Annotated in this window: 59 protein-coding genes and 1 tRNA gene (1 of these 60 cut by a window edge); 29 read left to right on the plus strand and 31 right to left on the minus strand. The window is 52.9% G+C overall.

Features of this window, described 5'->3' with window-relative positions; all coding sequences use genetic code 11:
• The 4 genes from MWU64_RS04690 to MWU64_RS04705 form a co-directional block, all read left to right on the plus strand.
• Positions 1 to 620, plus strand: partial view of a class I SAM-dependent methyltransferase gene (locus MWU64_RS04690; RefSeq protein WP_247061793.1) — the 3' portion only. It extends 181 nt beyond the left edge of the window; 620 of the gene's 801 nt are visible here — the last part of the coding sequence; its start codon lies off the left edge, out of view; the stop codon is at positions 618 to 620.
• The gene (rnhA, locus tag MWU64_RS04695) at positions 620 to 1,063 is read left to right on the plus strand and encodes a ribonuclease HI (RefSeq protein WP_247061795.1); all 444 of its coding nucleotides are present in this window, start codon (positions 620 to 622) and stop codon (positions 1,061 to 1,063) included. The genes MWU64_RS04690 and rnhA overlap by 1 nt, the downstream gene beginning before the upstream one ends.
• A 38-nt stretch (positions 1,064 to 1,101) precedes the next feature.
• Complete coding sequence (gene dnaQ, locus MWU64_RS04700) at positions 1,102 to 1,812, plus strand: DNA polymerase III subunit epsilon (protein WP_247061797.1); 711 nt, start codon at positions 1,102 to 1,104, stop codon at positions 1,810 to 1,812.
• Positions 1,813 to 1,966: 154 nt separating this feature from the next.
• Entirely contained in the window at positions 1,967 to 3,673 is a 1,707-nt protein-coding gene (locus MWU64_RS04705; protein WP_247061799.1) for a chemotaxis protein, read from the plus strand.
• Between the two features lie 77 nt (positions 3,674 to 3,750).
• Here MWU64_RS04705 and MWU64_RS04710 read toward each other — a convergent pair whose 3' ends face one another.
• Positions 3,751 to 4,065, minus strand: coding sequence for an SCP2 sterol-binding domain-containing protein (locus MWU64_RS04710; RefSeq protein ID WP_247061801.1), 315 nt, complete (start codon positions 4,063 to 4,065; stop codon positions 3,751 to 3,753).
• 231 nt (positions 4,066 to 4,296) lie between these two features.
• On the opposite strand from MWU64_RS04710, the gene sohB reads away from it, so the two are divergent.
• Positions 4,297 to 5,349, plus strand: coding sequence for a protease SohB (gene sohB / locus MWU64_RS04715; protein WP_247061803.1), 1,053 nt, complete (start codon positions 4,297 to 4,299; stop codon positions 5,347 to 5,349).
• 55 nt (positions 5,350 to 5,404) lie between these two features.
• Here the strand turns inward: sohB and MWU64_RS04720 are convergent, their stop codons facing one another.
• The 4 genes from MWU64_RS04720 to metH all read right to left on the minus strand — a co-directional run bounded on the left by MWU64_RS04720 (position 5,405) and on the right by metH (position 11,859).
• The gene (locus MWU64_RS04720; protein WP_247061805.1) at positions 5,405 to 5,911 is read right to left on the minus strand and encodes a DUF934 domain-containing protein; all 507 of its coding nucleotides are present in this window, start codon (positions 5,909 to 5,911) and stop codon (positions 5,405 to 5,407) included.
• Complete coding sequence (locus MWU64_RS04725) at positions 5,904 to 7,556, minus strand: nitrite/sulfite reductase (RefSeq protein ID WP_247061807.1); 1,653 nt, start codon at positions 7,554 to 7,556, stop codon at positions 5,904 to 5,906. Before MWU64_RS04725 ends, MWU64_RS04720 begins: the two co-directional genes overlap by 8 nt.
• Positions 7,557 to 7,903: 347 nt before the next feature.
• Positions 7,904 to 8,146 carry a DUF2970 domain-containing protein gene (locus MWU64_RS04730; RefSeq protein WP_247061809.1) on the minus strand — a complete coding sequence of 81 codons (243 nt, stop codon included), beginning with the start codon at positions 8,144 to 8,146 and terminating at the stop codon, positions 7,904 to 7,906.
• A gap of 14 nt (positions 8,147 to 8,160) precedes the next feature.
• Positions 8,161 to 11,859, minus strand: coding sequence for a methionine synthase (gene metH / locus MWU64_RS04735; RefSeq protein WP_247061825.1), 3,699 nt, complete (start codon positions 11,857 to 11,859; stop codon positions 8,161 to 8,163).
• A gap of 241 nt (positions 11,860 to 12,100) precedes the next feature.
• Here metH and nfuA point away from each other — a divergent pair, with 241 nt between their 5' ends.
• Positions 12,101 to 12,688, plus strand: a complete 588-nt coding sequence (nfuA, locus tag MWU64_RS04740) for a Fe-S biogenesis protein NfuA (protein ID WP_199007053.1) — start codon at positions 12,101 to 12,103, stop codon at positions 12,686 to 12,688.
• A 199-nt stretch (positions 12,689 to 12,887) separates the two neighbouring features.
• Complete coding sequence (locus tag MWU64_RS04745; RefSeq protein ID WP_247061827.1) at positions 12,888 to 14,114, plus strand: DUF445 family protein; 1,227 nt, start codon at positions 12,888 to 12,890, stop codon at positions 14,112 to 14,114.
• A gap of 10 nt (positions 14,115 to 14,124) precedes the next feature.
• Here the strand turns inward: MWU64_RS04745 and MWU64_RS04750 are convergent, their stop codons facing one another.
• From MWU64_RS04750 to MWU64_RS04770, 5 genes are all read right to left on the minus strand, one after another.
• On the minus strand, positions 14,125 to 14,451 hold the full coding sequence (locus MWU64_RS04750; protein ID WP_247061836.1) for a TusE/DsrC/DsvC family sulfur relay protein: 327 nt from the start codon (positions 14,449 to 14,451) through the stop codon (positions 14,125 to 14,127).
• 2 nt (positions 14,452 to 14,453) lie between these two features.
• Positions 14,454 to 14,735, minus strand: coding sequence for a sulfurtransferase complex subunit TusB (tusB, locus tag MWU64_RS04755; protein WP_247061843.1), 282 nt, complete (start codon positions 14,733 to 14,735; stop codon positions 14,454 to 14,456).
• A gap of 12 nt (positions 14,736 to 14,747) precedes the next feature.
• Positions 14,748 to 15,098 carry a DsrE family protein gene (locus MWU64_RS04760; RefSeq protein WP_247061845.1) on the minus strand — a complete coding sequence of 117 codons (351 nt, stop codon included), beginning with the start codon at positions 15,096 to 15,098 and terminating at the stop codon, positions 14,748 to 14,750.
• A gap of 1 nt (position 15,099) precedes the next feature.
• Positions 15,100 to 15,507: a sulfurtransferase complex subunit TusD gene (gene tusD / locus MWU64_RS04765; protein WP_247061847.1), complete on the minus strand. Its 408-nt coding sequence runs from the start codon at positions 15,505 to 15,507 to the stop codon at positions 15,100 to 15,102.
• Between the two features lie 103 nt (positions 15,508 to 15,610).
• Positions 15,611 to 16,330 (minus strand): Bax inhibitor-1/YccA family protein, encoded by a 720-nt coding sequence (locus MWU64_RS04770; protein WP_247061849.1) that lies wholly within the window; start codon positions 16,328 to 16,330, stop codon positions 15,611 to 15,613.
• 290 nt (positions 16,331 to 16,620) lie between these two features.
• Between MWU64_RS04770 and MWU64_RS04775 the strand changes: the two genes are divergently transcribed.
• Positions 16,621 to 16,711, plus strand: a tRNA-Ser gene (locus MWU64_RS04775).
• A 298-nt stretch (positions 16,712 to 17,009) separates the two neighbouring features.
• A complete protein-coding gene (locus MWU64_RS04780) occupies positions 17,010 to 18,749 on the plus strand; it encodes a protein adenylyltransferase SelO family protein (RefSeq protein ID WP_247062080.1) in 1,740 nt (579 codons plus the stop codon).
• Positions 18,750 to 18,830: 81 nt separating this feature from the next.
• Here MWU64_RS04780 and MWU64_RS15410 read toward each other — a convergent pair whose 3' ends face one another.
• Entirely contained in the window at positions 18,831 to 18,983 is a 153-nt protein-coding gene (locus MWU64_RS15410; protein ID WP_281496235.1) for a DUF1206 domain-containing protein, read from the minus strand.
• A gap of 274 nt (positions 18,984 to 19,257) precedes the next feature.
• Here MWU64_RS15410 and MWU64_RS04785 point away from each other — a divergent pair, with 274 nt between their 5' ends.
• The gene (locus MWU64_RS04785) at positions 19,258 to 19,794 is read left to right on the plus strand and encodes a PRC-barrel domain-containing protein (protein WP_247061851.1); all 537 of its coding nucleotides are present in this window, start codon (positions 19,258 to 19,260) and stop codon (positions 19,792 to 19,794) included.
• Between the two features lie 338 nt (positions 19,795 to 20,132).
• On the opposite strand, the gene glpD is transcribed toward MWU64_RS04785, so the two are convergent.
• On the minus strand, positions 20,133 to 21,620 hold the full coding sequence (gene glpD, locus MWU64_RS04790) for a glycerol-3-phosphate dehydrogenase (RefSeq protein ID WP_247061853.1): 1,488 nt from the start codon (positions 21,618 to 21,620) through the stop codon (positions 20,133 to 20,135).
• A 136-nt stretch (positions 21,621 to 21,756) separates the two neighbouring features.
• Positions 21,757 to 22,515: a DeoR/GlpR family transcriptional regulator gene (locus tag MWU64_RS04795; protein WP_247061855.1), complete on the minus strand. Its 759-nt coding sequence runs from the start codon at positions 22,513 to 22,515 to the stop codon at positions 21,757 to 21,759.
• Positions 22,516 to 22,727: 212 nt separating this feature from the next.
• On the opposite strand from MWU64_RS04795, the gene glpK reads away from it, so the two are divergent.
• The 8 genes from glpK to MWU64_RS04835 all read left to right on the plus strand — a co-directional run bounded on the left by glpK (position 22,728) and on the right by MWU64_RS04835 (position 30,719).
• A complete protein-coding gene (glpK, locus tag MWU64_RS04800; protein ID WP_247061857.1) occupies positions 22,728 to 24,200 on the plus strand; it encodes a glycerol kinase GlpK in 1,473 nt (490 codons plus the stop codon).
• 77 nt (positions 24,201 to 24,277) lie between these two features.
• A complete protein-coding gene (locus MWU64_RS04805; protein WP_247061859.1) occupies positions 24,278 to 25,372 on the plus strand; it encodes an ABC transporter ATP-binding protein in 1,095 nt (364 codons plus the stop codon).
• Positions 25,372 to 26,472: an ABC transporter ATP-binding protein gene (locus tag MWU64_RS04810; protein ID WP_247061861.1), complete on the plus strand. Its 1,101-nt coding sequence runs from the start codon at positions 25,372 to 25,374 to the stop codon at positions 26,470 to 26,472. The genes MWU64_RS04805 and MWU64_RS04810 overlap by 1 nt, the downstream gene beginning before the upstream one ends.
• Positions 26,472 to 27,338 carry a sugar ABC transporter permease gene (locus MWU64_RS04815; RefSeq protein WP_247061864.1) on the plus strand — a complete coding sequence of 289 codons (867 nt, stop codon included), beginning with the start codon at positions 26,472 to 26,474 and terminating at the stop codon, positions 27,336 to 27,338. The genes MWU64_RS04810 and MWU64_RS04815 overlap by 1 nt, the downstream gene beginning before the upstream one ends.
• 10 nt (positions 27,339 to 27,348) lie before the next feature.
• On the plus strand, positions 27,349 to 28,155 hold the full coding sequence (locus MWU64_RS04820; protein WP_247061866.1) for a carbohydrate ABC transporter permease: 807 nt from the start codon (positions 27,349 to 27,351) through the stop codon (positions 28,153 to 28,155).
• Positions 28,156 to 28,166: 11 nt separating this feature from the next.
• The gene (locus MWU64_RS04825) at positions 28,167 to 28,442 is read left to right on the plus strand and encodes a DUF2160 domain-containing protein (protein WP_247061868.1); all 276 of its coding nucleotides are present in this window, start codon (positions 28,167 to 28,169) and stop codon (positions 28,440 to 28,442) included.
• 173 nt (positions 28,443 to 28,615) lie between these two features.
• A complete protein-coding gene (locus MWU64_RS04830) occupies positions 28,616 to 30,364 on the plus strand; it encodes an ABC transporter substrate-binding protein (protein ID WP_247061870.1) in 1,749 nt (582 codons plus the stop codon).
• 133 nt (positions 30,365 to 30,497) lie between these two features.
• Entirely contained in the window at positions 30,498 to 30,719 is a 222-nt protein-coding gene (locus MWU64_RS04835) for a hypothetical protein (RefSeq protein ID WP_247061872.1), read from the plus strand.
• Positions 30,720 to 30,753: 34 nt separating this feature from the next.
• Here MWU64_RS04835 and hemH read toward each other — a convergent pair whose 3' ends face one another.
• The 4 genes from hemH to MWU64_RS04855 form a co-directional block, all read right to left on the minus strand.
• Positions 30,754 to 31,866, minus strand: coding sequence for a ferrochelatase (hemH, locus tag MWU64_RS04840; RefSeq protein WP_247061874.1), 1,113 nt, complete (start codon positions 31,864 to 31,866; stop codon positions 30,754 to 30,756).
• 23 nt (positions 31,867 to 31,889) lie between these two features.
• Complete coding sequence (locus MWU64_RS04845; RefSeq protein WP_247061876.1) at positions 31,890 to 32,324, minus strand: TIGR01244 family sulfur transferase; 435 nt, start codon at positions 32,322 to 32,324, stop codon at positions 31,890 to 31,892.
• 77 nt (positions 32,325 to 32,401) lie between these two features.
• Complete coding sequence (locus MWU64_RS04850) at positions 32,402 to 32,827, minus strand: DUF6691 family protein (protein ID WP_247061878.1); 426 nt, start codon at positions 32,825 to 32,827, stop codon at positions 32,402 to 32,404.
• Between the two features lie 4 nt (positions 32,828 to 32,831).
• Complete coding sequence (locus MWU64_RS04855) at positions 32,832 to 33,269, minus strand: YeeE/YedE family protein (RefSeq protein ID WP_247061880.1); 438 nt, start codon at positions 33,267 to 33,269, stop codon at positions 32,832 to 32,834.
• A 351-nt stretch (positions 33,270 to 33,620) separates the two neighbouring features.
• On the opposite strand from MWU64_RS04855, the gene MWU64_RS04860 reads away from it, so the two are divergent.
• Positions 33,621 to 34,043 (plus strand): phasin family protein, encoded by a 423-nt coding sequence (locus tag MWU64_RS04860; protein WP_247061882.1) that lies wholly within the window; start codon positions 33,621 to 33,623, stop codon positions 34,041 to 34,043.
• A gap of 8 nt (positions 34,044 to 34,051) precedes the next feature.
• Here MWU64_RS04860 and MWU64_RS04865 read toward each other — a convergent pair whose 3' ends face one another.
• The 10 genes from MWU64_RS04865 to MWU64_RS04910 form a co-directional block, all read right to left on the minus strand.
• Positions 34,052 to 34,681, minus strand: a complete 630-nt coding sequence (locus tag MWU64_RS04865) for a TetR/AcrR family transcriptional regulator (protein ID WP_247061884.1) — start codon at positions 34,679 to 34,681, stop codon at positions 34,052 to 34,054.
• A gap of 18 nt (positions 34,682 to 34,699) precedes the next feature.
• Positions 34,700 to 35,512: an exodeoxyribonuclease III gene (gene xthA / locus MWU64_RS04870; protein WP_247061886.1), complete on the minus strand. Its 813-nt coding sequence runs from the start codon at positions 35,510 to 35,512 to the stop codon at positions 34,700 to 34,702.
• Positions 35,513 to 35,600: 88 nt separating this feature from the next.
• Positions 35,601 to 36,338 carry a hypothetical protein gene (locus tag MWU64_RS04875; protein ID WP_247061888.1) on the minus strand — a complete coding sequence of 246 codons (738 nt, stop codon included), beginning with the start codon at positions 36,336 to 36,338 and terminating at the stop codon, positions 35,601 to 35,603.
• Complete coding sequence (locus MWU64_RS04880; protein ID WP_247061890.1) at positions 36,335 to 36,859, minus strand: DUF2878 domain-containing protein; 525 nt, start codon at positions 36,857 to 36,859, stop codon at positions 36,335 to 36,337. Before MWU64_RS04880 ends, MWU64_RS04875 begins: the two co-directional genes overlap by 4 nt.
• Complete coding sequence (locus tag MWU64_RS04885) at positions 36,856 to 38,130, minus strand: cyclopropane-fatty-acyl-phospholipid synthase family protein (RefSeq protein ID WP_247061892.1); 1,275 nt, start codon at positions 38,128 to 38,130, stop codon at positions 36,856 to 36,858. Before MWU64_RS04885 ends, MWU64_RS04880 begins: the two co-directional genes overlap by 4 nt.
• Positions 38,118 to 39,014 carry a DUF1365 domain-containing protein gene (locus tag MWU64_RS04890; RefSeq protein WP_247061894.1) on the minus strand — a complete coding sequence of 299 codons (897 nt, stop codon included), beginning with the start codon at positions 39,012 to 39,014 and terminating at the stop codon, positions 38,118 to 38,120. Before MWU64_RS04890 ends, MWU64_RS04885 begins: the two co-directional genes overlap by 13 nt.
• Before the next feature lie 2 nt (positions 39,015 to 39,016).
• The gene (locus MWU64_RS04895; RefSeq protein ID WP_247061896.1) at positions 39,017 to 40,282 is read right to left on the minus strand and encodes an FAD-dependent oxidoreductase; all 1,266 of its coding nucleotides are present in this window, start codon (positions 40,280 to 40,282) and stop codon (positions 39,017 to 39,019) included.
• A gap of 26 nt (positions 40,283 to 40,308) precedes the next feature.
• Positions 40,309 to 41,097, minus strand: a complete 789-nt coding sequence (locus tag MWU64_RS04900) for an SDR family NAD(P)-dependent oxidoreductase (RefSeq protein ID WP_247061898.1) — start codon at positions 41,095 to 41,097, stop codon at positions 40,309 to 40,311.
• Entirely contained in the window at positions 41,094 to 41,564 is a 471-nt protein-coding gene (locus MWU64_RS04905; protein WP_247061900.1) for a nuclear transport factor 2 family protein, read from the minus strand. The genes MWU64_RS04900 and MWU64_RS04905 overlap by 4 nt, the downstream gene beginning before the upstream one ends.
• A complete protein-coding gene (locus MWU64_RS04910; protein ID WP_247061902.1) occupies positions 41,564 to 42,523 on the minus strand; it encodes an acyl-CoA desaturase in 960 nt (319 codons plus the stop codon). Before MWU64_RS04910 ends, MWU64_RS04905 begins: the two co-directional genes overlap by 1 nt.
• 8 nt (positions 42,524 to 42,531) lie before the next feature.
• Between MWU64_RS04910 and MWU64_RS04915 the strand changes: the two genes are divergently transcribed.
• Positions 42,532 to 43,548, plus strand: a complete 1,017-nt coding sequence (locus tag MWU64_RS04915; RefSeq protein WP_281496236.1) for an FAD-dependent oxidoreductase — start codon at positions 42,532 to 42,534, stop codon at positions 43,546 to 43,548.
• Between the two features lie 16 nt (positions 43,549 to 43,564).
• On the opposite strand, the gene MWU64_RS04920 is transcribed toward MWU64_RS04915, so the two are convergent.
• Entirely contained in the window at positions 43,565 to 45,043 is a 1,479-nt protein-coding gene (locus MWU64_RS04920) for a phosphohydrolase (RefSeq protein ID WP_247061912.1), read from the minus strand.
• Between the two features lie 115 nt (positions 45,044 to 45,158).
• On the opposite strand from MWU64_RS04920, the gene MWU64_RS04925 reads away from it, so the two are divergent.
• From MWU64_RS04925 to MWU64_RS04955, 7 genes are all read left to right on the plus strand, one after another.
• The gene (locus tag MWU64_RS04925; protein ID WP_247061914.1) at positions 45,159 to 46,367 is read left to right on the plus strand and encodes a fused response regulator/phosphatase; all 1,209 of its coding nucleotides are present in this window, start codon (positions 45,159 to 45,161) and stop codon (positions 46,365 to 46,367) included.
• 15 nt (positions 46,368 to 46,382) lie between these two features.
• On the plus strand, positions 46,383 to 46,874 hold the full coding sequence (locus tag MWU64_RS04930) for an STAS domain-containing protein (protein WP_247061916.1): 492 nt from the start codon (positions 46,383 to 46,385) through the stop codon (positions 46,872 to 46,874).
• Between the two features lie 50 nt (positions 46,875 to 46,924).
• Positions 46,925 to 47,986: an NAD(P)H-dependent glycerol-3-phosphate dehydrogenase gene (locus MWU64_RS04935; RefSeq protein WP_247061918.1), complete on the plus strand. Its 1,062-nt coding sequence runs from the start codon at positions 46,925 to 46,927 to the stop codon at positions 47,984 to 47,986.
• Between the two features lie 27 nt (positions 47,987 to 48,013).
• Positions 48,014 to 48,463: a phosphohistidine phosphatase SixA gene (gene sixA / locus MWU64_RS04940; protein ID WP_247061921.1), complete on the plus strand. Its 450-nt coding sequence runs from the start codon at positions 48,014 to 48,016 to the stop codon at positions 48,461 to 48,463.
• Between the two features lie 44 nt (positions 48,464 to 48,507).
• The gene (locus MWU64_RS04945) at positions 48,508 to 49,404 is read left to right on the plus strand and encodes a radical SAM protein (RefSeq protein WP_247061930.1); all 897 of its coding nucleotides are present in this window, start codon (positions 48,508 to 48,510) and stop codon (positions 49,402 to 49,404) included.
• 33 nt (positions 49,405 to 49,437) lie between these two features.
• Positions 49,438 to 50,004: a DUF1285 domain-containing protein gene (locus MWU64_RS04950; RefSeq protein ID WP_247061932.1), complete on the plus strand. Its 567-nt coding sequence runs from the start codon at positions 49,438 to 49,440 to the stop codon at positions 50,002 to 50,004.
• A 199-nt stretch (positions 50,005 to 50,203) separates the two neighbouring features.
• Positions 50,204 to 50,665 (plus strand): peptidylprolyl isomerase, encoded by a 462-nt coding sequence (locus MWU64_RS04955; protein ID WP_247061934.1) that lies wholly within the window; start codon positions 50,204 to 50,206, stop codon positions 50,663 to 50,665.
• Between the two features lie 114 nt (positions 50,666 to 50,779).
• Here MWU64_RS04955 and MWU64_RS04960 read toward each other — a convergent pair whose 3' ends face one another.
• On the minus strand, positions 50,780 to 52,432 hold the full coding sequence (locus MWU64_RS04960; protein WP_247061936.1) for an electron transfer flavoprotein-ubiquinone oxidoreductase: 1,653 nt from the start codon (positions 52,430 to 52,432) through the stop codon (positions 50,780 to 50,782).
• A 331-nt stretch (positions 52,433 to 52,763) separates the two neighbouring features.
• Between MWU64_RS04960 and MWU64_RS04965 the strand changes: the two genes are divergently transcribed.
• On the plus strand, positions 52,764 to 53,513 hold the full coding sequence (locus tag MWU64_RS04965; RefSeq protein WP_247061938.1) for an electron transfer flavoprotein subunit beta/FixA family protein: 750 nt from the start codon (positions 52,764 to 52,766) through the stop codon (positions 53,511 to 53,513).
• Entirely contained in the window at positions 53,514 to 54,455 is a 942-nt protein-coding gene (locus MWU64_RS04970) for an FAD-binding protein (RefSeq protein ID WP_247061940.1), read from the plus strand.
• Positions 54,456 to 54,482: 27 nt separating this feature from the next.
• On the opposite strand, the gene MWU64_RS04975 is transcribed toward MWU64_RS04970, so the two are convergent.
• Together MWU64_RS04975 and MWU64_RS04980 are read right to left on the minus strand one after the other, a co-directional pair.
• Complete coding sequence (locus MWU64_RS04975) at positions 54,483 to 54,938, minus strand: hypothetical protein (protein WP_247061942.1); 456 nt, start codon at positions 54,936 to 54,938, stop codon at positions 54,483 to 54,485.
• A gap of 11 nt (positions 54,939 to 54,949) precedes the next feature.
• Positions 54,950 to 55,279 carry a hypothetical protein gene (locus tag MWU64_RS04980; RefSeq protein ID WP_247061952.1) on the minus strand — a complete coding sequence of 110 codons (330 nt, stop codon included), beginning with the start codon at positions 55,277 to 55,279 and terminating at the stop codon, positions 54,950 to 54,952.
• Between the last annotated feature and the right edge of the window lie 122 nt (positions 55,280 to 55,401).

Raw genomic sequence — 55,401 nt, forward strand, 5'->3', positions numbered from 1 at the left:
CCGGTACCGATTTTGTGCAGCGTATAATCACTACGCCCGCATGGAGCCCTAACATGCCCGATGGCGTGGCCGTGTGTGATTCGGATGAGTTGCCATTTCCGACCGACTCAATCGATTTAGCGATCTTGCATCATGCCGCAGATTTTTCTGATGATCCTCATCAGGTATTAAGGGAGGCGGCAAGGGTTCTGCGTGGCGAGGGCGTAATGGCGTTGGTCGGGTTTAACCCGCTGGGGTTGTGGGGAGCTCGCAAGCTGATCTCCCGCCATCATCAGGGCCCTTGGGGAGGGCGTTTTATGATGCGGTCGCGGATGGAAGACTGGCTTCGGTTGCTCGGCTTCACGGTTGAATCGTCTGCCACCTATTTTAATCGGCTACCAGTGCAGAAGCGAAATGTTGCTGCCAGCACCCGGGCGCCTTCCGCTAAACCCAATATTGTTCCTGTTGGCGCCTATTACTGTATCCTTGCGCGCAAACGGGTACCGGCGCCCGTACAGCGAGGCGTAAATTGGCGCAAAAGCAAAGTTATGACGCTTCCCGGTGCAGTAGGTGCGTCAAGAGGTTGCCTGAATAGGGTGCCCGAAAATCACGATAACAGTAACCATTCACCGGAGTTCTAATGGCAGGCAAAGTAGTGATGTACACCGACGGCGCGTGTAAAGGTAACCCCGGGCCGGGTGGTTGGGGGGTGGTGTTGCGATACGGCGGTGCAGAGAAAAAACTGCATGGCGGTGAGCGCGACACTACGAACAACCGAATGGAATTGATGGCCGCCATTCAGGGGTTAAAGGCGCTAAACCGTGCCTGTGATGTTGAGCTGTATACCGATTCTCAGTACGTCCGAAAAGGAATCACTGAATGGATGGCTGGCTGGAAGCGAAACGGCTGGAAAACATCCGCTAAAAAGCCGGTCAAGAATTCAGATTTGTGGAAAGAGCTGGATGCAGAATCGGCGCGTCACAACGTCAACTGGCATTGGGTCAAAGGCCACGCAGGCGACCCCGGCAACGAAATGGCTGACGAGCTTGCCAACTTGGGTGTCGAAACCGTGATGAGCCGCTAAAGTAAACACAGCAGAGTATGTTCTCCGGAAGGTAAGGCATGAGACAGATTGTACTGGATACAGAAACCACGGGTATTGATCCCAACGCAGGGCACCGGATTATAGAAATCGGTTGTGTGGAGGTTGTTGAGCGTAAGTTAACGGGGCGCAACTACCACGTTTACATCAACCCCGAGCGCGAGGTTGAGGCAGAAGCCATTACCGTTCACGGCATCACTAACGAATTTTTGCAGGACAAACCAAAATTCGCAGAAATCGCCGATGAGTTTTTCGCCTTTATTGAAGGTGCTGAGCTGGTTATTCATAACGCGGCGTTTGACGTCGGCTTTATGGATTCCGAGTTTGCCCGCCTTAAACCGGTGCGGAAAACGGCTGACCATTGCGGCGTTGTCGACACCTTGGCCATTGCCCGAAAGAAACATCCTGGCCAAAAGAACAACCTCGATGCGCTGTGTAAGCGTTACGGCGTAGATAACTCGAACCGGGAGCTTCACGGCGCTCTGTTGGACGCCGAAATACTGGCCGACGTTTACCTGCTAATGACCGGTGGTCAAACCGCGCTTTCGCTCGACGCGGACTCGGGCGAGGGCGGTGGCGTAACCGGGATTCGGAGGTTGTCATCGGAGCGAGTGCGCTTGCCGGTGATCGAAGCTACAAATGATGAGATTGCAGCGCATAATGAAATGATGGATCGGATCGAAAACAAGGCGGGGACGACCGTCTGGGGCAAACTTAGTGCCCCAGAGTGAGATCTGTATCTAACTGTACTAATTGTTACATTTCAGCTTTCTTGAGCTACTTGAATTTTGTGTTATAAGTAATGATAAGTTCGCGAGTTTTATGCGAATTGATAATGTTCATGCACAGGAAGCGGTAGTCTCCGCAACGTAACAGGAAGCGTTTATGGTCCAATCGTCTCTTGCGACGAAATCGCAGTCGTTTGATCTGGTTAAAGGTGAAATTGAACAGACCATCAAACAAGCGGAATCGAGCCTTGAACGCTTTCAGGAGAACCGCGAAAGTGGAGAAGATCTACAAAACTGTGTCGATTATCTGAATCAGTTACGCGGTATTTTCCTGCTCGTTGAACTTCGCGGCGGAACACTGATTTGTCAGGAAGCAGTGAATCTGGCGAATGACGTTCCCGTGGGTGCCAACGACGACAAAAACATCTTGCTAACGACGCTTAATAGCGCATTGTTCACTTTGCGTCGATACGTTGAGTATTATCACCAGCAACGTGTTGATCATCCCGAGCTATTGCTCCCCGTCATTAACGAGTTGCGCGAAGCCCGAAAGGAAAAACCTTATCCGGAGTCGTGTTTCTTTGACGTAGATGTACGTGAACGCCCGGATTTTTGTTGCGATGTGGCTCTGCGGCCTAACGTTGAAGACGACGCTGAATATGAAGTGTTGGCTCGTCGCATGCGGTTAACGTTCCAGGTAGCGTTGTTGGGCATACTTCGGGACCAGAACGAAGAGGTCAGCAAAAAACTGATCGCTCGTGCTGCGCGTGGCTTTGCCCGCCTCTGCCAAGGCGCGCCGATGGGGCAGATGTGGTGCCTTCTGGCGATCACAGCAGATGCTATGCTTGATCGGGCAATGGGTTTCAGTAAGGCTCGTAAGCGTTTGCTGATGCGTCTTGAGCGCTACACGCGAGAAATTGTGTACGTGGGCAAAGTTGCAACTGCCAAAGACGCGCCGGATTCAATTGTAAAAGATCTGCTGTATTTGCTTTACCGCAGTGGCTCTGCCAACCCTGAAATCAATAAAGTGTTGCAGAGTTACAACTTGCTGCCTTCTGATTTCCCCGACTCCATGATGGAAGCACATTCCCGCCGTTTGTACGGGCCGGGAACGGATGTATTGAAATCGTTGTCGGATGCTTTGCTGGATGAGTTGAATCAGCTTAAAGACAAACTCGATATCATTGAGCGGGGCATTGAGCCGGACCTTGCAGAGCTGTCCTCCATTGCGGATGCGCTTGAACGGCTTGCCAACACGCTGGTGATGCTCGACCTTAACCGTTTGGCGAGCATTTCCCGGGGTGAAGCTGGCAAACTTCGTAAGTGGGAAACCGAGAACCGCCTGCCAGCGGAAGAAGAGCTGTATCAGCTGGCGGATTCGGTTTTGGGGGTAGAAGATGCGGTGATGCAAATTGTTACCCGCGGCATTACTTCTGAGACGGATGCGTTGGCGGGGGCCAACAGTCGAGCTGAAGAGTCGGTCTATCTTCAGGAAGCGATCTGGGTCGTTACCGAAGAAGCTCGTGGCGCGTTAACACTCGCAAAAAGGGCGATTACGGCGTTCATTGAATCGGATTACGATAAGCTGCATCTGGCGAACCTGCCGGGCACTCTACGCAGTATATGGGGCGGCTTGATGATGGTGAGTGACCCCGCCGCTGCCAGTGTAATTGCGCGTGTGGCTGACTCTATTCAGAACCAGCTTCTGGATGCGAGGGAAGCGCCATCGAGTTCGGTGTTAGAAGCGCTGGCGGATGCGTTGACCTCGTTAGAGTATTACATTGAGAGCCTTGGCCGCCGTGAAGATAGCAATGTCGGCTTGCTCAATCTGGCGGAAACGTCATTGGCAGACGTAGGCCTGTAAGTTTGATAGGCAAAACGTCAGACACAAAAAAAACCTGCGAGTTGCGCAGGTTTTTTTATGGAACTTACGAAAAGGGCTTAGCCCATGTCGAACAGTTCACCCAGCTTGGTGGCCAGCATCATGTCGCCTTCGGCGCGCAGCTGACCAGCCATGAATGCTTGCATGCCGTCAGTTTCGCCAGAAACGATGCCTTCCAGAGTTTCGGAGTTCATGATCAGGGTAACAGAAGGATCTTCGTGAGCGCCTTCGTTCAACTTGCAAGAGCCGTCTTTGATTTCCAGGTTGTACGTTTTGTCGTCTTCGATATCAAACTGGAACACTAGGTCCATGCCCTGTGCTGCGTCTGCGTTGAAGTTCTTTTCCAGCTTCTCAAAAATCTGTTCTACAGACATTAGTTATACCCTTTTTGGTGATAGTCTTATCTTTAATTGGCGGATCAACAACCCGAGCGAAACGGACTCTGTGATAGCTGGGTATCGCCGACCTCAGTATTCGACTTTATGGTTACGGCCGGAGCATGTCAAGCTTGATCGAACGCTTGTTTTAATTTGATTCGGGCTTATCAGTTAAGGTGCGACAGAGTACACTCTGGGGTTTGCATAAAGCGCACTGGAGACTGCATTTTGGAATTCATTAGTGAGTACGGATTGTTTCTTGCAAAGGCTGCAACTTTCGTTGTGGCGGCGATTATTTTAGTCGCCGTCATCGTATCCGCGAGTAAGCATAGCGATTCGGACGATGACGACGGTGAACTGAAGGTAAGAAACCTGAATGATAAATACCGTAACCTGAAGGAATCGATTCAGGCAAAGTTGATGTCTGACGAGGAATACAAAGCCTGGAACAAACAAAAGAAGAAAGAAGAAAAGGCCAAGAAAAAAGCTGAAAAAAACAAAGCTGAAGAAGATGCTCAGCAAAAAGCCCGTATTTACGTTATCGACTTTGATGGTGACATTAAAGCCAGTGATACAGACACGTTACGCCGATCGGTAAGTGCCGTTCTGAGTGTTGCAGATCCCGAGCGAGACGAAGTGGTTGTTCGCCTGGAGAGTGGCGGGGGCCTTGTGCATGCCTATGGCTTGGCGTCGGCACAATTGGACCGCATCCGCAGCAAAGGCGTGCCGTTGACAGCCTGCGTTGATAAAGTTGCGGCCAGTGGTGGCTACATGATGGCTTGCGTGGCCGACAAGATTCTGGCATCGCCGTTTGCTGTTATCGGCTCTATTGGTGTGGTTGCACAATTGCCGAACTTTCATCGTTTACTCGAGAAAAACAACGTAGATTTTGAGGTGCTGACCGCCGGTGAGCATAAGAGAACGCTCACCATGTTTGGTGAAAACACAGAAAAAGGCCGGCAGAAATTTCTGGAAGATCTCGAAGACACCCACGGCCTGTTTAAAGAGTATGTCAGTGAGCGCAGACCGGATCTTGATATTAAAGCAGTCGCAAATGGTGACATCTGGTTCGGCAAACGGGCTTTAGACGTCAAGCTGATCGACGACATCAAAACCTCGGATGAGTACCTGATCGAGGCATGTGATCGTGGAGACGTGGTGTCTGTTTCGTTTCAGCAAAAGCGGACGCTGGCGGAGAAAATCGGCATTGCAACGAGCACTGCGCTGGAGCGGTCGGTTTGGAAAGTATTAAGTGCGATCAGAAATCAGAAGATGCAGTAGCAGGTAGCCCACGTTCAGGTGCCAGCCAAATAGATGGCACCTGAATGCTTATCGATTAAGATGCGCGGCGCCGGAATAGCGGCACATCGTTATCTACGGCAGCCTGATAGGTCTCCGAGAAGAAATTCAGGCAACGGGCGGCTTTGGTAATATCCTTGTCGGCGCGAAGGACATACGAATCGAAGCCGCAGCGCTTCATAAACTGAAGCTGATCCAGCAGCACATCGCCGATAGCCCGCATTTCACCTGCGTAACCAAACCGCTCGCGCAGCAGGCGACCGATGCTATAACCCCGGCCATCCACAAAGCGCGGGAAGTTGACGGCAATCAACGGCAGTTCGTTTACTTTGCCTTGGAGCAGTTCCGGTTCGTCATGGCTGTCGAACCAGACACCGATATCAGCGCGGCCGGTGAAATGCTCGTAACCCGCCAACCAAAGATCTGCAGGAATGAGCGCGGGCTGGCCTTCTGGAATGTCCAGAGAATCTCCCTCGGCGGGGCGGGCAACCACAACCCAATTGTCGTTACGAATAGTGCCGTCAGCGGCAATAACATCAGGCATAAACCCGCTCCTTGAATGGATTCAGACCAACCCGGCGATAGGTGTCCAGGAAGGTTTCTTCTTCGGTACGATTTTCAACGAACACATCAATGATCTTGGATACCACATTTGGCATAGCTTCGCGGGCAAACGACGGCCCAAGAATCTTGCCGATGTTGGCGTCATGCTGCGATGAGCCGCCCAAGCTTACCTGGTAGAATTCGGCGCCTTTCTTATCGACACCCAGGATGCCTATGTGGCCCACGTGGTGGTGTCCGCAGGCGTTCATGCAGCCAGAAATGTTCAGGTCGATCGGGCCCAGATCGTAGAGATAATCCAGATCATCGAACTGGCGCTGGATGGCATCAGCAACCGGAAGCGACTTGGCGTTTGCCAGTGCGCAGTAATCGCCACCCGGGCAGCAAATCATGTCGGTCAGGGTGTTCAGGTTGGCGGTGGCAAAGCCCATGCCGGTAATGGCTTCCCACAACTCGAACAGGCGATCCTGACGTACATCGGCCAGCACCATGTTCTGCTCGTGGGTCGCGCGCGCTTCACCAAAGCTGTACTCGTCGGCCAAATCAGCGATTTGCTCAAGTTGACGGTCGGTTACATCGCCAGGCGGTGTGCCGGTTTTCTTCAGGGTGAGCGTCACGATGGCATAGCCGGGCTTTTTGTGTTCAGCCACGTTGTGCGTTAACCAGCGATCAAATTCCCGGTTCTCGAAACGCTGCTGGCTCAAAAGGTCAGTGGCATCTTCAAGAGCGTCATAAGCCGGCTCGGTGAAGTACGCTTTAACCCGATTAATTTCTTCGTTGGTCAGGCGCGTGGGGGAGTCTTTAATCTGCTGCCACTCGGCTTCAACTTTTTCGGCAAAGGTTGCCGGGCTCAGTGCTTTAACCAGAATCTTGATGCGCGCTTTGAACTTGTTATCACGACGGCCGTAGCGGTTGTATACACGAACAACGGCTTCCAGGTACGTGAGCAGGTCCAGTTCCGGCAGGAATTCACGAATGGTAGGGCCAACCATCGGTGTGCGGCCAAGGCCACCGCCTACGTGTACTCTGAAGCCCAGTTCGCCCTGTTCATTACGAACCATCTGTAGGCCAATATCGTGAACCTGGATTGCCGCTCGATCGGTATGCTCCGAGGCATTCACCGCGATCTTGAACTTACGGGGCAGAAACGCGAATTCCGGATGGAAAGTGGACCACTGACGGATAATTTCGCAGTACGGGCGCGGATCCGCTAATTCGTCTTTCTGAACGCCCGAGAATTGGTCTGTTGTTGTGTTGCGAATGCAGTTACCGCTGGTCTGGTTCGCATGCATCTCCACTTCGGCGAGTTCCGCCAGAATGTCGGGAACGTCCTCAATGCGCGGCCAGTTCAGCTGAATGTTGGTGCGCGTGGTGACGTGGGCGTAGCCTTTGTCGTAGTCGCGGGTAATTCGGGCCAGGCGGCGTAATTGCTCTGAGCGGAGCATGCCGTAGGGCACACAAATTCGGAGCATGGGTGCAACGCGCTGAACATATAGACCGTTCTGCAAGCGAAGAGGCAGAAACTCCTCTTCGGAAAGTTCACCCGCTAAGGCGCGCTCTGTCTGGTCCCGGAATTGGGCGACGCGCTCTGCGGCAATTTTTCGGTCGTGTTCATCGTAAACGTACATAGTGGAACGTCCTGCCTGCTAACATCAGAAGCTAATAGTTATGGCAACAATTTTCCATTGCGCCTTATTCCTGATGTGAAGGATACCAGCGAGTTTTTATTCTCAAAACGATTATTTCAAAATATCTTTATCGATTCAGGTGATAAGGGCGCGGGGCAGACTGGACGAATGTCAGTTATCTGCTTTAATTTCAGCAGCAAAGCGATAAAAACAATAGCGTGATACGAGCGAGGTTCATATGAAGCAGTCAGAGCGTTCCGACAGTCTTGTAGATTCCATGGCCGCAGTGGCGTTGGTTATTTTGGTGGTGGGGTTAGCGGTGCTGTGGGTGTCGGGCCAGTAAAGCGTTATTGGCTCGACAGCACCAGATTGACGATGAGGATCAAGCCACCAACAAAAAGCCCGGTAAATATCAGACCGGCAATAATATAGGGTGCAGCGCTATGGCTGGAGAAGTCTTGTTGCCGGTTTTTGCTTGATTGAACGCCAAACGCACCGGCAAGGATGCTCTGTGTGATTTTTAAAACCCCGGGGCCCCGGGGTTTTTCGTTTTCGCCGTTTTTATTTCTGTTTTTAGCACTGTCAGTCATATGAAGTTCCTGAACTATTCCGCAGGATCGTACGCCAGGCTGGGCATCAGCCAGCGTTCTGCTTCCGCTTTGGAAAGGCCTTTACGCTCAGCATAGTCTTCAACCTGATCAACGCCAATTTTGCCAACCGGGAAATACTTCGACTCCGGATGAGCAAAGTACCAGCCGGAGACTGCCGCGGTCGGGAACATCGCAAAGTGCTCCGTCAGCTCAAGCTCAATGTTTTCAGTCGCCTCCAGCAATTTAAACAGCGTCGCTTTCTCGGTGTGGTCCGGGCAGGCGGGGTAACCGGGAGCTGGGCGGATACCGCGGTAGCGCTCTTTGATCAGGTCTTCGTTGGCCATTTGCTCTTCGTTGGCGTAGCCCCAGAACTCTTTACGAACACGCTCGTGCATGCGTTCGGCAAAGGCTTCGGCCAAGCGGTCAGCCAGAGCTTGCACCATAATCGCGTTGTAGTCGTCGTTCTTGTCTTTGAATTCCAGTGAGAAATCATTGGCACCGATACCGGTTGTTACTGCAAAACCCCCGACATAATCTTCTTTGCCGGATGCTTCCGGTGCAACAAAGTCCGAGAGCGCCATCATTGGCTTTCCAGGCGCTTTGTCATCTTGCTGGCGCAAGTGGTGCAGGGTAGTCAGCTCTTCGGTACGCGATTCATCGGTATACAGAACAACATCGTCTCCCCGGCGACTCGCGGGCCAGAAGCCGACCACTGCCCGTGCCGTCACGCGTTTCTGTTCGATCATTTGTTTGAGGATAACCTGAGCATCGTTGAACAATGTGCGGGCGGCTTCGCCACGCTTCGGGTCATCGAAAATAGCCGGGTATTTTCCGGAGATGTCCCACGCGATAAAGAAAGGCGTCCAGTCGATATAATCAACAAGCTCGGCTAAATCGTAATCGTCAAAAACGCGAACCCCGGTGAACTTCGGGCGCGGTGGCTCATAGTTCTCGAAGTCGATTTGCGGCGCGCGGTCGCGTGCTTCTTGCAATGTGACCAGCTTGGTGCGGTCACCACGGTTTTTACGGCGCTCACGGACTTCTTCGTATTCTTTACGTGCAGCTTCGACAAGACCGGGCTTGGCGGTTTTGCTGAGCAGTTGTGAGGCAACGTTCACGCAGCGAGACGCATCTGAAACGTAGAGTGCAATATCGTTTTTATAATGCGGCTCAATTTTTACTGCCGTGTGCGCTTTCGACGTGGTGGCGCCACCAATCATCAGCGGCAAATGGAAATCCAAGCGCTGCATTTCGCGAGCGACGTGGACCATCTCGTCGAGGGATGGCGTGATCAATCCGCTCAAACCAATAACATCAACGTTTTCTTTCTTCGCCGTTTCCAGAATCTTTTCGCAGGGCACCATCACGCCCATGTCGATCACTTCGTAGTTGTTGCACTGCAACACAACGCCGACGATGTTCTTACCGATATCGTGAACATCGCCTTTTACCGTTGCCATCAGGATTTTTCCTTTGGCTTGCTGGTTTTCGTCTTTCTCAGCTTCGATAAAGGGAATCAGGTGAGCAACGGCTTGCTTCATGACCCGCGCGCTTTTAACCACTTGCGGCAGGAACATTTTGCCGTCGCCAAACAGGTCGCCGACCACGTTCATGCCGTCCATCAACGGGCCTTCGATGACATGGATCGGCCGATCGGCTTCAAGGCGGCATGCTTCTGTGTCTTCGATGATGTAACTGGTGATTCCTTTAACCAGTGCGTGTTCGAGACGCTTCTGAACCGGCAGTTCCCGCCAGGAAAGGTCTTCCTCCTGAGCTTTTCCGCCTTTGCTTTTGAACTTCTCTGCCGCTTCGAGGAGGCGGTCCGTGGAATCTTCGCGACGGTTAAGAACGACGTCTTCAACGAGATCTTTCAGATCAGGTTCAATTTCATCGTAAATGACTAGCTGGCCGGGGTTTACGATGCCCATGTTCAGGCCGGCTTTGATCGCGTGGTACAGGAACACAGAGTGAATGGCTTCACGTACCGCATCGTTACCGCGGAACGAGAAGGAAACGTTACTTACGCCGCCGGAAATGGATGCATGGGGCAGATTTTCGCGAATCCAGCGAGCTGCATTAATGAAGTCCACGGCGTAGTTGTTGTGTTCTTCGATGCCGGTCGCAATTGCAAAGATGTTGGGGTCGAAAATAATATCGCCCGGGTTGAAGCCAATGCCGACTAGGATGTCGTAGGAGCGCTTACAGATCTCTGTTTTGCGCTCGAAGGTATCGGCTTGCCCATCCTCGTCAAAGGCCATGACCACGACCGCAGCGCCATAACGCATGCAAGCACGCGCTTGCTTGATAAAGTTCTCTTCGCCTTCTTTCAGGCTGATGGAGTTGACTACCGCCTTGCCCTGAATGCAGCGCAAACCCGCCTCGATCACCTCCCATTTGGAGGAGTCGATCATAATAGGGACGCGAGAGATATCGGGCTCTGATGCCACCAGATTCAGGAAAGTGACCATCACTTCCTTCGAATCCAGCATGCCTTCATCCATGTTGATGTCGATGATCTGAGCACCGTTTTCAACCTGATCACGGGCAACGCTCAAAGCTTCTTCGTACTGCTCTTCTTTGATCAGGCGCAGGAAACGCTTGGAGCCGGTGACGTTGGTGCGTTCGCCTACGTTAATAAAGAGCGTGTTCTCGTCGCCGGTAAACGGTTCCAGGCCTGATAGACGCAATGCCTTTGGGCGCTCCGGAATTTTCCGGGGCGGGTACTTTGAAACGGCATTTAAAATGGCTTCGATATGCTCGGGGCGAGAACCACAGCAACCACCGATGATGTTCAGAAAACCGTCGCGGGCAAAGCCCTCGATAATGTCGGCCATCTCTTCGGGCGTTTGGTCGTATTCACCAAACTCGTTTGGCAGGCCCGCGTTGGGGTGGGCGGATACATAGGTTTCCGCTTTGTTGGCCAGCTCTTCCACATAGGGGCGCAGCGCATCGGCACCCAACGCACAGTTCAGACCTACAGAGATAGGTTTCGCGTGGGCGATGGAGTTATAGAAGGCTTCGGTAGTCTGGCCCGACAACGTTCGACCTGAGGCATCGGTAATGGTGCCGGAGATCATGATTGGCAGCTCAATACCACTGTCTTCAAAGAACTGTTGGGTCGCGTAAATGGCGGCCTTTGCGTTCAGGGTGTCGAAGATGGTCTCGATCAGAATAATGTCGGAACCGCCCTCAACCAAACCCGACACGGCTTCGTAATAATTATCGACAAGGGTCTGGAAGTCGACGTTACGGAAGCCGGGGTTGTTGACGTCTGGCGACAAGGATGCCGTGCGTGACGTTGGGCCAACGGCACCGGCTACGAAGCGTGGTTTGTCCGGTGTCTTCGCCGTGTATTCGTCGGCGATTTGGCGGGCGATTTTAGCGGACTCTACGTTCAATTCCCGTGCAAGTGCTTCCATGCCGTAATCGGCTTGGGACAATTGCGTGGAGTTAAATGTGTTGGTTTCGATGATGTCTGCGCCAGCGTCCAGATACTCAGCGTGAATGTTGCGGAGCAGGGCGGGCTGGGTCAGGTTCAGCAAATCGTTGTTGCCCTGAACATCGTTGGCAAAATCTTTGAACCGATCGCCTCGAAAGGCGGCTTCGTCCAGTTTTTGATTCTGGATCATGGTACCCATGGCGCCATCGAGAACCAGAATGCGTTCTTTAAGGGCGAGATGGAGTTGTTCCAGACGGCTGCTGCGATCGGTCATAGGTAAATCTTCCGGAGTCATGAATAACATCTAATAAACGTAGTGCCGCGGGATCATAGCAAAAATGCAACAGAAGGTCTTAGTACAGATGATCATTATCAAGTGACTGAAAATTAGGACTGTCAGCGGTGACAATACGGGAAATTAGTTACGTTCAGAATGCTTGACCGTTTTACTTGGTCTTTCAACTTTCATTCAAAGCTCTTAAAATGAAAGCTACATTTGAAAACAGGTAGGAAGCATGGCCGTGGTAACTGTGACAGATTCCGCACGAGATTATCTCGCAAGCTTGATAGAAAAGCAGGATGTTGAAGGCATGGGGGTTCGCATTTTTGTCACCCAGCCGGGTACACGAAATGCGGAAACGTGTCTGGCGTATTGTCCGCCAAACGAAGTAGTGCCGACGGATGAAGCGAAAGATCTGGAAAAGTTCATGTTGTATCTGGATCACAACTCCGTGCCGTTCCTGGAAGACGCTTTCGTAGACTATTCCAAAGACCAGATGGGCGGCCAGCTGACCATTAAGGCGCCGAACGCGAAAGTACCTCAGGTGTCTGACGACGCGCCGCTGCCTGAGCGTGTCCAGTACGTGCTTGCCTCTGAAATCAATCCGAATCTGGCAGCCCACGGCGGTGACGTGTCTCTGGTTGAGATCGTTGACGAATCGGTAGCTGTACTGCGCTTTGGTGGGGGGTGTCAGGGATGCTCGGCTGTGAGCCTGACCCTGAAACAGGGTGTCGAGAAAACGCTTAAAGAGCGCGTCCCGGAAATCACCGCCGTGCGTGACGTAACCGACCATACGCAAACCGAAAACGCGTATTACCAGTAAGTCTCTATTAGTTCGTTGAGTTTCCCGCCTTAAGCAGGTGGTGGTGACTGCCACCGCCTGCCCGTATCACCTTTTTGACTGGCAATGCGGCCAATGTGGCGCCGGCCCGGTTCGTTCATCATCCGTCTCTCAAACAACTAGTTAGTGCGGTATTATGCCGTCATTAAAGAACAAACCCTGCGGGTGGCGGGGACGATAGATGGGATTACCCTTGTCTGAATACTCACTGCTTTTGGTGCCGTTGGTCGCCGCTGTTGTCGGCTGGGCTACTAACTGGCTGGCTATACAAATGTCGTTCTACCCGGTCCAGTTTGTCGGGATCGGGTTTCTCGGTTGGCGGGGTGTTATACCTCGCAAAGCTGAGAAAATGGCTCATATTTGCGTTGATCAAACGCTCCGGCAATTTGGTGATCTCAACTCGGTCTATCGAAAGCTTGGACCCCACAAGATTGTTGAGCATGTGGTTAATCTCGTGTCGCCAAGACTGGATGAGTACATCGACTCGATCATGTATGAGGTACATCCTGTGCTGTGGGATAACCTGCCAATTTTCGTTCGTTCCAGAATCTATCGTTGGGCTCGCGAACAGTTGCCGTCAAGAATCGAAGAGCTTGTCGATGACATTGGTGATGACCTCGACAGCCTGGTCGATCTCAAAGCTTTGTTAAGTCGGCAGTTACAAACCAAACCTGATCTGATGAACCGGATATTCAAAGAGGCCGGAGAGGTTGAGCTGAAAGCCGTGGTGAATCGCGGAGCGTGGATTGGTGGCTTGCTTGGGGCGGCGCTATTACCGCTCTGGATTCGCTATCCGGAGCCTTGGGCTTTGCCCATGGGAGGCTTTCTGGTCGGTTTTGTCACTAACTGGTTGGCCATTAATCTGATTTTCGCACCCTTGCGGCCTCGCCGGTTCCTGTTTTGGAAAATTCAGGGTTTGTTTTTGCGTCGTCAGAATGAAATTAGCGATGTTTGGGCGCGCTCGGTCGCGGAAGAGCTGATTACCGTAGAGTTGGTAGCCGATGCGATGGTGAACGGGGAGCAGGGCAGTCGAACTCGGGCGATTCTGCAGAAGCATCTCAGGCCGATGTTGGACGAATCGCTGGTGTTGAAGATGGCGGCTCAGGTCAGCGTTGGAATGACCGGTTACGCCGATTTAAAGCGAGTCATGAACGATAAAGCCGTGATAGCGACGAAAGATGTGTTTGCAGACCCGGCTTTTAAAAAGGAGCGAGCACCAGCCGTGGCGGCGGCGCTTTCGGAGCAGATGAAGGCATTGCAGCCAGAAGATTTTCAAGACATTCTGCGTCCGGCGTTTCGCGAAGAGGAGCTCCAGCTGATGGTCGTAGGCGGTATTTTCGGGGCCGCCGCCGGGCTGGTTCAGATATTTGGGACCACTTATTTGCCGCTTATGTTTGCAGGTGCTTAAGTTGCTCTGGTCATAGACAGTTGGTAGGTCGGGGCAGGCCTGCTATTTTGCAGGCCGTTTTGGCCGGAGTGCCGGGGAACAATTGCATCAGGTAAATGCTGTTACCTTTTTCCTCTCCTAAAGCATCCTTTACGGCTTTCACAAAAAGCCGGTTAGAGGGTGGCGACATTTCGTGTTTATTATAAAATTTCCTTAGAAACTCTATGATTTCCCAGTGATTGTCGCTCAGCGAGACGTCTTCCTCTGCTGCAATCACAGAGGCAACATCGGAACTCCAGTCGGTCGCGTATTCCAGAAAACCTTCGTTATTTCGTTCCGGGAGATTTGATGCGCTCATGTTTACCAGCTGATGATTTTTGGATGTGTTGCCGTAAGCTGAACCAGCTCGTCGTAATCGATGGTGTTGAGGTTTTCGCAGGCAGCCTCGAGCGCTCTGGCGTCAATATCGGCTTTTAGCGCGTAAAGCGTGCATGGCGCGTGCAGCTGGTTGCCCGCAGCGCTGAGTACGCCGTTTTCAATCAGCACCAGCGTGTCCGAGGGCGCCAGAGCGTTAATACAGGCCTGGTAGCGAGGATGCTCCGGCGCCTTGTTCAGAATGTGAAGTGTTGAGTTACTCGTCATGATACTCACCCTCTAGCCCGCAAAAACCACATGTTTATGGTCGCCCAACACGTCTCGAATGTTGCTGACGAGCTCTACACCCGGCAGCATTGTCGATTCTGTCAAGCCATATTGCTGGCAAGCGTGTTCATCTGCGATCAGTGCCTCGATTCCAAACAGCGGCGCAGCAGATAAATTCTTTTCAGCAGATTTCTGACCGACGCCGTCTGGCCGTTGGCCTTTTCGGAGCCAGTTTACGCCGGCGCCGGTGAATAGCATGGCGGCCGGTTGATCAAACGCTGCCAGCGAAAAGGCCATGTCTAATGCTTCCCGTCCAGTCCAGAAACCGTAAGGAGCTTGGTCGATCACAATGAGTGTGCTCACATCAGTTCCCATGGAAATAAATGGTTCTATCCGCGGCTTGACTGCCTTCTACCCACTCCCCCAGACCGGCGATCTCGAACGGCGCGAGAAGGTTTTCGGCGGGCAGTTCGTAACGGGCTTGTTCCGTTTTGTCGATGAGCCCTCTGCGCAGGGCAGACGCAATGCAGGCTGTCGCGGGGATGTCGTGTTTCTTGAGGAAAACAGACCACTGCTGCGGCCAATGAGCCTCATCCGAGGGCGGGGTGCTCAGGCTGGATGCCAGGTGCACGCCGTCGCCGTATAAGAACACACGGTCGATGCTGTGGCCGGCCGATAGAGCCGCTGTCGCGAACATCAAAGCCGTCTGCGGGGCCTGAGAGGTCCACGGGGCGCCGGTGATAACCAGTGTGAAAGTAAGCGAATTCGGCATGTGTCAGGGTTCAGATAATGGATAGATGCAGATTAGGAGTGTACCTAAAGCAGAAACCCCGGCAAAGCGCCGGGGTTTCTTTTGGCTGATTCTGTATTCTGAATCAGTCTTCGCCGGTGAAGGCGCCAATCAGATGCAGCAAGCTGACGAACAGGTTGTAAATGTTCAGATACAGCCCGGTTGTTGCCATGATGTAGTTGGTTTCACCGCCATTTACGATACGGCTGGTGTCGTAGAGGATGAAGCCAGACATCAGGAATACGATGGCCGCACTCATTGCCAGGCTAAAGGCGGTTACTTGAACGCCGAACAAACTGGCGACGAAAGCGCCCAGCATGCCAACGATAACCACCATCAGGCCCGCTACCAACATGCCACGCATGAAGCTGAAGTCTTTTTTGGTGGTCAGCACGTACCCTGAAAGCCCCAGGAACACCACCGCGGTGCCGCCCAGTGCCTGCATAACGATCTGGCTGCCGTTAGCAAACTGAAGGTAGTGCATCAGGATCGGACCCAGCGACAGGCCCAGCAGTCCGGTGAAAGCGAAAACCACACCAATACCGGCTGCGCTGTTGGCAGTTCTTGGCAGAACAAGCCACACGAGCGCCAGTGCGCCCAAGCTGCAAATCAAGCTTGCGCCTTGGCTCAGGCCAATGCTCATGGAAACACCGGCCATGACAGCACTGAATAGGAGTGTCATTGCCAGCAGGGTGTATGTGTTACGCAGGACCTTGGTGGCTTCCGGGCTGATGGCTCCGGTAGCGCTGCCGCGAGCGACTTGGATGCCACCCTGGCTTTGAACGTTGTATTGCCTGTTATCCATTCTCGTCTCCGAATTTATCAAACGGCGGGGAGGGCAGGCTGAACGCGCCTTTCCGCTTCCCTCTAACCTGAAGTCCATAATAAGGTTGTATACGCAACTTTCAATCATTTGTGACAATAAACAGGGTGAAGAAGTTCATTACACTTCGTCCACCTAGCCTGTATTGATGAAACGTTGATCAATCTAATGGCGATCCGCAAAATTTTCAGGAATTTCGGCACAAACCGTTGACAGCATAGGCGATTCCGGTATCATGCACACCGCTGTCGAGATGACGGCAAGAAAGATGCGGTGGGCTGGCAGAGCGGCTGAATGCAGCGGTCTTGAAAACCGCCGAAGGTTAATAGCCTTCCCGGGGTTCGAATCCCTGGCCCACCGCCACTTTTCTTTTGGATACAAGTGGTTAAATTAAGTACCTGGCTTCCAAACACTCTTCAGGTGTTGAATAATTTTCCCTCCCCAAGCATACACTTGTACTCTTGATTCCCAGTATTCTACGAATCCGCACGATAAAAGTTATCGCCTAACTGGCTTTGCTTTCTTTCATGTCGCTTTAAATCTGTGCTCTGAACGTCTGCTGAAGTCCACCTGAATAAGGTATAGCATGGTATTTCGAACGTTTCGGTAGGACGCTGATCGCTCCACGATGACTTTCCCAGATTTGGCGAGAATCACGATGATGAAACAACCTCTCCATACCGCGACTAAAACGGTTGAGACGCTTACCCCTACTAACACCCTTACTGAGCTGGCCGCTTTGGCGGATTATTCGCTGCTGAAATCTCTCAATTGCGACCCCGATGCCAAAGAGGATGGGCGCGACCACCGGCCGCGGCAGGTTTTCAGCGGTCACTATGTGCCCGTTGCCCCTACACCTATAAAAGATCCGGAATATGTGGCCCATAGCTTCGGTTTGTTTCGCGAACTGGGTTTCGCCGACGAGTTAGCAACGTCGGAGGACTTTATGCGCATGTTCTCTGGCGATCTTTCATCGGTCCCCCTGCCCATGCGCAAGCTTGGCTGGGCCTGTGGATATGCGTTGTCCATTATGGGTAACGAGTACATTCAGCAGTGCCCGTTCCAAACCGGCAACGCCTACGGTGACGGTCGCGCCATATCCGTGCTGGAAGCGGTTATTAACGGCCAGCGTTGGGAAATGCAGTTAAAAGGTGGTGGCCCCACACCTTACTGTCGCGGTGGTGACGGGCGTGCGGTGTTGCGATCCAGCGTGCGGGAGTTTCTAGCGCAGGAGCACATGCACGCACTCGGCGTGCCGACGTCACGGTCTTTAAGTCTGTATGTGTCGAAAACCGAGAAAGTCCGGAGGCCCTGGTATTCCGAAGGCTCGCGTTCAAGAGATCCGGATACGCTGGTTTCTGAACCGTTGGCGATCAGCATCCGCGTGGCGCCTTCGTTTATCCGGGTTGGTCAGCTTGAGCTGTTCGGACGTCGGGCACGAAAAAACGAACACCCAGAAGCGATGGTTGAGCTTGAACAGATTGTCCGGCATCTGATTGAGCGTGAGTACGGTACAGAAATTGACACCGAACTGGCATTACCAAATCAGGTGGTGGCACTGGCGCTGGCGTTTCGAGGCAGGCTGACATCGTTGGTGGCAAACTGGGTCCGCGTCGGTTTCTGTCAGGGCAACTTTAACAGCGACAACTGTGCCGCAGGTGGCTATACGCTGGACTACGGCCCATTCGGTTTCTGTGATGTGTTTAATCCGCGCTTTCAGCCTTGGACGGGCGGGGGAGATCACTATTCTTTTTTGAACCAGCCAGTTGCAGCGGAAGCTAACTTCCACATGTTTTGTGTGGCTGTGGAGCCGTTGCTGGCCGAGCACTCGGACCACCTGCAACAACTTTCTGAGATCGAAAAAGGCTTCTCGGGAGCCATGCAAACCGAGATGGAGAAGATGTGGGCGGCAAAACTTGGTTTAAATAGATTTTGCCCCGATTTGTTCCGTGATCTGGTGAGGTTGATGATGGAAACATCGGTCGATTACACAGTGTTTTTCCGCGAGCTGTCCTTGCTGCCTGACAACATAGAACCACTGAAAAAGAGCTTTTATCAAAGTCCGTCATACGCGGCCGACCCGCAAGGCATTGATGAACGCTGGTCTGTTTGGCTCGCAAGATGGAGGGCAATGGTTGGCAGTTCGACGACACACTCCGATGCACAGGTTTCGAGCGGAATGAAAAAAGTTAATCCGAAATACTGTTTGCGCGACTGGCAAGTCGTGCCAGCGTACCAACAGGCCGAAACGGGAAACTATGAGCTACTGCGAGAACTGCAGTTAGTGATGACACAGCCGTACGTTGAGCAGTCGCAAGCTATTGAGCATCAATACTACCGGCTGAAGCCCATGGAGCTCTTTGGCGTGGGCGGTGCATCGCATTACAGTTGCTCATCCTAAAGACCAGAAACAGCTATGGCACGCGTCTTAGCTGTTTCTGATGTTGAATCATGCAGCGGCGTTGCGCCTCAGGTGTGTGTCTTACGTGTTGATCCGGCGATATGCTGCTTCTAGAAAGCTGTACAACCCAAAGGCGAACAGACCCAGCGCCACAATGCCAAGCAGCCCGTTACCGTAGGGGCTGACGGCCAGCCCACATAACCCAGCACGCCGATCAACAGTATAGTTTCTCAAAGTTAGTTCGGTTCCCCCTAAAGCTCAAGCTATCAAGATGGAACCACATTAATGGAGTATTAGTTAATGGCAATGGAGAAGCGGTTGTTAAAAGTAGAAAGCTGTGCCAGCTTGTGAATACGTAATATGGAATGGCGTTAGGTCTAATTTTTATACGTATTTGTAGTTCGCTTATGTGTCGTCATAACCATGTTATGAGTTATACCTGAATGAGCTTAAAGAGCATATTTCTCTTCAGGCGATCGCAAACGTAACTTTCTACAGGAGTACGATAATGCGTAAGTTTATTTCTCACACAATGGGCGTCTCTCTGTTGACTAGCGGATTAGTTATTAGTCTTCCAGCGGTTGCAGCAGGAGGGTTGTATTCCATGGATGAGTTGTCGGATGCAAGTGTCTTCGACAGTAGCGGTGAAGAGATAGGCGAAGTTGAAGACGTTCTTATGGGCAACGACATGTCAGTTCACTCGCTGGTAATTGAAACCGGGGAAATACTCGGCATAGGCGGTGGTGAAGTTGTCGCAGAGCGTGGCACATTTACTGTCGTGACCGCCTCCGATAAAGCCGGATACGACGACGTCGAGTATGAAGTTCATATGGAAATGACTCAGGATGAGTTGAAAAAACTACCGTCCTACAATCAGGATTGGTGGGATACAACAAGCCAGAGCATGCAGCAGGCTTGGGAAAACACCAAGGACATTAGTGAAAGTGCTTGGGAGAACACCAAGGAGGCCACGTCTTCAGCTTGGTATAACGTCAAACAAGGTGTAGAGACGATGGGTGACAAGGCCGAGCAGGCAACGGAGTAATTTGCTCGGTGAGGGGACATCCGCGGGATGTCCCCTATTGGTTAAACCAGTAAATGGAGGTATACCATGCAGAACGTTAATCCAGATGGGACCTACCTATGTTCGCACGACAGTTGTAGTTGCAGGGTCGCAGACGACAAGAATCACACGAAGACAGCAGAGGGCATTTTTTGTAGTGAAGGCTGCGCGGAAGGAAAAGGCTGCAATCATTCAGATTGTAACTGCGCTTCAAAAGATAAATAGTATTTAAAGATCTACCTCTAAAACATTTATATTATATCTAGTGAATAAGAGCCTGTTTCTGTTTTGGAATAGAAACAGGCTCTTATTCAGGCGCTTTATGATCCACTCAGATACGCCTGTAGCAATTCAATATCACCTTCCGAGGCATATAGCCCTTGTTTGGTGCGGCGCCATAAGATGTCATCGCATGTGACTGCCCATTCGTTACGCACCAGATAGTCCACTTCGCGCTCATAGAGAGTGCCCAGGAAGTGTTGACCGAGATCCTCGATAGATGAGCAGTCTTTCAGGATGGCGCGAGACAGGGTTCCGTATGTACGCACGTATCGACGAACGATGGCGTCAGGTAGCCAGGAGAACTCTTGTTTGAGCGCGCTAGCTAGTGTGTCCTGGTTTTTGAAATCCCCACCGGGTAAGGCGGCGGTCTTTGTCCAGCGCTTGCCGGTTCGCTCAAAGAAGTTGCACAGCCTATCGGTTGCCGCTTCAGCCAGTTTACGGTAAGTAGTGATTTTACCGCCAAACACCGAGATCAGTGGGGCTTTCCCTTTTTCATCATTCACCTCAAAGGTGTAATCCCGTGAAGCCTTTTGAGCATTTTCTTCTTCGCCATCCATTAAGGGGCGCACACCGGAATACGACCACACCACGTCTGACGGCTGAAGTTGCCGTTTGAAATGATCGTTGACTATGTCGAGCAAATACGTGGTTTCTTCGGGCGAAATTTTGGCTTTTGACGGGTCGCCTTCGTACTCGACATCGGTAGTGCCGACCAGTGAAAAGTTGTCCTCGTAGGGGATGACGAAAACAATGCGCGCATCTTCGTTTTGGAGAATGTACGCCTCTTCTTCCTGGTTCAGTCTTGGCACCACAATGTGGCTGCCTTTCACCATGCGAATCATCTTGGGCGCTTTCATCGAAAGCGCTTCACCGAACAAAGAGCTTACCCAGGGGCCGGAGGCATTCACTATCGCTCTGGCGGTGACGATTTTTTCGTGGTTTGTGCACGTATCCTGAAGTGTTACCCGCCACTCATCGGTCCCGCGCTCTGCATTGACGCATTTGGTGTGGGTCATGATCGTGGCGCCGGCCTGTTCCGCTTTTTTGGCGGTTAGGACAACCAGTCGGGCATCGTCTACCCAGCCGTCTGAGTATTCGAAGCCGCGCGTCATTTCGGGTTTCAGTGGTCCGGAACCATCAAAGCGGATCGAGCGGGAGCCGGGGAGCATTTCACGCTTGGCCAGATGGTCGTAAAGAAACAGCCCTGTTCGGATCATCCACGCTGGGCGCAGGTGAGAGCGGTGGGGCAGGCGGAAGCGCATTGGATGCATGATGTGGGGCGAATTGCGCAACAAAGACTCTCGTTCGGCCAATGCCTTCTGGACCAGCCGGAATTCGTAGTGCTCCAGGTAGCGCAGCCCGCCGTGAATCAGTTTGCTGCTGTTAGACGAGGTAGCAGAGGCCAGGTCATTCATTTCGCACAGCAGAACCTTTAAGCCTCGGCCTGCGGCATCCATCGCGATGCCTGTGCCATTGATGCCGCCGCCCACGACAACGACATCATAATGGGGGTGTTCTGCTGACATGTCTGCTGCTCTCCCGACGCCTTAGTAGATTCGTTTCGCTATTATGCGAAAGTATAAGATGTTCGTAAAGGAAAATGCGAAGGCAATCGAAAATGTGTGGATAGGGGTTTTGTTCGAGATCGAAAGGTTGAGAGGTTTAGACCAAATGTAGCGCCACGTTGTGTTCTGTGAGCATTTTTGAAATTTCTTCGGGTGGTTGTTCGTCCGTAAACACGTGGTCAGCCTGAGTAATGCTGCCTAGCCTTACCATTGCGTTTCGGCCGAACTTGGAATGGTCGGCCGCGAGCAGGGTTTGGTCTGAATTGGCAATGATGGCCTGAGCGACTCGAACTTCGCGGTAATCGAAGTCCAGAAGCGATCCGTCGTTGTGGATCCCACTGATACCGATAATACCGAAGTCCATCTTGAATTGGTTGATGAAGTCTCGGGTGGCCTCGCCCACAATGCCGCCGTCACGACTTCGAACTTCGCCGCCGGCGACGATGACTCGAAAGTCTTCTTTGGCGGAAAGGATGGACGCTACGTGAAGATTGTTGGTGACCACCTGCAACCCGTTTTTAGCCAGCAGCGCCTTGGCGATGGTTTCCGTGGTCGTGCCGATATTGATGAACAGTGAGGAATTATCCGGAATGAGCTTCACCATGGCTTCGGCGATCCGCTCTTTCGCCTCAAGGTCCATAATCTTTCGGGCTTGGTAGGCGGTATTCTCGGTGCTCGAGTCTATACCTGCGCCACCGTGGTGGCGGCGCAATTTCTTATGTTTTGCCAGCTCGTTTAAATCTCGGCGTATGGTCTGCGGCGTAACCTGAAACTGTTCGACCAATTGATCGGTAGTGACGAAACCGTTCTCCTGGATCAACTCCAGAATGAGTTCCTGCCGATGCCGCTGCGCCATTTAATGTACTCCGAAGCTGGGTGTTTTCTGTTCGATTTCGCGTAAAAACGAACATTTTGGGAAAGTTTAGTTGTTTTAAGGGGTTTCTGCAGCTATCCCGATGGGTTGGATGGCAAATTGACTGCTATATAAAGGGGGGAGGCAAAATTCTTGGTATTTCTTTTTCAAAAAAGCAAAAATGCGAACAAAAATGAAGCCGAGGCCGATAACGCATGAGTCAGTATCTACTTTCGATTGATCAAGGAACCACCAGCTCCCGGGCCATTCTCTTTGATCTGAAAGGCAATATACACGCCGTTCGACAAGAGGAATTTCGTCAGCATTTTCCAGACAGCGGCTGGGTTGAACACGACCCGGAGGACCTGTGGTCAACGGTTCAGCGAACCTGCGATGCCGTGATGACAGAGGAATTTGGCGCTGATGACGAACTGCTTGGCGTGGGCATCACCAATCAGCGTGAAACAACCATCATCTGGGATCGAAAAACCGGGAAGCCGGTGTATAACGCCATTGTCTGGCAGGACAGGCGCACCGCCGATTACTGTAAATCCCTCAAGCTGAGCAGCCACGAACCCTGGGTGCATGGCAAAACCGGCCTTTTGATAGACCCGTATTTCTCAGCCACGAAAATTCGCTGGATTCTCGAGAACGTGTCGGGCGTCAGGGAGCGTGCAGAACGAGGGGAGTTGGCGTTCGGTACGGTAGATACCTTCATACTTTGGCGCCTGACGGGTGGTCGGGTTCACCGAACCGACGCCACGAACGCCAGCCGCACGTTGCTGTTCAACATTCATACCCAGAAGTGGGATGAAGATCTTCTTGAAATGTTCGATATCCCGGCCTCGCTGTTGCCAGAAGTGATGGATTCATCCGATGACTTCGGAGAAATCACCGAAGGTGGTGCACTCAACGGAACCTCCGTGTACGGCATCGCCGGAGACCAACAAGCCGCTCTGTTCGGGCAGACCTGCTTTGAAGTCGGGATGGCAAAGAGCACTTACGGTACGGGCTGTTTCTTGATGCTGAACACCGGTGATAAGGCGCTCCATTCCGAACACCGTTTGCTTACCACCGTGGCGTATCGCTTGGACGGTAAAACAACCTACGCGCTGGAGGGCAGCATCTTTATTGCCGGGGCCGCAATTCAGTGGTTACGGGACGGCCTGCAACTGATCAATAACGCCTGCGACACAGAGCCCTTGGCCCAAGGAACGCCCGTTGATCACGGCGTGTACCTGGTACCTGCCTTTACCGGACTTGGTGCGCCTTACTGGGATCCCGATGCCCGAGGGGCTATCTTTGGTTTAACGCGGGATACCGGGATCAAAGAGATTGTGACTGCCGGGTTGCAGTCGGTGTGCTACCAGACCAAGGATTTGCAAAAAGCGATGGAAAAGGACGGCATTCGGCCGACCACACTACGCGTAGACGGTGGAATGGTTGCCAACAGTTGGGTGCTGCAGTTCCTGGCTGACATTCTGGGCGCAACCGTAGACCGCCCGTCGGTGGTGGAAACGACCGCCTTGGGCGTGGCGTATCTGGCTGGGCTGAAAGCCGGCGTGTATCAGTCGCTGGATGATTTATCGGATTTGTGGTGTTGTGATCGCAGGTTTGAGCCTGTGATGACAAAGTCGCACCGCGACCGACTGTACGAGGGCTGGATTAACGCCGTACAAAAACTGTAGGCAGGCGGGGGCTTGAGTGGATTAAGCCCCCGCGCCAGTACCCGGACACGTTTTCAAAATAACAACAAGGAAGACTCATGTCCTTAACGCTCGAGAATCTTTCCCGAATAGTTGACGGTGTCGATTACATTCGGAATGCCAGCCTGACGTTTGAGGCTGGCTCGTTCAACGTATTGCTCGGCCGGACGCTCGCGGGTAAAACCTCGTTGATGCGTCTGATGGCGGGTCTGGACAAACCTACCGAAGGCCGTTTGATCTACAACGGCGAAGACGTGACTGGCCAAAGTGTCCAGCGGCGCAACATTTCGATGATCTACCAGCAGTTCATCAATTACCCGAATCTCTCTGTCTACGAAAACATTGCCTCGCCTCTGCGTTTGGCGAAAATGCCCAGTTCTGAAATTGACCGCCGAGTCAAAGAAACCGCAGCGATGCTGCGCATCGAGCCGCTCTTGAAGCGGTTTCCTCTTGAACTTTCGGGTGGCCAGCAGCAACGCACGGCTATGGCGAGAGCCTTAGTGAAAGACGCGACCCTGGTGCTGTTCGATGAGCCGTTAGTGAACCTCGATTACAAACTGCGCGAAGAGTTGAGGGCTGAGCTTCGGGATTTGTTCCGGGAGCGCCAGTGCATTGCGGTTTACGCAACCACCGAAGCTAACGAAGCCTTGGCCTTGGGCGGAACCACCACACTGCTTCACCAAGGCCAGGTAGTACAAAGCGGCCCAGTGATGGACGTCTATCGAAAGCCTGTGAACACACTGGCCGCTCAGCTATTCAGTGAACCCCCGATGAACCTCATTCGTGGCCGTGTTTCCGATACCGAACTGTCGTTCGATGAGGATACCCGCCACGCCCTGACCCAGGAACTCGCCGATCTACAACCGGGCGAGTATTGGTTTGGCATTCGCCCCAGCCACATTGCGCTCAAACCGGCCAACGATGATGATCTTGAAGTTCCCGTGCAAGTGGCATTGAGTGAAATCAGTGGCTCAGAAACCTTTATGCATGTTGAGAGTCGTCATTTCGAAATGGTGACGCAGTTGATGGGCGTGCACCAATACCACACCGGTGCGCCGATTAGCGTGTACTTGCCGATCAACAAGCTGTTTGTGTTCGATACTCACGAACAACTGGTGCATACGCCGTCGCAGGTTTCGGGGAGGGGAGTGTAATGGCCGAGATTCACCTGAAGTCACTGGCCCACAGTTACAGTAAATCGCCGTCAGGCCCTGAAGATTACGCCATTCGGCAGCTCGATCACGTTTGGCACAAAGGAGGCGCTTATGCGCTCCTTGGGCCGTCCGGATGCGGTAAGAGCACGATGCTCAATATTATCTCTGGTCTGGTGCAGCCATCGGAAGGCGAAGTGTTGTTTGATGGCATACGGGTTAACGCACTCTCGCCGCGGGATCGGAATATCGCACAGGTTTTCCAGTTTCCGGTGATTTACGATTCGATGACCGTCTATCAAAACCTCGCGTTTCCATTGAAGAACAATAAGGTTCCTGCCGCCCGTATCAAGGAGCGGGTACAGGAGATTGCGGAAGTTCTGGAGATCGAAGACAAGCTGCATAAAAAAGCCAAAAACCTGACCGCAGACGAAAAGCAGAAAGTTTCGATGGGGCGTGGGCTGGTACGGGAAGATGTATCTGCCATCTTGTTTGATGAGCCGCTCACGGTGATCGACCCACAGCTGAAGTGGAAATTGCGCCGCAAGCTCAAGCAAATCCATGAACAATTCGATATCACTATGGTTTACGTCACTCACGATCAGCTTGAGGCCTCTACCTTTGCCGACAAGATCGCCGTCATGTATGACGGCCAGATTGTGCAGTTTGGCACCCCGACCGAGCTCTTCGAACAACCCAACCACACCTTCGTCGGCTATTTCATTGGCAGTCCCGGAATGAACCTGATCGACGTTGAGCGGTGCGAGGCAGGTGTTCGTTTTGGTTCAGCCGAAGTGGTTTTGGAACCTTGGCAGATTGAGTATTTGAATCGGCTTAGCTCAACGAATGTGAAAATTGGTATTCGACCGGAATTCATAGAGATAGGGCTAGAACCTAAAGTGAACTCCTATGAAGTTGAAGTGTTAGATATGGAAGATCTTGGCACTTACAAAATCATCGATTTAGGGCTCGGCGATGAGACATTAAAAGCCCGGGTCGATGAGGATTTTGATGCCCGGATTGGAAGTCGCGTGCACCTCACTATGCCGCCTCAGTGGACCATGCTGTATGTCGATGAATTCCTGATACAGGAGCAATCGTGATGGATAAAATCCCGAACAATCGAGCCTGGTGGCTGGTGTTGCCGGTGTTTTTATTGGTGGCGTTTTCTGCACTCATTCCACTGATGACCGTGGTCAACTATTCAGTCCAGGACATTTTCGGGCCGGGGCAGGCGTACTTTGTGGGCACGGAGTGGTTCAAAGAGGTGCTGACTGATGAGCGTCTACAAGATTCGTTGCTCCGTCAGTTTTTGTTTTCAAGCGCCGTATTGCTGATTCAGATTCCACTGGGTATCGGTGTGGCGTTGATGATGCCCAAATCGGGAATCAAAGGGTCCCTGTGTTTGATTCTGGTGGCGATTCCGCTGCTGATTCCGTGGAACGTGGTCGGCACGATCTGGCAGATTTTTGCTCGCGGTGACATTGGGTTGTTCGGTTGGGGCATTAATCAGCTAGGCGTGGACTACAACTACACCGGTAGCACGGTCGATGCCTGGTTGACGGTATTGCTGATGGATGTCTGGCACTGGACACCCTTGGTTGCGTTGCTGTGTTACTCAGGCCTGCGTGCGATTCCCGAAGCCTTCTACCAAGCGGCGGAAATCGACCGGGCGTCGAAATGGGCGGTATTTCGTTACATCCAGCTGCCCCGGCTTAAAAGTGTGCTGATTATCGCGGTGCTGCTGCGCTTTATGGACAGCTTCATGATTTACACCGAACCGTTCGTTCTGACCGGTGGCGGCCCGGGGAGCTCGACCACCTTCCTGAGCCAAACCCTGACGACCATGGCGATCGGGCAGTTCGACCTTGGGCGTGCGGCTGCGTTCTCACTGATTTACTTCCTGATTGTGCTGTTGATTTCGTGGTTGTTCTTCACCGCGATCACGCACGCCGACAAAGAACAGTAAGGAGAGTGTGATGAAACAAGCTCGCTCGAAAAACGTCGGGATTACCGTGTTTATTATTTTGTTGCTTACCCCTGTGTATTGGCTGTTGAACATGTCGTTCAAAACCAATCAGGAAATCCTCGGGGGCCTGACCATGTGGCCGGAGAATTTCACACTCCAAAATTATGTGGTGATCTTCACCGACCCGAGTTGGTACAACGGCTATCTGAACTCTATGGCCTACGTGACCATCAACGTGATCATCACCTTGTTGGTTGCGCTGCCCGCAGCGTATGCGTTCAGTCGTTACAAGTTCCTGGGGGACAAACACCTGTTTTTCTGGCTGCTGAGCAATCGTATGGCGCCGCCGGCCGTGTTCTTGCTGCCGTTCTTTCAGCTGTATTCCTCCATTGGCCTGTTCGATACCCACATTGCGGTTGCTTTGGCCCACTGCTTGTTCAACGTACCGCTGGCGGTCTGGATTCTTGAAGGCTTCATGAAAGGGGTACCGCGAGAATATGACGAAATGGCGTACATCGATGGTTACAGTTTTCCGAAGTTCTTTGTGAAGGTGTTTTTGCCGATGATTCGGTCGGGTATCGGCGTAACGGCCTTCTTTGCGTTTATGTTCTCTTGGGTTGAGTTGCTGTTGGCGAGAACACTGACTTCGGTTGATGCCCAGCCCATTGGGGCCATCATGACCCGTACCATCGGGGCCAGCGGTATTGATTGGGGGGTTCTGGCCGCAGCGGGTGTGCTGACCATTATTCCGGGCCTGTTGGTGATCTGGTTTGTTCGGAATCATGTGGCCAAAGGCTTCGCGCTCGGGCGTGTTTAAGGAGACAACCTATGATTTCGTGGATGAACTGGACACCCAGCGTCGCCATTTTCTTCGCAGTGATTGCGGGCATACTGGCGGTTATGACGGTTTACGAGATTGTCTCGCCGTGCACCGAGCGTAAGGGATTTCTTCCTATCGAAACAACTCGCGGCGACCGGCTCTTCATTGGCTTGTTGTCTGCGGCCTATATCCATCTCGCCTTTCTGGCCGTCAGCGATGTCACTTTGTGGGTGGCGCTGGCGGTTTCGGTGGTTTGGGCACTGGTGCTATTGCGGTGGGGCTGACAGTTGCGATGAAATTTGTAAAGAGTTCGTTTGCGCACTAGTTTGTAATCAGTGTTTGAAAACGAGCATTTGGTTTAAAAGAACACCGCTGTTTATGGAGTACGTGATGTTGCAGTAAACCCCGAGTGCGGTTTGTGACGCTCTCTCAATAACAACAGTAAAAGAGGTCGGATATGTCCAAGAATAAAAAACATCCCGGGGCCCTGATACTCAGCGCGGCTATTGCGGCGGCGACGATGGGGCTAAGCCTGCAAGCCTACGCGGATCGGTATTCAGACGCCGCGGAAAAGTGGGTGACGAACGAGTTCAAGCGATCCACCTTGACCAAAGAGCAGCAACTGGAAGAGCTGGCCTGGTTCACCAACGCTGCCAAAGCCTTCCGTGGTATGGAAATCAACGTGGTTTCTGAAACCATCGCGACCCATGAGTACGAATCGAATGTGTTAGCCAAAGCGTTCTCCGAGATTACCGGTATCAAGCTGAACCACACGCTGATTCAGGAAGGCGACGTTATTGAGAAGCTGCAGACACAAATGCAGTCCGGTCGAAATATTTACGACGGCTATGTCAACGACTCGGATCTAATCGGTACCCACGTTCGCTATGGCAAGGTAGTTGCGGTAGAAGACATCATGAATGGTCCGGGCAAAGAGTTGACGCTGCCAACTCTCGATCTTGATGATTTTATCGGGCTGGATTTCACGACCGGCCCGGATGGCAAGCTATACCAGCTGCCAAGCCAGCAATTTGCCAACCTGTATTGGTTCCGTGCGGACTGGTTCGAAAGGGACGATCTGAAAAAGCAGTTCAAGGAGCGCTACGGTTACGAGTTGGGGGTTCCCATCAACTGGTCTGCGTATGAAGACATCGCCGAGTTTTTCACGGTTCACGTGAAGGAGATCGACGGTGAAAAAGTCTACGGCCACATGGATTACGGCAAGAAAGACCCGTCCCTAGGCTGGCGCTTTACCGATGCCTGGTTCTCTATGGCCGGAGCTGGCGATAAGGGGTTGCCGAACGGATTGCCGGTGGACGAGTGGGGCATACGGGTTGAGGACTGCCATCCGGTGGGTTCTAACGTGTCGCGTGGCGGCGCCACAAACGGGCCAGCCGCTGTTTACGCAACAACCAAATACGTGGAGTGGATGGAGAAGTACGCGCCGCCTGAAGCGACCGGCATGACCTTCTCTGAATCCGGTCCTGTTCCGGCTCAAGGAAATATTGCCCAACAGGTGTTCTGGTACACCGCTTTCACGGCCAGCATGATTGAAGATGGTTTGCCGGTTGTGAATGAAGACGGCACGCCTAAATGGCGCATGGCACCTTCACCGAGGGGGCCGTACTGGGAAGAGGGCATGAAACTGGGTTATCAGGATGTGGGGTCCTGGACCTTCCTGAATTCAACGCCCGAAAAGCGCCGTTTGGCTGCGTGGCTCTACGCCCAGTTCACGGTAGCAAAGACCGTGTCCTTAGAAAAAACCATCGCTGGGCTGACGCCGATTCGTGACTCCGACATCAACTCGGACTACATGACAGAAATGGCCCCCAAACTCGGCGGACTGGTTGAATTCTATCGCAGCCCGGCGCGCGTTCAGTGGACCCCAACCGGTACCAACGTGCCGGACTATCCGAAACTGGCGCAACTATGGTGGCAGTACATTGCTCAAGCGGCCAGTGGCGAAGCAACACCGCAAGAAGCACTGAATGGTCTGGCCGATGCTCAGGACCGTGTGATGGAGCGCTTGGAGCGGGCTAATGTCATGCCTAATTGTGGGCCTAAATTGAATAAGCCTCGCGATCCTCAGTATTGGTTGGATCAGCCCGGTGCTCCGAAACCGAAGTTGGCCAACGAAAAAGCTCAGGGTAAGACGGTTCCGTATCAAGAGTTGCTGAAAACCTGGGAGGATGCTCGTCAAAACTAGCCTCTGACTGGATCTGCTCAGCTATCTAAGCCGGGCAGATCCACTCATCCTTCGGCCTCGTCCGTCTATCCTCGTATTGCTTTCGTTCCGCTGTTTCGTGACCATGAAGATGCACTAAATGATGAGGTGTTTTATGGCGAACAACGAAAAAATCACCGAGCAGGACGAACGAAAGAATCGTCGGTTTTCGGTATCGGCTAACCGTGGCAATGCCAGCCACCGGATTCGTTATGTCGAATCGGGCGGAGCGGCTGTTGATACAGAAGAATGTACGTTCTGCCAGGCTTTGCCGGATGTAGAGCAGAAAGGAGAGGTGGCGAAGACTGAAATTACAAAAGGCCACCAGCCCGGCTGAGCATAGTGGCCTTTGGATTCAAGCGCGCATAGGCTTAAAGGTCGGTTCGGCCCGGGAAGGTGGCCTGCTTGCGCGCTTCTGCGCATTTTGCCCGCGCTTCCAGTTGTTCGCTGTCATTGGAAGGCACGGTCCAGCCTTTTATATTCTCTTCAACAAGCTCCACAAGAGCGTCGATATGCCCGGGTGTTGCGTTCAGGCAGGGGATGTAGGCAAACGCCTCACCTCCCGCTTCCATGAAGTATTCCCTGTTTTCCTCATCAATTTCCTCAACCGTTTCCAGGCAATCCGCAGAAAAGCCGGGGCAGAAAACATCGATCGATTTCACGCCACTAGCCGGCAATGATTTCAGGGTTGCGTCGGTATAGGGCTGCAACCATTCCTCGCGGCCAAAACGGGATTGGAACGTTGTGAGGTATTCGTCTGCTTTTAACCCTAACCGCTCGGCCAACAAACGCGACGTTTTGTGGCACTCGCAGTGATACGGGTCCCCTTTAAGCAGGTACTTCAGCGGAATGCCGTGATAAGACAGGATTAGCTTCTGCTTGCGCCCGTGTGCCGCCCAATGGGCCTCGATGTGCTGAGCCATGGCTTCGATATAAGCGGGGAAGTCATGGTAATGGGATACGAAACGGAAGTCCGGAAGCCAGCGGCGCCCCATGAAGTCTTTGGAGACAGCGTCAAAGGTTGAGGCAGAGGTGGATGCCGAATATTGCGGATAAAGGGGGAGTACCAGCAGTTTGGTGACACCCTGTTGCTGCATTTCGTCCAGTACACGGGTAATTGATGGATTGCCGTAGCGCATGGCAAAGCCCACCACCACGTTATTACCGTATCGAGCCTGCAAGGCTTCACGAATACCTTCGGCTTGTTTGGCGGTGTGCACCAGTAGCGGAGATCCCTCCGGGGACCAAACCCCTGCATAGGCTTTCGCGCTTCGCTTGGGGCGAATGCGCAGGATAACGCTGTGCAGTATCAGCCACCAGAGTGGCCGAGGTACTTCGACTACGCGTGGGTCCCATAAAAATTCAGCCAGATATCGTCTTAACGCTGAAGGGGTGGGAGCATCGGGTGTGCCCAAATTGGTGACAAGAACACCCAGGCGCTCGGCCTGGCTATGGCTGAAGTTTTCAGTCCCTTTGTATGGCATTGAAACTTTCCGGTTGTGGGGTGTTAACTTTGGTTATTCTGCTGCTGCGTATGCATACGGCCAATAAGCCCGGTGAGATCATAACCGGCCTGATAAGCTTTGGAGAGCAGATCCTGAGGATCCTGGTCCCGTGCTGAACTCAGCGCCCAAAGCACGGTGCAGCGGGTACCAGAGCGGCAAAACGCTAAAGCCGGTTTATCTGCCTCTGCGAACATAGGGGCGAACGCATCGACATCTTCATCCGTAATATGGCCGGACGCAACGGGCAGATACACCCACTTTAACCCATGTTCCTCGGCCGTTGCTTTGATGTCGGTCATGGGAGGTTGACCGTATTCTTCGCCATCGGGTCGGTTCGCGATCAAGGTTTTGAAGCCGAGGCGAGCTATTTCAGCGATATCTTCGATCGCAATCTGGGGCGAAACAGATAGGTTGTCGTCAATTTTTCTGATATCCACGGGGCTTCTCCAGGGGTTGGATGAACCGGGCTAATCGTTAGCCCGGCACTGTTACGCGCGTAATTACCGAAATTAATTCAGGATTGCGCGCGTTTCCGTTCGATCAATTCAAAGAGCATCATACCTGCCACCATGGATGCGACAAAGACTATCCCTTTAATTTCACCTGCACCAACCGCAACCAGTGCTGGCCCCGGGCAGAAGCCGGCAACGCCCCAGCCCACACCAAACAGTAAGCTACCGCCCACAAGGCGCTTATCAATCTTGGTGCTGGTGGGCAGCTTCATGTTAAAACCGAGCAACGATAACGTGCGCTTTTTGGCCACCGTGAAGGCCACTAAACCGACCAGAATGGCACCACCCATAACTAAGGCAAGCGACGGGTCCCACAGGCCGGCAAGATCGAGGAAACCCAGCACTTTTGCGGGGTTGGCCAAGCCAGAAATGATCAGCCCCAAACCAAAGATTAAGCCGGAAACTAATGCGGTGAGATTGTATTTCATGGGATCAGGCTCCGATCAGATGGCGAATGATGTAAACGGTAATAAAGCCGGTTGCCATGAAGCTTAGGGTGGCAACCAGCGAACGAGGCGATAGTCGTGAAAGGCCGCACACGCCGTGACCACTGGTGCATCCGGAGCCGTAGCGCGTACCCACGCCCACCAAAAGGCCTGCAATGATCAGAGCCGGAAAACCTGCATTGACTTCGATTTCCGGTAACTCTGCAAACAGCCTCCAGACAATCGGGGTTCCGATTAAGCCGCCGAGAAAGGCCATGCGCCAGAGCATGTCGTTGCGCACCGGGGTTAGCAGTCCGCCGAGAATGCCGCTGATGCCGGCGATTCGACCGTTAAACAGAAGGAAGCTGGCGGCAGCCAGGCCTACCAGAATACCGCCAGCCAAAGCGCTGACGGGTGTGAATTCACTCCAGGCAATATCTATCATGCTTTACTCCGGTTAAGTGTGCGTTTTGGAATAAGCATATAATAACAGGAAATAAGGGCAAAAAAAGCCCGGCTTGGGAGGCCGGGCAGAGGCGTGCGAGTAGTATCCATGAAAGACTTCCAGACAAACCGGCATCAACGGGGACACCGGTATTGAGAAGTATTGACCATATTTCGTACAACTCAAGCTTTGCCCCGACTCCTTTGAAAACATTTCTTCATATGCCGCCGTTCTTTATATTGCAGCCCGCCGTTATGCGGGTTTCAGGAGGGTAGCCGCAACCACTGCAATCAACAGGTGGGTGTAATATAATGCGTAAATAACCCTATCGCCCGTATTTAAGAGGTACTCATGTCGGATCACGATGATCATAACCCGGAGACAGATCCGCATCTGCCGGGAAAGATTAAAGACTCTGCTCGTCAGATCTGGTTGGCTGGGCTTGGTGCCTACACCAAGGCAGAAGAAGATGCCGGTAAGTTTTTCGAGCGGCTGGTTCAGGAAGGCGAACAGCTGGAATCCAAAACCCGAGGTGTTGTTGGTAAACAGATTCGCACCGTGGAAGACCGGGTAGGTGAAGTGCGTGAGCGGGCAACCGGCACCTGGGATAAGCTGGAGCATATGTTCGACCAACGGGTATCCGGAGCCTTGCGCCGATTGGGGATTCACCGCAAAGAAGATATTCAGGCGTTGGAGAGTCGCATCGAATACCTGGAAGCGGAGTTGGCCAAACTTCGCGGAAGGACCGCAAACGGTAACGATGAAGAAGAATAGGCTGAGGATTACAGATAAGTCTCGCTGATCAGCAGGACTTCCTCTTTGTGCTCTTCGGTGAGGTGGGGCAGTATCAGATGCAAAATCTGGTATACCCCTTTTCCGGGATCGACAAATTCGCGATCATCCAGATGCGAAAGCGTATCGAAACTGCTCCAGTAGCAAACGGTCAAGGTGAGCTGCTGGCACAACGCGCTCAGCTCTGCAGGCCCGATTGCCATTAAACCCTGACGTTTGAAGCTAGTGCACAGGGATTCAAACGCCAGGGTTTTCTTCTTCAGTATGCGCCGAAAACGGACTTGCAGCTGCTCGTATCGAGACAGCACGTTCACCAAGTCCTGGTACATGAACCGATAGCGCGCAACCGCCTCGAACAGGAGGTGCAGAAAGAAGCTGAACTGGTCCAGAGGCACTTCGGCGTCGCCGGGCACGGCAAGCAAATCCAGCATGTCAGCTTCAAAACGTTCGAAAAGCTCTTCAACAATGTCACCTTTACTTTTGAAATGGTAGTAAAGGTTGCCCGGACTGATGTCCAGCTCATCCGAGATCAACAGGGTGGTGACGTTCGGCTCACCCAGGCTGTTGAACAGCTGCAAGCTGGAGTTCAGTATCCTGTCCCTGGTTTTTATTTTCTTCATGACGGATCGGTTGGCCTGTCAGAGTTCGAAGCTGGCCCAGATGGGGCAGTGGTCAGAGGGGCGCTCCATAGCCCGAATCTCATAACTGACGCCGGCATCTTTAGCTTTGGGCAGCAAGCTGTCATTTGCCATAACCAGATCGATACGAAGTCCTCGCTTGGGTTCGCGCTCAAAGCCTTTGCTGCGGTAATCAAACCAGCTGTATGTATCGGCTTCATCCGGGTTCAGGTGCCGGAACACATCGGTAAATCCTCGCGCTTCTACTTGGCCCAACCATTCCCGCTCTTCCGGCAAGAAACTGCATTTACCGGAACGTAGCCAACGTTTGGCGTTGTCCGGGCCAATGCCTATGTCTTTGTCGGTTGGCGAAATATTCATATCGCCCATCAAGACAACATGGCCGGGGCGCTTGTTCAGCTCGTCCAGAAAATCCATCAGATCGGCGTAGAACTTTTTCTTGGCCGGGAACTTGATGGGGTGGTCCCTGTTTTCCCCCTGAGGGAAGTAGCCGTTGATAACGGTAAGCGGTTCGCCGTTTACCGTGAAATGCCCGGTAATGAGCCTGCGCTGTGCGTCTTCGTCATCGCTTGGGTAACCTTTCACCACTTCATCGGGCGCTTGCCTGGACAGCAGCGCAACGCCGTAGTGGGTCTTCTGACCATGGAAATGCACGTGATAGCCGAGTTCCCGGATCGCCTCCTCCGGGAATTCTTCATCCCTGACCTTGGTTTCCTGAAGCCCGATGAAATCAGGGTTCAGCTGGTCAATAACCGCCGCCAGTTGGTGCAAGCGAGTGCGGATACTGTTGACGTTGAACGACACGAACATCATGGTTTTGGAGTCTCCGAATCAGTTTGGCCCGGAGTTTACCACATCGATGGGGGATAACCGTTTGGCCGAATGGCCGCGGGGCAGCGCTTCACAAAGTCAGATCGCAGTCCGGGTAGTTAATGATGCGGTATCGGATGTGGGCGGTATGATTCGTTTTACGATCGGCCCGGATGTTGGTTAGACCCTGATAGTGCGTCAAGGCGCCTTGCCGGTTGTAACCCAAAATGATGGGATCAACCAGAAACCGCAAAACCAGACTGGTGGGGCGTATCTTAACCACCACTTCGGCGTTAATATTTTCTTTGGGCGCCGGTTCAAGAACAAACCCGTATTGGTCCCCGCGAGTGGGAGCCAGAAAGCGGAACGGCAGCGATTCACCCGCGATGACCGCTTGCCAGTTGGCGCGGACAAACTGATCAAAACCGGCATCGACCACCAAATGATGATCGAAGGACACCTGAAACTGTTTACGATTTTCAGCCGGTGGTTGCCAGTCGATGGTGAGCTGTTTTAACTGTGGGTAACGAATCTCCAACGTTTCGTCGAAATCCGGCTGGCGGAATACCACACTGGGCCGGCTGGGGTGCTGACCGTACTCCAGGGTTTTTACCGCAAACCGCCGATCATCGGGGCCTTCGTGATAGGTGACGGTATGCTTGAAAGGTTCGAACCCGGCATCCGTGCAGATTCCGGTGACTTGGTGCCGTTCTTCGTAAAGTTCGCTTTTTGTCTCAAGCGATTCGGCGGTTCCGTGAAATTCAAACGTTGCGGCCGCTGTCGGTCCGCTGAGTAAGCATAATCCCCAGAGAATTACCCATCGACTCATGGTGCCAACTCCCGAACCATCCGGTTACGAAAGAACAGTAATAATGGAAACAGCACGAACCAGCCAGCGCCAAGAGCGGCCAGAGAAACGGTTTGGTTAGGTAATGTCACTGCGCCCAGCTTGCTGGCGGACCAGTAGGCAAGCGAGCCAGCGAACGGCGCTAATACGAACGGAAGCCATGCTCGTTGAGCAACCCAGCTGAGCGAGTGGCACAGGGTCGTCATGAAGAGCGCCCAGATAGCAATGAGCCAGATCGGCGCAAACCCGGGGGCCTCCGTGCCCTCGAGGCCGAGAATGCCGGTTCGAAACCATAAGGAATCCAAGAGGCTGCCTAGCAAGATGCCAACCGCGATGAATCGGACCTCCGCGCCGGGCCTACGGCTGACCAGCATCAGGTGGGTTGCGAGAATCAGCACGGCCAACCCAGTCGCTGCAAGGCCCGGATAGAGCACGCACACGAACCAGCCGGCTTGAAACAGCAAAAAGTTAACCGTATTCCGGCCGGTTTCAGAAAGAATCACGACGAGGCAATGCTGCCGTGCTTGTTGGCAGGCTTGGCCATCATCAGGTGAGCGACGCCAATGGCCCGTTCGCTAAAGCCCGCTTCACAATAGGCAAAATAGAACTGCCACAGGCGCTGGAACTCGGTGTCATAACCTTGTTCCGCCAAAACCTCGCGCTTGGCCATAAAACGCTCACACCAATCATGCAAAGTTCGGGCATAGTGGAAGCCGAAATCATCCACCTGCGTAAGTACCAGATCAGAGCCTCTTTGCATCGAGCCCAGAATGGCACCAAAAGACGGAATGAAACTGCCCGGGAAGATATAACGTTGGATAAAGTCCACGTTCTTTAGTGCGCGCTCGTAACGCTGCTCCGGCATATTGATCGCTTGTACCAGCGCTATACCGTCGGGTTTAAGCAGCGCGCTGATTTGGCTCAGGTAACTGTCCAGAAAGTCGGGGCCAACCGCTTCGATCATCTCAATGGAAACCAGCTTGTCGAATTGGCCGGACAGGTCACGATAATCGTCAAACAACAGCGTAATTTTGTCTTCCAGACCTTCGGATTCTACGCGGGCTTGGGCCAGCGCCCATTGCTCCTTCGAAATCGTTGTGGTGGTTACATGGCAGCCGTAATGCTTCGCGGCGTGAATGGCAAAACCGCCCCAGCCGGTGCCGATTTCCATCACTTGATCACCGGGCTGAAGGTCGAGCTTTCGGCAGATCACGTCAAGCTTGTGTACGGCGGCTTCTTCAAGGCTGGCGTCCGGGTGAGGGTATATCGCTGAGGAATACATCATGGTTGGGTCAAGAAACTGGCTGAACAAATCGTTACCCAAATCATAATGGGCGCTGATGTTCTTGCGTGACCCTTCAGGCGTGTTCCGGTTCAACCAATGCAAGCCTTTGAGTGCCGGCTTGCTCACCCAGCTGAATTTGTCCTCGAAAGCATTCATGGTGTCGAGGTTGCGGGTAAAAAATCGCAGCAAGGCCACAAGGTCGGGGGAGTTCCAGTCGCCCGCCACGAAGGATTCTGCAGCACCTACGCTACCGCCAGTAACCAGGTCGCGCCAGGTACTGTGATTGTGTATGACCAGTTCGGCAGCGGGGTAAGTTGGATCGTCGTTGCCGAACACTAAATCATCGAAACCCGTCTGCCGAATTCGGAGCGTGCCTTCGCCGAGTTGGGCCAGCTGATTACAAACGAGATGCTTTGCAATCCGGCTCACCAGCGGCATGCGCTCGGCTGCCAGGCCCGATTTGTTGGTGGAGGTGTTCACGTTCTCCATGAGGTTACCCTTCCTGTCAAAGTTGTATCCGGTTGTGCCAAAGAGTCTGGCTCGGTGATGTCTAAGCCCTGATCCTCTGTGCCCCTGCGGTATTCCGGCATATGCGAGTCAAGTTTGTCCGGGTGCGTGTAAAAAGGGGCGCCTTTCAGCTTCAGCTTCAGGGCGTTCCAGTAAATGCCAGCGACGCCTTTCAGAGTTTCCACTGGGAACCGGCAAAGGCTCTTGTGAAGGGTTGTACGATTGAGTGCAGTGCGTTGGACCACCAATGTCGCATCAAACTGTTTCTGTTGCTCCTGCTCGACGTTCATATGGATGCGCAGGTCAGCACCTCGAAAGTTGAACAGCCATTGGTAATGCTGGTCCATACCGTTGAAGGGTGACACGTGGAAGCGTTTGCTGAACGCAAAACGCTCGGTTTGCCATTGTCCTGAACGGGGGCCGGGGTGCTGGCATTCCAGGCAGTACACGTGCCGCTCTTTCCAAGGCGTGTTGGTGATTTGCGCAAGGATAACTTTCGGAACGTCACCATTGCCGGGATTTCGGCCTTGCTCGTAGCACAGATAAAAACTCACCGGGTTAAAGATGTGGCCGAGATAGCGTGGGTGGGTAATGAGCTGGACAGGGCCATCCGGCCACCAGCCGGTGGCAGCCTGGACCCGTTGACTCACCGCGTCGCGTAGATTTGGCTGGTCGGGATCAAGGTAATCCTTGCGCCGCAGTGCCAACCAGTTGAACCGTTCCAGTGAGAAAAACGGGCTGATGCCGGTCACCGTGTTCCATTCGTCCACATCCAATGCCAGCATGCCAATGTTGTAGTTAAACTCATGCTGTGTCGGGTGCTTACGCCGATGTCTTATCGTGCCTTCTAGCCATTCGCTGGCCATAATCAAAGCTCCAGCCCGAAGGCGTTCGCCACCCGTAATGCACTGCGAACCCCGTCTTCATGAAAGCCGTTGAACCAGTAAGCGCCACAAAAATGCGTACGGTTGTGGTCGCCGATTTCGTGGTAACGCTCTTGGGCGGCGACTGCATCCATCGTAAACACCGGGTGGTCGTACTCGAAACGTTTGATGACTTTGTCAGGGGCGATATCACTGCTGCGGTTCAGGGTGACGCAAAAGGTTTCGGGTGCATCGTCAAAGTTCTGCAGAGTGTTCATGTTGTAGGTGACTGATACCGGCTGACTACTGTGTTCCGGAACCATGTAATTCCAAGCCGCCCAAGCCAGTGGATTGGAGGGCAACACACTGGCGTCGGTGTGAAGCACTACATCATTTTTCTGATAGCCGATAGCGCCCAGAATCGCCTGCTCCTTATCCGTAGGGTTGCTGAGCATCGCCAAGGCTTGATCGCTGTGGCAGGCAAGAACGACTTGATCAAACCGATGGCTCTTTCCATTCGAGACGATGGTGACGCCGTCTGCATCACGCTGAATGTCCGACACCGGGCTGTTCAGATGGGTTTTGTCGCCAATCCGTTCCATCATCCGTGTTACGTAGGTGGCGGAACCACCGGAAATCACCCGCCAGGTTGGTCGGTCATCCACAGATAGCATGCCGTGGTTATTAAAGAACTGCAGGAAAAAACGAATCGGAAATTGTTCCAGAACAAGCTCAGGCGCAGACCAGATAGCCGCGCCCATCGGAACGATGTAGTGCTTGCGGAAATAATGGCTGTAGCGATTGCGATTCAAATACTCGCCCAGTGTTTCGCCTTCGGGGATTTGGCCGTCCGCCAGATCCGCCCTGGATTCTTTATTGAAGCGAAGAATCTCCCGAACCATTTTCAGGAACTTGAAATTAAACAGATTGCGACGTTGCGCAAACAGAGTGTTCAGGCTGGTGCCGTTGTATTGCAGGCCTGTGGCGTGAGAATCCACACTGAAACTCATGGAACTGACCTCCGAAGCCACGCCGAGACGATCCATCAATTTGATGAAATTAGGGTAGGTCCAATCGTTGAACACTATAAACCCGGTATTCACTGGCCAGCTTTTTCCGCCTGATGTGACGTATTCGGTATTGGTGTGGCCACCGGCATAATCGGCAGCCTCGAAAAGTTCAACATCGTGATGTTCACTGAGCAACCACGCAGCGGTTAAGCCAGATACTCCGGCCCCGATTACGGCAATCCGTTGGCGTTCCTGATTCATCAAAACAATTCCTGTGGCAGATCTATTCAAAGGTTGTTATCGGTTTTCCGGGCCATCGAGGCGGCCATCCGGTCAATCAAGCCCTGGGGCAAGCAGCCAAGTGCTTTCAGGGTCCAGGTGAAGCGCCGGGGAAACGCAATTTCCCGTTTACCTCTGGCGAGTCCCTGATGAATACGGCTTGCGGCTTCCTTGGCACTGACCATAAAGGGCATGGGAAAATCGTTCTTGTCGGTTAACGGGGTTTTTACAAAGCCGGGGGAAACCACCACCACCTCGATCCCCTCCGCGGCCAAATCGGCGCGCAAAGATTGGGCGAAATAAGTCAGGGCAGCCTTGGATGCGCCATAACCCTCGGCACGGCTGAACGGAAACCACCATGCCGAGGAGCTGACAATCACCACACTCGCCGGTTTGCCTTGGGCGCGGGTAGCCCGAAGGGCAGGCAGGGCAACATCCAGGCAGCGGGCGGTGCCCAGTAGGTTAGTAGTGAGGTTGGCTTCGATAACGGAACTGTCGTATTCAGCCACATCCAGGTATTCACAGGTGCCTGCGTTCAGAATAACCATGTCCAGATCGCCAAATTGTCTCAGCGAACCGGCCAAGGCGGAAAGCTCCTCTGGATTGGTGGTATCCGCCACTGCCGTATGGATCTGTGCCGGCCAATTCATGGCCAGTTTTTCAAGAGGTTGTTGGCGCCGGCCGCTGATCACAAGTTTGTGGCCATGGCTGGCCAGTTCGTGCACCAGTGCTTCACCGATGCCGGAGGAAGCACCTGTCAGCCAGATGTTGGATTCGGACATCACGCGTTTGCTCATCCCGCATGCCTCTTTACCCAGCGCACTGCGCGGCCTACTAACGGCAAATGTTCGTACAGCAATTCGCCGGCATCAAAATAGTCCCGGTGGAAATGAACTTTGCCATTTTGGATCAGTAAATGGCTCATGCCTTCTACGTAAACCGTTTGACCACGCTGGATTCGCTTGTGGTTCAGCTCCATCACCCACGGTATGCAACACCGTGGGTGCTGCAGAACCGGATCCCCGAAACGGAACTGACACCGGATGACGTTTTGATAGGCACCGGCCATGTATTGGGTTAGAGCATCGAGCCCGACCACCTGACCGAAAGGATCCTGAAACTCGATCTCTTCAGCGTACACCGCCGCCAATTCGTATAGATGGCCTTTATCCAGTTTGTTGTAAAGGTTGCAGAAAGCGTTCAGCGTTATCTGCATGGCCCGGTCTTTGGAGCCAACTTCAACAACGTTATCTGACGGAGTCATTATTTCGGCTTCCTTGATCGGTTTTGGTCAGCAGCCAGTGTTTCTTTGACAACGTGGGGCGGTATCGGAGCCAGGTCCCAAATAATGCCGAGTTTGGACAGCAACCACAGGCCGTACCAGGTAATGTCGATCTCGTACCAGCGAAAGCCTTGGCGCGCTGACTGTGGCCAACGGTGATGGTTGTTGTGCCAACCTTCGCCTAGCGTCAGCAGTGCAAGCCAGAAGTTATTGCGGCTATCGTCATTGGTGTCAAAGCGGCGTTTGCCCCAAACGTGGGAAAGCGAATTGATGGATACGGTGGCATGGAAAAGTGCGACTGTTGAGATAAAGAACCCCCATACCAACAATTGCAGCCCGTTAGTGCCCAGCTCTGGCGCCCAAAAGGCCAATGCCTCACCGAAAAGGTAGATCAGTACCGCGAAGACCGCGGGAACCAGAGCGTCAAAACGGTTGATGAACCGAAGTTCCGGAAACTTGAGCCAATCCCGAACCCGACGTTCATCCATGACAAAGCCCGCGTCGCAGGTAAACCAACCGACGTGCGACCACCAGAACCCACCGTGATGAGGGGAGTGCAGGTCTTCGGGGTGATCCGAATGCTGATGATGGTGCCGATGGTGTGCTGCCCACCAAAGGGGGCCTCGCTGAGCCGCGCTGGCACCTAGAATGCCGAAAATAAACTGTGCAGCCCGGCTGGTTTTGAAGGATTTATGCGCAAAATAACGGTGGTAGAAAGCGGTAATCGAGAACATGCGTAACAGGAAAAAGGCAATAGCAAAGCCGACAGCGAAGGCGCTTGTTCCGGTGTAAAGCGCAAGCAGACACGCCGCGTGAAGCGAAAGGAAGGGAAGCACCCTGATGACGTTGAATTTTCGGCATTGTGTGTCGAGGTGATCCAATCCCGCTTCGGAGTCGAACCATCTTAGAATGTTTGAAAACAAATCATTAACTCGGGTCATAATCAGCCATGGAAAGAGAAACCTTAGATACCCCTAGCATACGCAAGGTTGCCGTCATCGGATCAGGGATGGCCGGATTAACCGCTGCCATTATGCTTGGTAAATCAGGCCATCAGGTGAGAGTGTTTGAAAAAAGTCGCGGGCCGGGTGGTCGGCTGGCATCGAAACGAGTGGCAAACGGTGCGGTAGACGTGGGCGCGCAATACTTCACGGGGCGGAACCCGGATTTTGTGAACTTTTTGAACGACTACGCCGGAGCGGACCGCTTCGGGCCATGGCAGGGGACGTTTGGTTTCCAAAACGCGCAAGAAGGCTGGCAGCCATTTCCTGAAGAAACCCGTTACGTAGGCATTCCACGAATGACCGCAATCACGCGTGGGCTGTCGGAGCATGTGGAATTGACGGCACAGGTTCGTATCGGGCGCATGGTCCGCTCTGGGGCGCGTTGGCAGTTGCTCTGCACGCAAGGCAAGGAGCATGGCTTGTTCGATCAGGTGGTAATAACAGCACCACCTGCTCAGACCCAGAATTTGCTGGCGGCCAGCGGATTGACGCAGCTGTCAGACAAAACCCAAGAGCCGGGCGGCGAAATATTACCATGTTGGGCTGTTGCCGCGCATTTCGCGGAAGCGCCGGATGCCCTATTCGATGCCATGCGGCCGGAGTCTGACGTGCTGTATTGGGTGGCCAACAATTCGTCGAAACCGGGCCGGAACGATTCTGGGCAATGGTGGGTGCTGCATGCCACCCCGGAGTGGACCGAAGCGAACGTGGATGCCACACCTGAACACGTTACGAACCAATTGCTGGCGGCGTTCAGAGAACTGACAGGCTTTGACGGAGCGCTCGTGGATTCGGTTGCGCACCGTTGGTTGTACGCGCGTTCAGTCTCGACCGAACAGCCCGGTTTTTTGTGGGATCAGTATCAAGGCGTTGGCGTCGCGGGAGACTGGTTAGTAGGCGGTCGTGTTGAGGGCGCGTGGGAAAGCGCCAGCCGGCTGGCAGGGGCCATGCAGGCTGGCTGATATCAAGTTGTGGTTATCAGCTGAGGCTCGATGATGTGGGAGCAACATCGGGCTGGCGATAAAAATGGATGATGGTGCCGTCTTCGAACTTCGAGAAGAAGGCGCTCACGTCGGTAATCTTTTTAAGTGAGCGTTTTCGGGTGATCGGGTCTTTTTCGAGCACTTTAATGCCGTTGAAGTTGTCCTGAATGTTGGAGAAACGGGCTTTCATGGTGCAGGTAACCACATCGTCTGCCGACAACCCCAGCTCGCCTGCCAGCCAGTTACTGTGTTTCTGGATTTCTGTTTTGCTTAAGTTCTCGCGCGTATCCAAATGCTTCAGCTTGACCCGGTTGACGATCAGGAACGAGTAGCTCTTGGGTTGTTTGCGGGCGACTTTACGAAATGCTTCCCAGAAAAAACTGTCGGTCAGTTCCGCAAAAAAGCTCATATCACTGAGGCAGGTATCAATCCACTCGAAGCTTTCCGGATCTTCCAGCACTTCGTTGATGGCTTCCCGCAGGAGCCAGTCAAAGCCAAGGGCGGTTTTGTGGCCGTACACTTTGCGGTACATCTGATAGCGGCTGTAAACGAAATCTTCCAGGGCCCCCAAACCTTTGTGAGTAATGGCAAGGCCCATCCAGGGTTCGGAAACATCCCAGCCAAACCGCAAGTTACTCAGCAAGTGGTCAAGATTAAAGCCACCAATGGTCACGGAGCTGTGGAACCCGTCTCGAAGCATGTAGTCAGCGCGGTCCGCATCAATCTCGCCGGATACGATGGACGATAGCAGCCCCATGACCAGTTCAGGCACTTCCTGTTCGCCGTTAGAAGCGGCCAGCGTTTGGTCACCCGCGATAAACGCAAGGAAGGTGTGTGCATGGCGGCAGAAGGTATCGCTCGGCGTTACCTGTGTGGTTTCCATAATGCCAATGATGTCTTCGGCGTGCAGACCAGCAGCCTCCAGATCGACTGACGAGAGCACTTCATGGGCGACGCGCACCGAGTAGTGTTCGTGCTCCAGTTCTTCCGGTTCCTCGGGGTGATAACGGGTATAATCTTCGCCGCGCCACAGTTCGCGAAAACGCTCCGGGCGTGACATAAGCTCGCGAATCTTGCGCGCTTGGGTGAACTGATGAGAAAAACTGGAGTGGCCGCTGTCGTGCAGCAGGCAGCCTAAGCGAATAATCTTGGCGAGGTAATCAATGGCATCCAGTTGATTCAGGCTCAGCTCTGTTTGCTCGCTTAACTGGCGCTCCCGAAGGTAGGCGTCGATCATCGCGCGGAACATGCGCGTACCTACGTGCATGACACCAATGCTGTGCAGGAAACGGGAATGGGTCGCGCCCGGGAACACCAGGCTGAGAATGTCGTTTTGGCAGATGTTGCGCAAACGTTGGAAAAGAGGGTGGTCAATAACCTGGATTTCGTGTCGGTAAAGCGGGATCCCGCCGTGGACCGGGTCCATGATCAGTTTGTCGTAGGCACCCAGAAGGTCGTTGACAGCACGTCGCATGGTTACAAATCCCCCCAAAAAAATCCATATGGCCTTGTTATATCACAAGGTCATGCCAGAATAGACCTTATAACGCCTGTTTTTCTTTTACCGCTGGTAGTTTAGGGCAACTAACATGACCTCGCGCACCGAGCGCATTCTAATTATTGACGCCAATGAACAGGCCCGTTCAGACCTGTCACGATACCTGGATGCCAGAGGCTTCTATGTGAGCGTTTGTCCGGATATTGGTGCGGCTCGCAGTTTGTTTACCGAGAATATTCCCGACGTCATTTTTGCCGACCTGTCCCCGGAGGTCATTGAAGACCTCAATCGTCGCCTGGATGCGGCTGAAAGTTATACGCCCATTGTTGCCTATACCAGCAGCACCTCCAGTGCCGAAGTGGTGCAGTTGCTGCGTGCCGGTGCAGAAGACATCGTGCTTAAGCCCTGTCACGCCAGCAAAGAAGCGTTAGACGACGTTATCGAAAAGCTGTTCGATCGTATTCGCGTGAACCGCCTGAATAAGCTTTACCGGGAAGAACTTGAAGAGGCGAACCTTGATCTTCGTAGCGGCATTGCCGAATTGCGGGCCGATCAAAATGCCGGTCGGAAAGTCCAACTGAAAATGCTGCCGGATCACAGCCAGGACATTTGTGGGCTGCATGCCGACTACCTGATCAAACCGTCTCTGTACCTGAGCGGTGACTTCCTCGATTACATCCGGTTATCCAAAGACAAGATGTTGGTGTACATCGCTGATGTATCTGGCCACGGCGCCAGTTCCGCGTTCGTCACTGTGTTGCTCAAAAACCTTACCAATCGGCTGAAGCGCAATCTGCGGCGGCAGTCCAGTGATGACATCATGCATCCGCAACGCATTCTCGAGCGTATTAACTCAGAGTTGATGGACACCGGTTTGGGTAAACACGTCACTGTTTTTGTCGGCATTATTACGCTGTCTGAACGAACCCTGAGTTACGCGGTGGGGGCGCACTTCCCAATGCCCATATTATCGTTTAATGATGGCGAGACCCGATTTTTGGAAGGCAGCGGCTTGCCCGTAGGTTTGTTTGAAAACCCGGAATGGGAGTTGTACGAGGTTAAACTGGATCGTCCATTCCGCCTTTTGTTGTTCTCGGATGGCATTTTGGAGGTCATTCCCGACAAAAGTCTTGATGAAAAGGAACGAACGCTACTTGAACTCGTATCAGGAGGTAGTCACACTATCGCATCGCTGAGCGAGGCTCTGGGTTTAAATAGCATCTCAGAGCTGCCAGACGATATAGCGATAGTATCGGTAACTGACCAGTTAACTGGTTCAGATCAAACGTCGTCGACTTAGTGGCATTGTAAAAAAATGGCTGGTTATAAAATCCTGCAAGCAGATAAGCAGGGAATTTACGTCCTGAAGTTTATTGGAGAAATCCGGCTGAACCTGTGTTCGACGCTGGACAATCTCGTCGAGTCCATCACCCGGGACCCAGACTTCAAAACGGTCGTGATCGATCTCACTGAAACAGAGATCGTCGATAGCACTACGCTCGGGCTGCTTGCCAAGATTGCGTTAGCGGCATACAAACAGAGCCACTTTCTTCCGACTCTGATATCTACCAACCCCGATGTCACCCGCATTATCTCGTCTATGGGCTTCGACAAGATATTCATCATCGTCCGAGAGCCCGCTTCCCGCATTGAAGATCTAGAAGAAATTCCTGTTCTGAAGGCCAGCGAACAACAAGTTCGTGAAAAAGTGCTCGACGCTCATAGAGTGTTAATGGCCATGAACAGCAAAAACCGGGAAGAGTTCAAGAATCTCGTCAGAGCTCTAGAGTGTGAAGAACCCGGCTGATTTAATTTTCCAGCGCCGGGTCTTGCCTAACACGAACCAACGGAAACACTATGCCAGAAAACGTAACGCCGGAATCTGATGCGGCGAAAATGCAAAACGTTGCAGTCCTTGGTGGCGGCAGTTTCGGAACCGCTATGGCCAAGGTGCTGGGTGAGAATGGCCATACTGTGCATTTTTGGATGCGCGATGAAGCCCAGGTCGAAGAAATCCGCACAACCCGCATGAACGCGCGGTATATGCCCGACATCGTTCTGGAAGGGAAGATTCTACCTACAACCGATCTCGCGCACGCCGTTACTAGCGCCGATGTTGTGTTTGTGGCCATTCCTTCAAAAGCGTTTCGCTCGGTAATTCGCGACAACAGCGGCGTTTTCAAAGACGACCAGATTGTCGTCAGCCTGACCAAAGGTATTGAGCAACAAGGCTTCAAGCTGATGAGCGAAATCTTGCTTGAAGAAATTCCGCGCTGCCGAACCGGGGTATTAAGCGGGCCCAACTTAGCGGGTGAAATTGTTAACCGCGAGTTGACCGCAACGGTTATTGCCGCGAAAGATCCCGCCGTGCGTCACACCGTGCAAGAACTGCTCGGTTGCGACTATTTTCGGGTGTACGCCAATGTTGATGTTTATGGTGTCGAACTGGCAGGCGCATTGAAAAACATCTATGCCATTGTGGCGGGTTTGGCCTCTGCCCAGAACCTTGGCGAAAACGCCAAAGCCATGCTGATCACCCGTGGGCTGGCGGAAATGAGCCGGTTTGCAGTGAGCCTGGGCGCTAACCCCATGACCTTTATGGGGCTGGCGGGTGTTGGCGACCTGATTGCCACCTGTACCTCCAGCAAGAGCCGGAACTTCCGGGTCGGTTACGCCGTGGGTACTGGCAAGAAACTCGATGAGGCGGCTGAAGAATTGGGTCAGGTGGCAGAAGGCATCTATACTCTAAAATTAGTAAGAGACAAATCTGAAGCGATTGGCATTCACATGCCGTTGGTACGAGGGTTGTACGAGATTCTATACAACGATGCTCCGATTGAGGTCGTTATCAAAAATCTGATGAATGCTGTTCAAAACTCGGATGTAGAATTCATTCTGCCTCGTACAGTGGCCCAGTAATCCAGCGAACTGGACGAGGAGAGTATTATGCAACTGATCATCATGCGTCACGGTGAGGCAGGCAGGCACTCCCTTGATCACGAACGGGAGCTGACCGATGTCGGGCGAAAGCAGGCCGCCAATGTGGCGGAGAAAATTGCGCAATCCGATTCCAAGCCCAGCGTTATTTGGTGTAGTCCATACATCCGCGCACGGCAGACGGCGGCTATCGTCGGCGACATACTGGGCGTTCCTGTGAAAGAGAAATCTTTCATCACACCGGATGATGACCCGGGTCGGTGTCTGGATGCGTTGCTCGAAAACAAAGAGTCGCCGTTGATGCTGGTATCCCACATGCCCCTGGTGGGCAGTCTCACCACGCTGTTATCGGACGGCCACCGCAATGGCATGCCGTTCATGACGGCACAGGCGGTTGTGCTCGATATGCCAGTGGTAGGTCCGGACTGTGCCACCTTGAAAACTCAGTTTTTGCCCTGATTGTTCTTCCTGCCGTCCTTATTTCTCTAGATTACTGAGTCGTTATGTACAGTTTTCCGATTGAATACATTGAGCCCGTCTTTCGGCCGCCAAGTGAAGCAAAGTCTCTCATCTTGCCGGTGACGAATGGCTGCTCGTGGAACCAATGTACGTTCTGCGAGATGTATACCCAGCCCCAAAAGAAATTCCGAGCCAGAAAGCCTGCGGATGTTCGGGCCGACATAGAGAAAGCAGCCAAGGCCTTTGGCAGTGTTCCTCGGGTCTTTCTGGCCGATGGCGACGCCATGGTGCTGCCGACCCGGCGGTTACTCGAAATCCTCCATGAGTTGAAAGAAGCGTTTCCGGGGCTTCAACGGGTGTCCAGTTATTGTTTACCGCGAAACCTCGCCAAGAAGTCCGTCGAAGACTTAGTGGCGCTGCGTGAGGCCGGGTTAGGAATTTTGTACGTTGGTATGGAATCCGGCGATGACGAAGTGCTGCGCCGCATCAACAAAGGTGAAACCTGGGAATCTACTCGTTCCGCACTGGAGAAAATCAAGCAAGCGGGTTTAACCAGCTCTGTAATGGTGCTTAACGGGCTAGGTGGCAGAACCTTGTCGCGCCAACACGCCATTAACACCGCAACCTTGTGCAACGAAACACAGCCGGATTTCCTCTCCACATTGGTGGTGAGCTTCCCGCAGGGTGAGGAGCGGTTCCGCGAAGGGTTTGGAGACGATTTCGAACCTTTAGACCAGCAAGGTTTGTTTGAGGAAATCCAGGTGTTTCTTGAGCATCTGGAGTTAGAAAACACCACCTTCCGAAGCGATCATGCCTCAAACTATCTGGTGCTGAAAGGTACGCTAGGGCAAGACAAACAGCGCTTGCTGGATCAGGTAAACCTCGCTATCACAAAGCCGGGTGCCGTGCCGTTAAGGCCGGAGTCTATGCGGGGCCTTTGATACTTTCCGTTTTCAAGCAAAAGGAGTTCGCCCGTGAGCACAAAGCCAGAAGACATTGCCAAAGTTGTTAGCGAGCACTCGAAAGAGCGCAGTCTGCCACCGCTGGATAAATGGCACCCTGAGCTCTCAGGTGACATGGATTTGGTGATCACTCGTGATGGTCAGTGGATTTTCAAAGGTAACCCAATCGAGCGGGAAACCATTGTGAAGCTGTTTTCGACCATTTTGCGCCGTGAAGGTGATGGCCATTATTACCTTGTCACCCCCGTCGAAAAGTGGCGTATTCAGGTCGAAGATGCACCCTTACTGGCGCATACGCTTACCGTAACAGGGGAACGTGAAAGCCAGGTGTTGAGTTTAACCACGAACACGGGTGAAACCCTGGAAATCGGCAACGACCATGTTTTGCAGGTTGAAAGCTATCCGAATTCTGACGAGCCAAGACCGACCATCTCCGTACGCCACGGAGTTGAAGCACGCCTTCAAACCAGCGCGTTTTACGATTTGGTAGCAGTTGCTGAAGAGCGGGAAATTGACGGAAGCACTGTTGTGGGTGTGATGAGTCACGGAAATTTCTGGAAAATCGGGCAGGGCGGTTGAAAAGCCCCGAGGCGTCTCCATAAAGAAGGTAGAAAACGCAGTCTGTCACTTGTTAAACTGTGGTTTCTTTCTTGTTATCGAGCCAGGCTCTCTAACGAGGCCGGTGGTCGTTAGTCCCTCTGTGCAGTGCGTCTGTTCACGTTCCTTTCGATTACCTCCATTTTAAATACATAGTCACTGCGACTCGCAAGGAGATCACATGGCCCAACCACGTGTTGTCACCATCCATTACACGCTCACCAACGACCAGGGAGAGCAGCTTGACTCCTCCCGTGTAGAAGGCCGTGAGCCTCTGACTTACCTGGAAGGTGCACAGAACATCATCGGTGGACTGGAAAGCGCACTGAACGAAAAGAACGCTGGCGATCAGGTTAAAGTTTCCGTTGAGCCTGCTGAAGGCTACGGCGAAGTTAACGAAGAACTGGTTCAGCCTGTTCCCCGCTCCGCTTTCGAAGGTGTAGACACCATCGAGCCGGGCATGCAGTTCCAAGCACAAACTCCGGGCGGCCCGCAGGTTGTTCGCGTTGTTGAAGTGAGTGAAGAAACCGTCACGATCGATGCTAACCACCCGCTGGCGGGTGAGACTCTGCACTTCGACGTGGAAGTTGTAGAAACTCGCGACGCAACTGACGAAGAGCAAGAGCACGGCCACGTGCACTGATCTCTTCCGAAAGGTTGATTAAAAACGGCTCCCTCGGGAGCCGTTTTTTTGTAGCTGCAAAACACAAAAAAGCCGGGAAAATCCCGGCTTTTTTGATCATATCAGAACATTTTCTTACATGTTCGGATAGTTTGGTCCGCCGCTGCCTTCCGGCGTTACCCAGGTAATGTTCTGTGAAGGATCCTTGATGTCGCAGGTCTTACAGTGAACACAGTTCTGGGCGTTGATCTGGAACTTTTTGCCGCTTCCGTCTTCTGCTTCAACCACTTCGTACACGCCGGCCGGGCAGTAACGCTGCGCAGGCTCGTCGTACTTCGGCAGGTTAACCTGAATCGGAATATCCGGATCGGTCAGCTTCAGGTGAATCGGCTGATCTTCCTCATGGTTGGTGTTCGAGATGAACACTGAGCTCAAGCGGTCGAAGGTCAACACGTTATCCGGCTTCGGATAATCGATCTTCTTGCACTCGGCGGCCGGCTTCATGGTGGCGTAATCCGGCGTGGTATCGCGGAACGTGAACGGCAGACTTCCGCGCAGAATGTTTTGCTCAACGAAGGCAATTGCGCCGCCAACAAAGTTGCCGAACTTGTGCATGGCCGGGCCAAAGTTACGCTCGGCGTAAAGCTCTTTGTACAACCAGCTGTCTTCAAAACGCTTCGCAAAGCTGGTGATCTCTTCACCGTTCTTGCCTTCTTTCAGCGCTTCAAATACTGCTTCAGCGCCCAGCAGGCCAGACTTCATGGCCGTGTGGGAGCCTTTAATCTTGGAGCTGTTCAGAGTACCGGCGTCACAGCCCAGCAGCAGGCCACCCGGGAAGCTCATCTTAGGCAGGGCGTTGTAACCGCCTTTGGTGATGGCTCGGGCACCGTAAGCAACACGCTTACCACCTTCCAGGTACTTCTTCACCTCAGGGTGATGCTTCAGGCGCTGGAATTCTTCAAACGGGCTCAGGTGCGGGTTGCTGTATGACAGGTCAGTAATCAGACCCACATACACCTGACCACCTTCAAGGTGATACAGGAAGGAGCCACCGGTAGAGCTGGATTCGTTCAGCGGCCAGCCTGTGGTGTGAACAACCAGGCCAGGCTCGTGTTTAGCCGGGTCGATGTCCCACAGCTCTTTGATGCCGATACCGTAGTGCTGAGGGTCTTTGCCTTCGTCCAGCTTGAAATCGTTAATCAGGCGCTTGCCCAGGTGACCACGACAGCCTTCGGTGAACAGGGTGTACTTGGCGCGCAGTTCCATGCCCGGCATGTAACCGTCTTTCTCGGAACCGTCACGGGCTACGCCCATGTCGCCAGTAATGATGCCCTTAACCTGACCGTCTTCAACGATGGTTTCTGAAGCGGCGAAACCAGGGTATACCTCTACACCCAGCTGTTCGGCTTGTTCGGCCAACCAGCGGCACAAGTTACCAAGGCTGATGATGTAATTGCCGTGGTTGTGCATGTTCTTGGGTACAAAAGCATTCGGAATCTTGGTGGCTTTTTCCTGATCTTTCAGCAGGAAAATATCGTCACGGGTCACCGGAGTGTTCAGCGGCGCGCCTCTTTCTTTCCAGTCCGGGAAGAGTTCGTTCAGAGCGGTAGGCTCGAAAACGGTACCTGCGAGGATGTGTGCACCAACCTCGGAACCTTTCTCAACTACACAAACAGTCAGTTCTTCACCGGCTTCTTGCGCCAGTTGCATGACTCGGCAGGCTGCCGACAGTCCCGCAGGGCCGCCGCCTACGATCAGAACATCAAATTCCATTGATTCGCGTTCCACGTTGGTCTCCTCATCTCATACAGCTTTAATGAATGTTATTTTCCGAAGGATAACGCATTTGACAAATCAAACAAACGTTTGTTTGAAATTTGCACTTACCTTTGGCATTGTACGTATACACCGAAATAACGTGTGTTTTGAGTCGATTTTTAGTATCGTCTCATTGCCTGGCCGGGTCAACCCGGTCGATTGGCTGTGAACGCAGGCCTGGAGCGTCGGATGGGGCAATTACCCCTTCTGTTTTAACCTGCAGTATTGTCATGCTTTATGTGGCAGGCGCTCTTTTTAGTACTGTGCATCATTAAACCCATTGTAGAAGAACGAGGAATCTATGAAGGTTCTGGTCGCTGTAAAACGAGTTATCGACTACAACGTAAAGGTGCGCGTCAAGCCGGACAACACCGGTGTTGACCTCGCCAACGTCAAAATGGCAATGAACCCGTTCTGCGAAATCGCAGTTGAAGAAGCGGTTCGTTTGAAAGAAAAAGGCGTTGCCACTGAAATCGTTGTTGTATCCATTGGCCCGAAGGCCTCCCAGGAGCAAATCCGTACTGCTCTGGCACTGGGCGCTGACCGTGGTATCCACATCGAGACTGACGAAGAAGTCCAATCCCTCGAAGCGGCCAAGCTGCTCAAAGCTGTCGTTGAGAAAGAAGAGCCGAAACTGGTTATTCTGGGTAAACAGTCCATCGATTCCGACAACAACCAAACTGGCCAGATGCTGGCCGCTCTGACCGGTATGGGTCAGGGTACTTTCGCTTCAGAAGTGGTTGTTGATGGCGAAAAAGTTAACGTAACCCGTGAAGTAGACGGCGGTCTGATGACTGTTGCTCTGAACTTGCCTGCGGTTGTTACCACTGACTTGCGTCTGAACGAGCCGCGCTACGCTTCTTTGCCGAACATCATGAAGGCTAAGAAGAAGCCCCTCGAGACAGTAAGTTCAGCCGATCTGGGTGTCGAAATTGCACCTCGTCTGTCCACCCTGAAGGTAGAAGCGCCTGCAGCACGTCAGGCTGGTATCAAGGTGGCTGACGTTGCTGAGCTGGTGGATAAACTGAAGAACGAAGCGAAGGTGATCTAAATGAGCATCCTGGTAATTGCTGAACACGACAACAGCAGCCTGAAGCAGGCTACTCTGAACGTTGTAGCGGCAGCCAAGGCCATCGGTGGCGACATCGACGTGCTGGTTGCTGGTGAAAACGTAGGTGCCGTCGCTGAAGCCGCTGCAAAAGCCGAAGGCGTAAGCAAGGTTCTGGTTGCTGACAACGCTGCCTACGGTCATTTCCTGGCTGAGAACCTGAGTGAACTGGTTGCAGAAGTAGGTAAGGGCTACAGCCACATCCTGACCTCTGCCGGCACCACTGGTAAAGACTTCATGCCTCGCGTTGCTGCGCTGCTGGACGTTGCCCAGGTTTCTGACATCATCCGTGTTGAATCTGAAGACACGTTTGTACGTCCGATTTACGCGGGTAACGCCATCGCGACTGTTAAAGCAAGCGACAGCATCAAAGTTGTTACTGTTCGTCCGACTGGTTTCGACCCGGTAGCTGCTGAAGGCGGTTCTGCTTCTGTAGAACAGCTTGATGTTGTTAAAGACGCAGGCTTGTCTTCTTTCGTAGGTGAAGAGAAAGCCGCTTCTGACCGTCCTGACCTGGCCTCTGCCGGCATCGTTATCTCCGGTGGCCGTGGCATGCAGAACGGCGAAAACTTCAAGATGCTTGAGCAAGTTGCTGACCTGATGGGTGCTGCTGTAGGTGCTTCCCGTGCCGCGGTAGACGCCGGTTTCGTACCGAACGACATGCAGGTAGGCCAGACTGGTAAGATCGTTGCGCCTCAGCTGTACGTAGCGGTTGGTATCTCTGGTGCTATCCAGCACTTGGCAGGTATGTCTGACTCCAAAGTGATCGTTGCGATCAACAAGGACGAAGAAGCTCCGATCTTCCAGGTTGCCGATTACGGCCTGGTAGCGGACCTGTTCGAAGCTGTTCCTCAGCTTGAAGAAGAGTTGAAGAAAGTTCTGTAACTTTCTGATCTCTCAGAAAAAGGCACCTTAGGGTGCCTTTTTTGTTTTGGAGATAATGCGCTTCTCGGCTTTACCGATGAATAGGCTGTCGGCCAGTATGTGCACCGCTCGATTGGTGGTTCTCACCACCTGATACACCTGCTCGCTTTTTTCGTGATGGGTTTTCTTGACCTTACGGGCGGTGTTTTTAAATTCTTCATCTTTTGCGAACCGGTCAATCAAACCAAAGGTGGTATTGGCGATGACCTTGTGTACTTTCTCAACGGCGGTTGTACCACCGGATACCGTGTCTTCCATCAGCTTGGCACGATTTCGCACCTCAAGCAGCTCCATTCTTTTTTGCTGAATACGGCTGTGAGTCTGTAGCCGGCTAGCGTTCAGAATGCGTAGTTTTTTACGAGATTCGGCGGACTGCTTGAAACCTGCAGCCAGCAGGCATCCGCTCACCGTTAAACCCACACCGGTGGCTATCAATGTCATCATATTGGTTTGCCTCAGCGGTATTCAATCTGCATATCAACATCAATTTCCCGCGCTTCCAGTTCGCTCGTTAACTCCTTGAGAACTTCCTGATACACCATTTTGGTTGCCATGGTCGGTAAGCGGTCCCCGATCAGGCGACCGGCTCTTGATTCCCGTTTGGCCAGGCCGATCGGGTCGGTTACTTTCAGAACAATCGCCAGTTCCGGGTCGGGTTGCTGTTCCGGAATATCTTCACGTTCAAGCATTTGATCAATCATCTTGCGTTGCTCCCGCAGTTGCCAGAGTAAAAGGCCACTCAGGGCCGCAAGAACGAAACTCGTTATAACCAGGAATACAGTCACGTATGTCCTCCGGGGTATTTGCTAAGGTAGTACCAGTTTGAACCTGCTTGGCGGTTAAACGATTGGCCGGAAGGACGCAGTTTTCATGAAAAGATGAAAGTAACACGCACGATTAAACCTGT

The sequence above is a fragment of the Marinobacter sp. S0848L genome (assembly GCF_023016065.1).
In the GTDB taxonomy this organism is placed as follows: domain Bacteria; phylum Pseudomonadota; class Gammaproteobacteria; order Pseudomonadales; family Oleiphilaceae; genus Marinobacter.

What these genes read in the sequence shown, in the direction of transcription:
- rnhA (WP_247061795.1), top strand. Translation starts at nt 620, where the DNA reads ATGGCAGGCAAAGTAGTGATGTACACCGACGGCGCGTGTAAAGGTAAC.
- dnaQ (WP_247061797.1), top strand. Translation starts at nt 1,102, where the DNA reads ATGAGACAGATTGTACTGGATACAGAAACCACGGGTATTGATCCCAAC.
- MWU64_RS04705 (WP_247061799.1), top strand. Translation starts at nt 1,967, where the DNA reads ATGGTCCAATCGTCTCTTGCGACGAAATCGCAGTCGTTTGATCTGGTT.
- MWU64_RS04710 (WP_247061801.1), bottom strand. Translation starts at nt 4,065, where the DNA reads ATGTCTGTAGAACAGATTTTTGAGAAGCTGGAAAAGAACTTCAACGCA.
- MWU64_RS04720 (WP_247061805.1), bottom strand. Translation starts at nt 5,911, where the DNA reads ATGCCTGATGTTATTGCCGCTGACGGCACTATTCGTAACGACAATTGG.
- MWU64_RS04725 (WP_247061807.1), bottom strand. Translation starts at nt 7,556, where the DNA reads ATGTACGTTTACGATGAACACGACCGAAAAATTGCCGCAGAGCGCGTC.
- MWU64_RS04730 (WP_247061809.1), bottom strand. Translation starts at nt 8,146, where the DNA reads ATGACTGACAGTGCTAAAAACAGAAATAAAAACGGCGAAAACGAAAAA.
- metH (WP_247061825.1), bottom strand. Translation starts at nt 11,859, where the DNA reads ATGACCGATCGCAGCAGCCGTCTGGAACAACTCCATCTCGCCCTTAAA.
- nfuA (WP_199007053.1), top strand. Translation starts at nt 12,101, where the DNA reads ATGGCCGTGGTAACTGTGACAGATTCCGCACGAGATTATCTCGCAAGC.
- MWU64_RS04745 (WP_247061827.1), top strand. Translation starts at nt 12,888, where the DNA reads ATGGGATTACCCTTGTCTGAATACTCACTGCTTTTGGTGCCGTTGGTC.
- MWU64_RS04750 (WP_247061836.1), bottom strand. Translation starts at nt 14,451, where the DNA reads ATGAGCGCATCAAATCTCCCGGAACGAAATAACGAAGGTTTTCTGGAA.
- tusB (WP_247061843.1), bottom strand. Translation starts at nt 14,735, where the DNA reads ATGACGAGTAACTCAACACTTCACATTCTGAACAAGGCGCCGGAGCAT.
- tusD (WP_247061847.1), bottom strand. Translation starts at nt 15,507, where the DNA reads ATGCCGAATTCGCTTACTTTCACACTGGTTATCACCGGCGCCCCGTGG.
- MWU64_RS04770 (WP_247061849.1), bottom strand. Translation starts at nt 16,330, where the DNA reads ATGGATAACAGGCAATACAACGTTCAAAGCCAGGGTGGCATCCAAGTC.
- MWU64_RS04780 (WP_247062080.1), top strand. Translation starts at nt 17,010, where the DNA reads ATGAAACAACCTCTCCATACCGCGACTAAAACGGTTGAGACGCTTACC.
- MWU64_RS04785 (WP_247061851.1), top strand. Translation starts at nt 19,258, where the DNA reads ATGCGTAAGTTTATTTCTCACACAATGGGCGTCTCTCTGTTGACTAGC.
- glpD (WP_247061853.1), bottom strand. Translation starts at nt 21,620, where the DNA reads ATGTCAGCAGAACACCCCCATTATGATGTCGTTGTCGTGGGCGGCGGC.
- MWU64_RS04795 (WP_247061855.1), bottom strand. Translation starts at nt 22,515, where the DNA reads ATGGCGCAGCGGCATCGGCAGGAACTCATTCTGGAGTTGATCCAGGAG.
- glpK (WP_247061857.1), top strand. Translation starts at nt 22,728, where the DNA reads ATGAGTCAGTATCTACTTTCGATTGATCAAGGAACCACCAGCTCCCGG.
- MWU64_RS04805 (WP_247061859.1), top strand. Translation starts at nt 24,278, where the DNA reads ATGTCCTTAACGCTCGAGAATCTTTCCCGAATAGTTGACGGTGTCGAT.
- MWU64_RS04810 (WP_247061861.1), top strand. Translation starts at nt 25,372, where the DNA reads ATGGCCGAGATTCACCTGAAGTCACTGGCCCACAGTTACAGTAAATCG.
- MWU64_RS04815 (WP_247061864.1), top strand. Translation starts at nt 26,472, where the DNA reads ATGGATAAAATCCCGAACAATCGAGCCTGGTGGCTGGTGTTGCCGGTG.
- MWU64_RS04820 (WP_247061866.1), top strand. Translation starts at nt 27,349, where the DNA reads ATGAAACAAGCTCGCTCGAAAAACGTCGGGATTACCGTGTTTATTATT.
- MWU64_RS04825 (WP_247061868.1), top strand. Translation starts at nt 28,167, where the DNA reads ATGATTTCGTGGATGAACTGGACACCCAGCGTCGCCATTTTCTTCGCA.
- MWU64_RS04830 (WP_247061870.1), top strand. Translation starts at nt 28,616, where the DNA reads ATGTCCAAGAATAAAAAACATCCCGGGGCCCTGATACTCAGCGCGGCT.
- MWU64_RS04835 (WP_247061872.1), top strand. Translation starts at nt 30,498, where the DNA reads ATGGCGAACAACGAAAAAATCACCGAGCAGGACGAACGAAAGAATCGT.
- hemH (WP_247061874.1), bottom strand. Translation starts at nt 31,866, where the DNA reads ATGCCATACAAAGGGACTGAAAACTTCAGCCATAGCCAGGCCGAGCGC.
- MWU64_RS04850 (WP_247061878.1), bottom strand. Translation starts at nt 32,827, where the DNA reads ATGAAATACAATCTCACCGCATTAGTTTCCGGCTTAATCTTTGGTTTG.
- MWU64_RS04855 (WP_247061880.1), bottom strand. Translation starts at nt 33,269, where the DNA reads ATGATAGATATTGCCTGGAGTGAATTCACACCCGTCAGCGCTTTGGCT.
- MWU64_RS04860 (WP_247061882.1), top strand. Translation starts at nt 33,621, where the DNA reads ATGTCGGATCACGATGATCATAACCCGGAGACAGATCCGCATCTGCCG.
- MWU64_RS04865 (WP_247061884.1), bottom strand. Translation starts at nt 34,681, where the DNA reads ATGAAGAAAATAAAAACCAGGGACAGGATACTGAACTCCAGCTTGCAG.
- xthA (WP_247061886.1), bottom strand. Translation starts at nt 35,512, where the DNA reads ATGATGTTCGTGTCGTTCAACGTCAACAGTATCCGCACTCGCTTGCAC.
- MWU64_RS04875 (WP_247061888.1), bottom strand. Translation starts at nt 36,338, where the DNA reads ATGAGTCGATGGGTAATTCTCTGGGGATTATGCTTACTCAGCGGACCG.
- MWU64_RS04885 (WP_247061892.1), bottom strand. Translation starts at nt 38,130, where the DNA reads ATGGAGAACGTGAACACCTCCACCAACAAATCGGGCCTGGCAGCCGAG.
- MWU64_RS04890 (WP_247061894.1), bottom strand. Translation starts at nt 39,014, where the DNA reads ATGGCCAGCGAATGGCTAGAAGGCACGATAAGACATCGGCGTAAGCAC.
- MWU64_RS04895 (WP_247061896.1), bottom strand. Translation starts at nt 40,282, where the DNA reads ATGAATCAGGAACGCCAACGGATTGCCGTAATCGGGGCCGGAGTATCT.
- MWU64_RS04900 (WP_247061898.1), bottom strand. Translation starts at nt 41,097, where the DNA reads ATGAGCAAACGCGTGATGTCCGAATCCAACATCTGGCTGACAGGTGCT.
- MWU64_RS04905 (WP_247061900.1), bottom strand. Translation starts at nt 41,564, where the DNA reads ATGACTCCGTCAGATAACGTTGTTGAAGTTGGCTCCAAAGACCGGGCC.
- MWU64_RS04910 (WP_247061902.1), bottom strand. Translation starts at nt 42,523, where the DNA reads ATGACCCGAGTTAATGATTTGTTTTCAAACATTCTAAGATGGTTCGAC.
- MWU64_RS04915 (WP_281496236.1), top strand. Translation starts at nt 42,532, where the DNA reads ATGGAAAGAGAAACCTTAGATACCCCTAGCATACGCAAGGTTGCCGTC.
- MWU64_RS04920 (WP_247061912.1), bottom strand. Translation starts at nt 45,043, where the DNA reads ATGCGACGTGCTGTCAACGACCTTCTGGGTGCCTACGACAAACTGATC.
- MWU64_RS04925 (WP_247061914.1), top strand. Translation starts at nt 45,159, where the DNA reads ATGACCTCGCGCACCGAGCGCATTCTAATTATTGACGCCAATGAACAG.
- MWU64_RS04930 (WP_247061916.1), top strand. Translation starts at nt 46,383, where the DNA reads ATGGCTGGTTATAAAATCCTGCAAGCAGATAAGCAGGGAATTTACGTC.
- MWU64_RS04935 (WP_247061918.1), top strand. Translation starts at nt 46,925, where the DNA reads ATGCCAGAAAACGTAACGCCGGAATCTGATGCGGCGAAAATGCAAAAC.
- sixA (WP_247061921.1), top strand. Translation starts at nt 48,014, where the DNA reads ATGCAACTGATCATCATGCGTCACGGTGAGGCAGGCAGGCACTCCCTT.
- MWU64_RS04945 (WP_247061930.1), top strand. Translation starts at nt 48,508, where the DNA reads ATGTACAGTTTTCCGATTGAATACATTGAGCCCGTCTTTCGGCCGCCA.
- MWU64_RS04955 (WP_247061934.1), top strand. Translation starts at nt 50,204, where the DNA reads ATGGCCCAACCACGTGTTGTCACCATCCATTACACGCTCACCAACGAC.
- MWU64_RS04965 (WP_247061938.1), top strand. Translation starts at nt 52,764, where the DNA reads ATGAAGGTTCTGGTCGCTGTAAAACGAGTTATCGACTACAACGTAAAG.
- MWU64_RS04970 (WP_247061940.1), top strand. Translation starts at nt 53,514, where the DNA reads ATGAGCATCCTGGTAATTGCTGAACACGACAACAGCAGCCTGAAGCAG.
- MWU64_RS04975 (WP_247061942.1), bottom strand. Translation starts at nt 54,938, where the DNA reads ATGATGACATTGATAGCCACCGGTGTGGGTTTAACGGTGAGCGGATGC.